Below are 57,671 nucleotides of genomic sequence, written 5' to 3' on the forward strand. Positions count from 1 at the left end.
GGCTCGGAGATGTGTATAAGAGACAGGGGCAGGAGCGGGCGCAGAGATGGGGGGGAGGGGAGCCGGAACAGGCGAGGCTTTTAATTCAGGAATTGGTCGAGTTGTGGGTATGCTTTCGGGCACAATCGCAGGCGAAGGGGGAGATGGCAAGGGTTCGACTGGCAACGTAGCAGGTTCTCCCAGACGATCGACGGGTCTGGGAATCAGTGTGGGTTCCGGTGGTAAGACGGGTGCCGCTTGGGGCGGAGTTACGGCAGGTTCTGGCGAGGGGGATGGGGAGATATTAGAAGAGGGAGTTGGACTAGCGGTGGGGAGAGGAGTCTGAGTTGGGATGGTTCCCTGGGCGATCGGGGTTAAAGTGGCTGATAGTCGAGGGGAATCAGAAGCTACCCCGGTGGATTGCCCGGTTCCGGCGATCAGCAGACATGAGGTAACACCTGTCCCCCACAGAAGCAATAAATAGGGGTGGTTCGTGCTGCGATTGTGTCTGCTGCTCATACGTTCCTCATCCTGCATCGTGTCCGGTCTTTAGTTTGCCATAATCTACTTGTGCCCCTGTGCCACCATACGCCGATTGTTCGGTGTTGCTCCGGATCATGGGCTGCAAATTTGGATCTGCGATCGTCCCTGTACGGGTAAAAAGGTTGAACGCAAACGATGATCAATTCCACTGATTCTCACCCTCCCTATCCTGAATATTCAGTCAGCATTTGGGAGGGGCTGGCGATCGCCGTCGGTGCCGTGATGATTGCGGCGGTGGGTACGGCAGGCTTGTTTGTCCGCTTTTTTAGTAATGCGGTCGATCCTCAACGCGCTACAGCCATTGCGGATAGTTTGATGGAATATACAATTCCGGGCGGGGCGCAGGGAGTCTTTGGCACCAATATTGGTGGAGCCAAGGTGGCGATCGTCAGTAGTCCAACCTTTCCGCGAGACTTTACGAATCCCCCTAGCGATTTGAATCGGGTGAGTGGCGTAGAACTCTTTGTGGCTAGAGTGCCATTAGATATTGAAAGCCCGACTAGAAAAGCCCAGGCTGACTCGGAAGACGAAACCACATTGCCGTCGCCGGATTTCACTCTGTCGTATCGATCAGGCGAAGACTTCAAACCCCTGACTTCCCGTACAGAGACTAAACCATTCTGCGATATGAATACCCTGGTGCTGATTCAGGAAGGGGAATTGACCCTCACCCCAGAGCTATCGCCAGTCTATGCCGTCAAATATGATGCGATCGTGGCATTAGCCGACGGCAAACGGATGGCAACGGTATTGGCGATCGGGCAGGATGCCAAGCAACAAGCGGCAACTGTGTTTAATTCTCTGCGCTGCCAGAAATAACGCTTTTCCTCAAATCTACGGTTAATCTCTCACACTCTATAAAAAAAAGACAAAAAAATCCGTGAACCTGCGGCAACGGTTAAATCCTCAGCCAGTACCTTAATGAATTAAGGATAGAGAAGCTAAATTTCTGACTCAGGCGACTCCAGGTTGCTGGGCTAAAGCGATCGATCCTGAATGTCGTTCTGTACAGTGCATCAGACTTTATGCAAGTTCGGCGTAAATCCCTCAGATGGATGTTTTTTGCTATTAGTCTCGCCGTTCACCTGATCTGGTTTTACAGTGGACAGAGTTGCCTGGAGTCTCTAGCCATGCCTGATGTCAATTCCGCCTTAACCTATCCTGTCACCCAACAGGTCAAGCAAATCGACGACTATCACGGTGTTAAGGTCGCTGACCCGTACCGTTGGCTCGAAGATCCCGATTCGCCTGAGACACGACGCTGGATCGAAGCCCAAAATCAACTTACCTTCGGCTATTTGAGCCAAATTCCCCAACGGTCAACGATTCAGCAACGGTTAACTAGCCTGTGGGATTTTGAAAAATACGGCATTCCGTTTAAACAGGGCGATCGCTATTTCTACTCAAAAAATGATGGCTTGCAGAACCAAAGTGTTCTCTATACCCTGACCTCCCTGGAGGCAACCCCAACGGTGTTACTTGATCCGAATCAACTCTCGGCAGATGGCACGATCGCCTTAACGGGAATTGACATTAGTGAGGATGGCAAACTATTGGCATACGGGCTGTCCACTTCGGGTTCAGATTGGCAGGAGTGGAAAGTGCGGGATGTGGAAACGGGACAGGATTTGACCGATCGCGTCCAGTGGGTGAAGTTCTCGGGAGCGTCATGGACCCATGATGGCAAGGGCTTCTTCTATTCCCGCTACGATGCCCCGAATGAGAAGACCAAATTAGAAGATGTCAACTACTTTCAAAAGCTGTACTATCACCGTCTAGGTACACCCCAAACCGATGACATCCTGATCTACGAGCGCACCGACAAAAAGGATTGGGGCTTTAACGGCGGCGTGACCGAGGATGGACGGTATCTGATTGTGTCAGTCTGGTTGGGTACAGATCCCCGCAATTTGGTGTTTTACAAAGATCTGACCGTTGCCGATGCCCCGGTTGTGGAACTCATTACCGCCTTTGAAGCGGCATACAGCTTTATTGATAATGACGGAACTCGCTTCTGGTTTAGCACTGATCTGAATGCCCCCCGAGGACGGGTGATTGCCATTGATATCACGCAACCCGATCGCGCCCATTGGCAAGAAATTATCCCAGAAGCCCAGGAAACCCTCCAGGGGGTGAGTGTCTTAAATAACTGGTTTGTGTTGTCCTACCTGAAGGATGCTCGCAGCCAAATCAAAATTGTCGATCTGCAAGGGCAATTGATTCGGGAGGTCGCATTGCCTGGAATTGGGTCAGCAGGCGGTTTTGGCGGCAAGCGACATGACACCGAAACCTTTTACGCCTTCACCAGCTTCACGGCTCCGACCACGATCTACCGCTATAACCTGGTTACAGGGGAAAGTACGCTGTATCGCCAACCCCAGGTCGATTTCAGTCCAGACGACTACGAAACTGAGCAGGTGTTTTACACCAGCAAAGATGGCACCAAGATCCCCATGTTTATCGTGCATAAGAAAGGGTTACAGCGGAATGGCAACAATCCGACTTATCTCTATGCCTATGGTGGATTTGGCGCGTCGATCACGCCTAGTTTTTCCGTCAGTTCCCTGGTGTGGATGGAAATGGGTGGCATTTACGCCATTCCTAACCTGCGGGGGGGTGGCGAGTATGGCGAAGACTGGCATCAGGCGGGGATGAAATTAAACAAGCAAAATGTGTTTGATGATTTTATTGCGGCGGCGGAGTGGCTCATTGACCAGCGTTACACCTCATCCTCGAAGTTAGCGATCGCCGGGGGCAGTAATGGCGGTCTACTGGTCGGGGCTTGTATGACCCAGCGACCCGATTTATTTGCGGCAGCCTTACCTGCGGTAGGAGTCATGGATATGCTGCGGTTCCATAAGTTCACGATCGGCTGGGCATGGATGTCGGAATACGGTTCCCCCGATGATCCCGAGGAATTTAAAGCGCTCTATGCCTACTCACCGTTACATAACCTCAAACCCCATACGGCTTATCCAGCCACCTTAATTACCACGGCGGATCATGACGATCGCGTGGTACCCGCCCATAGCTTCAAATTCGCGGCAGCGTTACAGGCGGCTCAAACGGGTCAGGCTCCAGCACTCATCCGGATTGAAACCAAAGCTGGACATGGAGCAGGCAAACCCACTGCCAAAATCATTGAAGAAGCCGCCGATCGCTGGGCATTTTTGGTCAGAGTGTTGGGCATGACTTAGAATAGCGGATTTTCTAAGCGGCAATTTTTACCCTCACCCTAGCCCTCTCCCTGGGGAGAGGGAATCAGCATTCTAGCTCCCTTCTCCTGTGGGAGAAGGGTTGGGGATGAGGGCAAAAGAGTTTAACAGTTTTATAGGTTATTTAATCCAAGATCCTTAACCCTGCTCCAGCATTTGTAAGTAATAGAGGCTGGCATACAGTCCTCCGGCTTGCAATAGTTCGTCGTGACTACCCGATTCCACCAGTTGACCGCGTTTTAACACCAAGATGCGATCGCAGTTGCGAATGGTCGAAAGGCGGTGAGCAATGATAATCGCTGTGCGATCGACCAGCAACCGTTCCAGTGCATCCTGAATTAAGGCTTCAGTGCCGACATCTAAACTGGCGGTGGCTTCATCCAAAATCAGGACACTGGGACTGCGAATCGCCGCTCGGGCAAATGCCAGCAATTGTTTCTGACCTCCAGAAAGGTTAGTGCCCCGTTCCCGCAATTGGGTATCGTAGCCCTGGGGTAACTGCTCAATTAAACTGGCTACATTCGTATCTCGGGCGGCTGCCTGTACTGCCTCGGGGGGATAGGTTTCTCCCAACGTAATGTTGCTCTTCACATCCCCAGCAAAGATAAAGCCATCTTGCAGGATTACCCCTAAGTGTCGCCGCAATTCAGTTTGAGGCAATTCCCGAATATCAATGCCATCGACTAAGATCCTGCCTTCAGTGGTTTCATATAACCGCGTCAGCAAGCGAATAATTGAACTTTTTCCAGCCCCCGTCGGGCCTACCAGCGCCACCTTTTCCCCCGGACGAATGGTGAAATTCAGATCTTTGATCACATACTCACCAGGTTTATAAGCAAACCAAACATGCTCAAAGCGAATTTCTCCGGTTTGGTGAGTGGTGTTCAGTAGGGTTTTGGGGGTTGCCACATCCCGGATTTCGATCGGTTCATTCAAAATATCGCTGACCCGTTCGACTGCCGTTAGCCCCGCTTGGATCGCCGTGAATTTCTCGGCAAATTGCCGCAGGGGATCAAATAACCGTTGTCCAAATAAAATGAATGCCGAGAGGACACCGAATTCCAATTGCTGCCCCAATACCAGCCAGCCACCGACGGCCAAAACTCCCGCGATCGCGACGAGAGAAATCCATTCCAGGGTGGCAGAGATTGCCGAATCAAAAATAATCGTGCGATCGACTTGCTTAATGTAGCGCTGGTTAATTGTGCGGAACAGATCGGCATTAAATTGCTCCCGTCGGAACAGTTGCACCACATTAATGCCGACAATATTCTCCTGTAACATGGCATTCAGAGCCGACAGTTCCTCTCGCGCCCGGTAGTTGGCTTTGCGATACTGCTGCTGAAAATACACGATCAGAAATGTGACTGGCACCAGCAGCAACGTTAATAACAATGCCAATTGCCAGCGCATGAGGAACATCAGTACAGCGATCACCAGAATCGAAAACAGATCGCCCAGAATCCCGATCGCGCCGGTGGAAAACACATCCCCTAACGCTTCCACATCACTGGTTAGGCGGGTAATCAACCGACCCACGGGAGTCCGGTCAAAAAATCGCATTGCCAGGGAGGTAACATGATGAAACAGATCATCGCGAATATCGGCAGTAATCCGCTGTCCCACCTTTTGGACTAAATAGCCCTGCCACGCATCCAATAACAGGCGTACAATCAGCGTCAGGAATAACGTGCCTGCCAGGATATTAATCCCCGTTGCCAGGGGTAACTCTCGCAGCCCCAGTTCCCATTGCCGAAAGATGCCTCCGGTCGTCGGGGGTTCTTGCTTAATTAAGGAAATCGCTACCCCAATCAAAACCGGCTGAATCGCTCCGGCGATCGCGGCAGGAATCAGCAATCCCATCGCTAGCAAAAACACCCGCCCATTGCGTAACCCATAGGGCACCAGACGCAAAAATAACCGCCAATCCGTCTCTCGAACCGGACGACGAAATTCTTCATTCGGCAGTGATGAACCAGTCATGAATCCCAGCAATGCAAGAACAATACGCCTTCCAACTGTAGCGCAGACCGATGTGGTGTACTATGCTCTTGCGTGTTTGGTGGTTTTAGGAGTGAGGGTATGAAAAACCGGATAACTGAGGCTGTGATCATTGCAGTGCTGTTGCAGTTACTCGCGATCGCCTGTAGTGCTGCCAATCAACAACCAACCACGCAATCCCCTACAGTAGATGACACCGCTAGCCCAATCGCATCTCCCACTGCGACTCCGACCACTACGGCTCAATTTGCCGAAGACCCGGAACAAGCCAAATATTTAGCCGCGATCGAATCCCTCCGGGTGATTCCCTCAGAGAAACCAGAATACCGGGAGGTGATCAATCGGCTGATGCAGCACGAGAACCAGGTCAGGCAAATGCTGGAAGGCTGTGAGTCCCTTGATCCCGAAGCGCCCCAACTCGGTTCCCAGTTTCACAGAATCTCTGATTCCAGCTATATCGTGATGCTGCAATGTTTTCTCGGGGCGTACCAGGGAGGGTTTGCCTTCTATCTCTATAACGAGACTCCCACCGGGGCGACCGTCAAACCGCTTGTCCTCGATCGCTACGATGATGATGCCGGTAAGGTCAAGAAAACCAGCAGTCATACGGTGGCTGGCTATCCTACCTATAATTCGGATCAAAAACGTCTGGTGGTGAACACCAAATATCGGGGAGTGGGGGACTGTGGCACAACGGGAACTTACCAACTGGTCAACGACAAATTTGTCTTACAAAAATTTGAAGCTGATTTTGCCTGTGATGGTAAACTTCAGCCCAAAACCATCTATCCCCAATAAATCCGTCGAGCCAGCAAAACGCTTAACCATTACCACTGCCAACGGTCGCCGCGATCGTCTGGCGAATCTGGGTAATCCATTCACTAATGCCATCCTGGTTTAAGCGGTAGCTGAGGGGATGAGCAATTAAGCGAGCCGTACTTTCAAACAACACATCGGTTTCAATTAAGCCGTTCTCGCGTAAGGTGGTGCCGGTAGCAACCAGATCGACGATCGCCTCCGACATCCCGGTAATCGGTCCTAATTCCACCGAGCCATAGAGCGGCACAATTTCTACCGGCAAATCTAAACTGTCGAAATACTCCCGAGCGCAGTGGACAAACTTAGACGCAACCCGCCCATACAGCGGCAGTTCCAACGCCGATCGATAGGGGCTAGACTGCTTCACCGCCACCGACATCCGACATTGACCAAAGCCTAAATCGGCTAAATGTGCCACGTTAGGGACTTTCTCCCGCAACACGTCATAGCCCACAATCCCTAACTGCGCCTGCCCATATTCAACATACACAGGCACATCCGAATTGCGGACGAGTAACGCCCTGGCAGTATTCGTCGGATCACTAATTTGCAATAAGCGGTTGCCGGGTTCCAGAAAGGCACTGAAATCGAGCCCGATCGCCTTGAACAAGCGAATGCAATCGGCAAGTAGGGCACCTTTAGGCAGAGCAATAGTTAGCATGGGTGGTTTGAGTTAAAGGACGATGAAGGCATTAGGCAGGAGAAAGCCCAGACACCAACTTGTCAGCAAATCCTGACTTCCCAAGAATTTATTTCTAAGGTCAGGCGATCGCCATACGTGATTCCACGGATAGGAGGAGCCAGAATCTCCAGGGTCGAAGCCGGTTGGAAATGGGTACGTTTCGTCGCCGGATCGGGGTAATAAATCCAGCCGCCGTATCGAATGCTATCAAAAATCACCCAACACGCTGAAAAGGAAAAAGTTTCAGGAGGATGGCGATCGGTCCACTCAACTTGCTCAAAGCGGTACTGGGGCTGAATCAATTGAAATTGCTGGGGCGCGATCGAGACATTCAGCGTCCCCGGAAAATAGGCAGAGAGATCCAACCCCAGGGCTTGAAAGTAGGGGATTTGTAGCGCGATCGTTCCAGCCGGATAGGGACTATCCATAGCAGTTCCCGAAGCCACCCCATGCCCTGCCTGCACTACCCCCACGATCGTCAGCCATTGATCTGCCATAACTCCTTAGAATGATGAAATTTCCGAGATCACGTCAGTCATGATCCCATAATCCCCAGACCAGCCTATCAACCCTCCCCTCTCCCTCATCCTCCCTATTTTCCCCACCTTCCCCACCTCCCCATGCGAATCCTATTAGTCGATGACGAAGTTGAAATGGCAAATCCCCTGAGTCAATTGCTCCGCCGGGAGGGCTATGAAGTCGATGTTGCCTATGAGGGCGATCGCGGCAGTCAACTCGCTGCCCAAACTCGGTATGATTTGCTGATTTTGGACTGGATGCTACCCCAGCGATCGGGGCTGGAAATCTGTCAGCAACTGCGATCCCAGGGGGACACAACGCCTGTACTATTTCTAACCGCAAAGGATACGGTAGACGATCGGGTGCAGGGCTTAGATGCGGGAGCCGATGATTATCTAATTAAACCGTTTGAATTACGGGAATTGTTAGCCCGAGTCAGAGCATTGCTGCGTCGTCCTGTGGCATTGGAAGCGACCAGCGATCGGCTACGGGTGGATGACTTGGAGTTAGATAGCCGCAACCAATTAGTCTATCGCCGGGGACAGATCATTGAACTCTCAGAGAAAGAAACTCAATTATTAGAATATTTAATGCGTCATCCCAACCAACTGTTAACCCACGATCAGATCCATCAATATCTTTGGGGCAATAGTGACGAAAAGCCGACCAGCAATGCCTTAGCGGCACAGATCCGCTTATTGCGCCGAAAAATTGAAATATTTAGTGATCCCCCCTTAATCCACACGGTTTATGGTAAAGGCTATCGTTTCGGTTCAGCACCGGAATAAAGATCCGGTAAAATACGGTAGCGAATCTTATCGTGCATCGTACCGTAAGCCCCCATGCCAATTTTTGGACTTGTATGGGTTGCATCATGGGTCAGTTGCTTCTTTGCATCTACCCCCAGTTTGCTTAAAACCCCGTACCCTCTCGCGAGCATTCTGCAAAACCCTCTAGTATCGGCAAGCCTCAAGTTGCCTAGTCACCTGTTTTCATTCCGTCCGCCGCCTCCCAGTCTGGCAACCCTGACCTTTGAGGATCGTTCCAGTGTAGATACGGTGTTTGACGACAGTTTGAGTCGGGATTCCGATCGGTTCACAGCCGCTCATGATTGGTCGTTTGCCCCCACCAGTTTGAGTCCTTGGATAGCGGAATCATCTCAATTCAGCTTTTCGCGATCGGCGATCGCCTTCCAGCCCCAGGCGGTTTCCCCAACCAATGCCGAATTGTCCTGGCTAGATCGGCTGAAAGATTTATTGTTTCGTTCCCAATCTCGCTACACAAAATTGCTGGGCGAGGTGATGAAGTTAGCTCATAGTCAACCGACCAAGGTCAAAACCAAGCAACCTTTTACCCGAGCCACCCAGGAATTAGCCATCCCCACTGTCTCCCACCCCCTGAATCTCTTTCCTGGGGGATTTTCAGGGGTTAAGGTCATTTCACCGCCTGCCGAAGATGCATTTACGATCGTGCCCATTTGGGGGGAAGCGGGGGCAACACCAGAATTCCCCAGTGTGCTGGAAGCCCGATTTGAAGATTGTCCGCTAGTCAATCCGAACGCTACTGTAGTCACGAGTGGCAGCCAACGGGCATTTCAGATCCGCTTCCACGATCGGGTGATTGCAGCGGCTCCCGAGCAATGGTTAGCCGAACAACTGGTACAGGAATTGCGGCAAATCCTCGATCGGGTCAACTTAGCCGCCGATCAAGTCGAACCGACAACGGTTGAGGGGATGCCAGCCGCAGAATTGGAAATCCATCAACCGGCGGATAACCGCCTGCTGTTTACCGTTGACCAGGAATTTGCGAAAGCTTGGGGCTGTGACCCAGAACTATTGGCAATGGACTGGGTAAATAACTTACGACGAGCAGTTAACCAGCCTCCCTTACCCTTTGCGGTAGCCCAAGAAAAACTCTATGGCTTGCAGAACTCCAACAAAAAAATGACTGGGATCGCCTCCTGGTATGGGGATGATTTTCATGGGTTGCAGACGGCGACTGGCGAAATCTACGACCAACATGCCTTTACTGCCGCTCACCGCTCCTTGCCCTTTGATACCTATCTCAAGGTGAAAAATCTGCACAATGGTCGCTCGGTGATTGTCCGCATCAACGATCGCGGACCTTATATCGGCAACCGGACGTTAGATCTGTCTCTCGCGGCTGCCCGTTCTCTAGGGAGTGAAACGATCGGGCTGGTGCCGATCGAAGCGATCGTCATGCAATCCCCACCGTCATCCTCCACGGAACGGTTAGCCAGGGCGAACAGCCCCCCCTAGTCAAGTAGAGTCAGCCTGGAAACCAAAAGTTAAGAGTCAGCAGGACACCGCATCCCCTGACTCTTACAGCAGTTTTCGCCCCCCTAGCCCCCCAATTTTGGGGGGAACAGGAGCCAAAGTCCTCCAGAATATAGCCTGACGGCATCGTAGAAAGGGGGCTTAAAGCCCTATGGGCATACTAGAAAAGGGGGCTGACCGAATTGACAAGTGTGGTGCATTCATTGGAGAACGGCTGTAATATTCATTCAACTAATGATCTCTAGATGACCAGGCTGTATGGCAGCACAATATGACGGCTTTTATCGATCGTGAGCCAACCCTCATCCCTGAGCTTGCCAAGTAAGCGAGTCACCGTCACCCGGGTCGTGCCGATCGCACTGGCTAAATGCTGATGGGTTAAGCGTACACTCAACCGCATCCCTTCATTGACGGGCTGACCAATTTCCATTTGCAGCAGCAAGATCAGTTGGCGTAAGCGATCTTCAACTCGCCGACACCCCGCCATTGCCAGCATTGCCTCCGCCTGCCGCAAGCGCCGATTCAGATGATAAAAGATTTCCTTACTTAGGGTGGCTGACTGCTGAAGTTCAGTCAGTGAGACACACATCAAATCGACATCAGATAACGCGGTTGCTTGATAGGGATGGATCAGGGTCATGGGTAACCCAAACGGCATCGAAGCCCCCGCTAATCCTAATAGCGCTTCTTCCCCGTTGGGATAAAGGGTACTGAGCAACACTACCCCTCGGCAAACAATCCAGACTTCCTGTGATGTCATGGGAATTGTTTGTCCTGCTCGGAACGCATATAGGCTTCGTCCCTGGTAAAGTTCCTCCAACACTTGACGTAAATCTAATTTATCTGTCGTCTTGGAGGTATGAAGCTGGAGCATAGAGGAGAACCCCACAGTGGAACCAAGTCATAGGGTACCGTCTCTAGCTCAAGGGAAGTTAATTACCAGGTTGGCTCCAGGTTAAGCTTTATCATTCTGCCGTCTCCCGTCTATCACTCCTCTTTGCCCTGCCAAGCCGCAATCAGTTCGTCAACACTCATGCCTAAAATCCGCGACAGGGGAGTTAATTGTTGGCTTTCAATCTCCCCCCCAGCATAAATGTTGTTCAGTTCTGGACGCGAAAGCTTGAAGGTATCACAGAATTTGGCAAATTCCTCGTCGGATAAATCTAACTCATCCTGACGGTCTTTCAGCAAGAGTGCCACCATAGCCGTCCCCCGCTTAGGTCGTCCCGCTTTAGCTAAATAGCGTTGCACTAATTCTTCAACATTTGCAGATCCCCCACCCGATCGTGCCACCAGATCGTAGCAAGCCAATTTCAGTGCTTTCCGAAACTGTTCCTCTTCATTCAGAGTTGCCACGATGCGATCGGCAACGTCAGGTTGACAGAAACCTACTACTTTACCTTCATAGGAAATCGGAATATAAACCTTCTTAGGATAGGTTTCCCAGGGTAGGGGCTGATTCATTCTTGCCACACTGCACCTCCCAAAATGCCCATCGTATCAAAGTACCGGGGAACGACCGTTTGCCCCTACCAACAATCGCCCATTGTCTAGTAATTTCTCTTCTAGAAATTTCCCTAGGTAAATGGAATAGAGCCACTAACGGCAATGGGGATCAAACCTCAAGGTAATCAAACAACACAGTCGTCATATAATGATCTGCCCACTCCGTCCCAAAGGCTTTTTCTAACACCCGGCGAGTTTTATCGTTTTCCTGTTGCCTGGAGCAATAGTAATGCTGTCCTGCCAAAATTTCCGCCTGCCGATCGGGAGTCGGTGAAGTGGCGATCGCGTGCTGACAGTGGATCGTCAAATAGGACTGTACCCGCGATACAAATGCCGTTTCTTCGGCTGTGCCTTCCGGGCGGACAAACACACAGAACTCCGAAAAAATATCCCCCCAGGGTGGTAAATCTCGTGGTTGAGAAAAGTTGGGAGATGGGAGTTCGCTCAGCGCCAACCGATAGCCAGCCGGAAGCTGACGTTCTGCACTCACGGGCGATAAATCAGCAATGGCAGCACTAATCTGTCCCCGTCCGCCCACTAAATCTGCCCCAAACATCGGTAAGGCATACTCGGGACGAGGAAACATTACACAATGCAAAATGTCTAACATACTGCCTACCTTCGCCACTTCCAGGTGCAGTTTGCGAAATTGTGGGGTTTGATAGCAGCGATTTTCGATCGTTAAGCGCTCTCCCTCTAACCGACCTTCCACGTATCCCAGTTCCGCAGGCAATGGATAAGGAGACAGATCCAGATGCTGTTTCCAGGTGGCTTCGATACAATCCGCCAGTTGACGAATTGCCGGCTGTAATTGTTCACGCAGGCAGGAATCGGAAGATAAAGTCATCTGTAATCGGGAGTTGAATGGTAATTAAGCAGGCGCTTCAACATGGGTGCGGGCAATTTTGGGGAGTAGTCAAGCCAAACCTTATGGGTATAAGACTGATAAAATTTCACCCTAATCAATCTTTTAGATTACAACTACTTGGGAATTGATGCTTGATCAATCACAGGACGATCGTCAGCAAATTACCTCTATCTCAGGATAGGAGCAGCCTAAATGTAAATCCATCAGGAATTGGCAACCGGAGAATTGCCTTGAATTCGCTAATCTGATCTTAGATAGAAAAGGGCAGCAAATTGCTCTGTCGGCATGAAATCTCACTTGATCTAGACGATTTCCGCTCCATACATCAAACAAGATGTCAAGACTAATCAACAGGAGCAATTTTTTGGCAACGGATGACATAAATTGAAATTAGGTAAACGGGATCGAAATTTAAGTAATGGCTGTTCATTCCAGCGGGTATCTGCCGCCGTTATCAACCTATGACAGAACTGCCAGACGGCTCCAAAACTTCCTTTAACGTTCCTGCGGCGATCGATGCAGCCGATTTGTTGCGCTATTACAGCTTCGATTTGGGTGGGTATCCCGTTGAACAGTTGTTAGGTCACTGGCTGACGCAATATGCGGCGGATTGGATTCGATTAGCTGTGATCGAAGCATTATATCAAGGTCGCTATAAAGCGATTTCGGTGGAGCAAATTCTGGTATTGTGGCAGCGACGGCAACAAGCTTTTTGCCATTTCAATCGCGAGTTTGAGCGGTTAGTTTGCCATCGAATTCCCCATCAATTGCATTTAGCCGCCCGCCCTGCTGTCTCATCTCAAACAAAAGCGTCCGAAAGGGACTTACCAGCCTATCCATCGCCGCGCAAGGCAGTCTTGCATTTACCCAGCCCTCAGCCCATCTCCCTGTTGCAAGCTCCCACTAAAATTCCCCCTTTACGCATTACCCCTACTGCCAATGGCAGTTCTGCCTCCCGCTTACTCAATTTAGTGTCACCGACGCAGGCGGCAAGTCAACCCTTACCCCCCTTCCCTGTGGATCATATTGACCAGCCCACAGGCGACCCCGATCGTACCCCCTGCCGACCCGTGACTGAACTCCGCACCTTAGTCACTCAGTCATCCCCAGAATTACCTCCCCTTCCTCCGCAACCGTCCCCAACGCCCGCTACCCCCAAAGTCATCCCCCCTCCGCCTGTCCCGGCTGAGCCACCGGAACCACAACCTGTCACGCCCCCCCCTCCTATCTCCGCAGCTGTACAGCCCAGCGCACCTGAACCGCCAGCCCCGGAGTTGCCACAGCCAAAGTCTCCAGTATCCGCTCTGCAACAGCCCAGCGTACCTGAGCCACCCGCCCCTGAGCCACCACAACCAACACTGCCAGCCTCTGCCCTGCCAGAGTCTCATCCTCACCCACCCACCGTCACGCAGGCAGCTAATCCCTTTGCGTCATTCGCTAAAAAACTCGCTACTCCAGAGTCGTCCGTCGTGCAGTTTGCCACCCGGCGATCCTCTGATTCAACTCGACCGGATCCAGCATCAGAGGTAGCATCACCAGAACCAGCATCACCTCCTCCCCATCAGGCACAGACCCAAAAGGAGGTCGAATTGCCGATCTGGAAGCGGATTCAGTCAGATCCAATGTTAACCAACCAGTTAACAAATCCCCATGATGCAGAGGCAACGATCGCGCCAGAGTCAGATCAAGATGAGCAAGCCATCCCCGCATCGAACCATTGCCAACCTCTGAACGACAACAGCCTTGCACCTACCCAAAATGGCAAGGAGCGCCTGCTTAACCAAATTAGACAAGGAATTCGGTTTTCTCTCAACTTAGGGTTAACCGATCGCTCTATGCCCCCCAAACTACGGTTACTCCTGAGCCAAATGTATCCGCCCGACTGGACAATGTTTGATTTTAGTCAACCGATCCATCAGTTTGTGCCCGCCGCCGATTCCCCGGATTTTCATGGCAAACTCCGAGCCGTTGCCCAGTCTACCGATACTGAACCAATTGTTGCAGCAGGGGAGGAAACGCCTATGCCATCGGCGATCGAGCAAAATCCCTTAGTTAGTGATCGCTGAAAACCTGAGCATGGGGGCGCAGATCGTTACACCCCCTCACACACCAACCTACAAACACTACTGGGCATTTCCGGCGGTGGCGGCAGGTTGGGGTGTTTGAGTCACTCCCATACGAATTTCGGAGCAAAACGAAGCCGTACTTACACCATCTGCCCGCTTTAATACGGTGGTGCGCAAACGCAGGTTGGGGCTAGCAAACCAGAGGCGCTCTTCCATTTGGATCGAGTTATGGGTTGTCGTCAGCGTTAACACCTCATCATTGCCAATCTCGTACTGTCCCGCCGCCGAAATTCTGCCTCGACTATCCATATAACGGAGCAGGCGACCGGCATTGGCTTGATTGGCATCGGCGATCGGCACTAGCACCGTCGTTCCTGCCTGCTTACTCACTTCCCCATCCATGAACCCATTCCAAGTCACCCGCGCCCCACACAAAGCGAGTTCCGGATCGATCTGCTGTTGTTCACACAGTTTGATCACGTCAGGGTCGGTTTTATCCAGCACTTCTAGGATCACATCCGATCGCCCGACTTTAGTTTGTTGTTCGTTCAGATGGTGATTGGTTCGCTGAGAAAACCACTTGCCACTACTCAGTTGGAAAAACTCCACAATATCCATTGCTTATCCCGTTCTCTGTCCTTGTGCGTTCTCACTTCACCATTTTAAGACGACTGGTTGATTCGCAGGGAAGAATGGACAGGGAGCCATCGCCAGAGAGAGGCAATTTGGGTTACTGTTGGCTGATCCATTGATGGATCAGTTGGGCAATGCCGGAATAAGCCACGATCGCACTGGCAGTCACGACGACCACCACCATCAAAGTCGCGATCCAGAAGAGAGAAATTCCTTGCGCCGACTGCACTTTCAGCGTCCCAGAGGGTTGAAAGGTCATCTGGAACCGAGCCAGAGCCGGGAGAGGCTGGTCGTGATAACGTGGTTTTACCAGTAAAGGGAGTGGAGTTTGGGGTAGGTAATCGATCGCTCGTTGACCAATCGGTTCATAGGCAGCAATGCCACCTAAATCATCGACTCCTACCCAATACCGTACCGGACGATCGCAGACAATCTCACTCTCCCAGTTGCCATCCACCAGGGTATAAACTTTCTTGCTCAAATAACGCACCTGACCGCGATCAGAAATCTCTGGGGCAGTGGCTAACACCGACTGACTCTTCGCTGCCCGATCGCCGACTCGCTGCCGCAGGGCACATAGGGCGATCGCTTGAATCGTGCCTAAAATTCCAGCGCCCAGAGCCGTTGGCTCCAATGCCAGATTCAGATTCACCAACGGTGGCAGCAGGTTCCCGATAGTGAATAGACCGGATGAGAGCATCACCGCGATCGAGGGAATCATGATCCACCAACGGCTGGATTGGGTGTACTGCCGCAGGAACAACCACTGGGCAATCCCCAACCACACTGCACAGAGGGCAGATAGCAGCGTACTCACGGCACCGGATGCCAGCAGGGTTGCTCTCGGATGCAGGGTACTGATATCGGCAAACCAGGCGGAATTTTTCAGCAGTTGATCCAACAAACTCCACCAGGCTTCCTGAGTAGTCATCAGCAGCACATACCCTACACTACTCGCCAGAATCCATAACCAATCTGATAAATAACGGCGTAAGACTAACCATTGCAGGGCACTGACGATCGTGCCTGCCACCAGTCCAGTCACAAATGCTCCCAACAGTCCCTCAGTTTGCCAGAGCTGAGGCAGTATAGGAGTATCCAGCGTTCGTAAGACTCCCGCTTCCAAGACCCAACCTAATCCAGTGGCTAGGACAAACAAAACTGTAAACCGAAATCGATCGAGGGGCGTAATCAGAAATGGCTGTGAGGTAATTGGAGCCGTAGATGTCCCTACGGATGGGAAGCTGAGTTGCGATCGCATAATCTAAACTCGTCTAAATCGACAATTGGGGACGAACTATACACCATTCCACTGCTCGATGTGTAGCAGGACAAACACTTTGTCAACTTCTTCATAGAACCCAAAATCTCTTAACATATCGATTTGCGTTAACACGCTAGGATTTGCAAATTCTGGGGATTCTAGCTATGAAAGCTGTTTCTTAATCACCTATGACCACGAATAAACGCGCCTTGATCACGGGGATTACCGGTCAAGATGGATCCTACCTGAGTGAGTTTCTGTTGGAAAAAGGCTACGAAGTTCACGGCATCATTCGGCGCACCTCGACCTTTAATACCGATCGTATTGACCATATTTATGAAGACCCCCATGACCAGGGAGTACGCCTATTTCTGCATTACGGGGATCTCACAGACGGCACCACCCTACGCCGCATCTTGGAAGAAGTGCAGCCCGTCGAAATCTACAATCTAGGAGCGCAATCCCATGTCCGGGTGAGTTTTGATTCGCCCGAATATACCGTGGACAGCGTCGGCATGGGCACCCTGCGGTTACTGGAAGCGATTCGTGATTATCAGCACCGGACAGGGATTCAAGTCCGCTTCTACCAGGCAGGCTCCTCGGAAATGTATGGCAAGGTGCAGGACATTCCCCAAACGGAAACCACGCCGTTTTATCCCCGTAGTCCCTATGCCTGTGCCAAAGTCTACGCCCACTGGCAGACTGTAAATTACCGCGAATCCTACGATCTATTTGCCTGTAATGGCATTCTGTTTAACCATGAATCGCCGCGCCGGGGGGAAACCTTTGTCACCCGCAAAATTACCCGCGCGATCGCTCGCATAATTGCCGGACAGCAGCAAAAACTGTATATGGGCAATCTGGATGCCAAACGAGATTGGGGCTATGCCAAGGATTACGTCAAAGCCATGTGGATGATGTTGCAGCAACCCCAACCAGATGATTACGTTATTGCCACCGGAGAAACTCACTCGGTTCAGGAGTTTCTAGATATTGCCTTTGGTTATGTGAATTTAAACTGGCAGGAGTATGTCGAGTTTGACGATCGCTACCTGCGTCCGGCAGAAGTGGATTTGTTAATTGGCGATCCCAGTAAAGCTAAGCAAGTGTTAGGCTGGCAACCGTCAGTCACCTTTGAGCAATTAGTCTATTTGATGGTGGAAGCGGATCTGAAGGCGCTGGGCTTAGTGCCGCTCAGTGGTCATATCCGCCAACCTGTTTTAGATCACGCGACCGTTCGCCAGAGTGCCGGAGGCTCGATCGCCTGATGGGACTGGAGGACGAATTAGCCGGAGACAAGCGATCGCTGCGGAAATCCCTCCTCACCCGGCGACGCAATTTGTCCCACAGCGATTGGCAACAAAAAAGTGTACAGATTTGTCGCCACCTCCAGGCTGATGCGGAGTTTCAGCAAGCCCAAACTGTATTAGCGTACTTCAGTATTCGGCAGGAACCGGATCTCAGTTCCCTCTGGCCGATCGCCAAAACCTGGGGCTTTTCTCGCTGCATCGAGCAATCCCTGGTCTGGCATCATTGGTTCCCAAACGCAACATTGCCTCTCCAAACCGGAGCCTACGGCATTCTTGAACCCCATTCAGACTGCCCTTTATTACCGCCTGAAGCCGTGGATTTAATTCTGTTGCCCTGTGTTGCCTGCGATCGCCAGGGCTATCGCTTAGGCTATGGGGGCGGCTTTTACGATCGCCTCCTGGCAGAACCCGCCTGGGCAGAGAAACCCACGATCGGCATTGTGTTTGATTTTGCTTACTTAGCCAGTTTGCCAATGGATCCGTGGGATCAGCCGTTGCAAGCCATCTGTACCGAAACTGGACTGTATCGACATTGAAGTTGTCTGCTCTTTAAAGCGGTTTTATTACCCCTAACCGGGGTGATTTCTTTTGCTCAGTCATCGGCAAGTTGCGGACTGAATCCTGAGAGAAAACCTGAGAGAAGTATTAATTTTTATGATGATTGCCATAGAAATAACTAACTTAAGAAATGTAACTCTGTTCCTTTTTGGGGGCAATGAAGCAGGTTGATTCAGCCATGACGCTAAAATCTCTGTTGGATAAGGCTTTTCAGGAAAATGACTCAGTTCATCCTTTGCAATCTTGCTGAGTTGATCTACCTAAGAGATCATGAATTTAGGCGATTGAATGTAAACTTTTTCAACAAATGATAGATTCTCTGAGGAGATTTTCATAAGCTTTATCGAAACCGCTACCGCTTGTGCGACGACACAACGGAGTGATGTGCAAGCAATCTGTTCAACTGCATTACTCGTAATTAGGAGGTCAAACGTGACGCTTTCTCAAAGTCAAGTGATCGCTCAACCCGACTTAGGCTTGACGCTCAAAAGCTTTGCATTGTGGACAGGTATTTTGACAGTTTGCTTGCTGATTATCGGGTTTCCTGTCGGAATTTTGATTGTGACGATCGGCTGGCTGCTGGCTATGAGTCTGCATTCGATCATGCCAGGTATGGGCATTGTCTTAGTGGTGGGTGGTTTAATCGCAGTGCAGATTATCGGTGTGATGATTGCGGCTGCCACCCTAACGTATAAAGGCATTCATCCTAAAGATGTCAGTTGGTTGCCCTGGGTGCAGGGTCGGGCAAATCCCCAGCATGAAGCGAGCTATGCCGCTTGTCCGTTAACCTGCGACATCAAGCAATAAAAGCTGTTTTATCCTTAAGCCTCACGAGCTCGGTAAACACCGGGCTTTTTTATTTGCTCAATTCTTCGCGCTTGTGCAGGGCGAGCAGTTCATAATGGCGAAAGGATTGATATAAATTCCAGCAGGAGTGATCTGGAACGGCTATGAACGAAAACCCGTTGGCAGTGCTGCGACGCAATCTGCGGCGATCGGGGTTGCGGCAAATTGATGCGGCGATCGCCCAATTAGAGGCACAACTCCAGAATCCCAATTTGTCCTTAGCCGATCAAGTGTTTCTCGCGGGTCGGCGGCGAGAATTACGGGCAGCTCGTTGGGTCGTGAATCGCCTGCTAACCACCCAGGAACCAATGGGGACAGAACCACCTATAGTCACGCCACCGCCTCCAGCTACCAGCGATGCCCTACCACCTCCGAACCCGCCAGGACTAATCCCACCGCCCCCCCCATCGGGCACCCCCGACCCAGCGATCGCTGCCGTTGGGGGCGAACTCCTGACTCAAACTGCCACATCCAGCCGCATGAGAACGATCCAGGCAGTTTTATTGGATGGTATGGCAACCCGTCTATCGGCTAGCTTACTCAATCTCACAGATACCCCCTTAGAAATCGATATTCTGCGGGAGGATAAAAAGCGAGAATTGTTGTATATCATCCTGAAACAGTTAGAAGAACTGTTAGATGAATTGCGCTTCTCTCAGGTGACACCGGAACAATTGGTAGAGAAATATCCGATCGTTCTGCAAGATTTGTGGCAGGCAGCAACCACCGATTTCTTTGGCAAATACTATAGTTTGGAGGTGGGCAATCAAGCTGTCGCGCTGGTCGATCGCCTATTGCAAGATGCGGAGATTGTGCAAGCGGCAATTCTCGATCGCATTCCAGGGGTTCCCGAGTTTTTGGCACATTTATTATTCCAAACTCCCCTGACGATCGATGGAGTTCCCTATGCCATTGGCACCATTGAGGCAATGATGCGGCTAGAGATGCTATTACAGAACCTGACGATTCAAATCGCTAATGCGGTCGTACAGCCATTATTAAATCATTTTGGTGATGTCGTTGCCATTAAACAAAACTTCTATGATAAACGGTTACTTTCCTCCCGAGAAATTGAACGATTCCGCAATAATTTGTCCTGGAAATATCGGCTGGAAAACTTAGTTGGGGAACCGACAGCAATTTTTGAAAGCCGCTTCTATCTATTAGTATTTAGCGCCTTAGGAATTACTAAAACATCAATCTATGCTGCCCGCAATCAAGAACTGGCGAACCTATCTGGGATTCGATTAGCTGTGACATTGACCCTAGAAATGCGGGATGCCCTCTCACCTCGCCTCCGAACGGCGATCGCTTTTGTCGGCAGTGGGGTTGTCTATGTGTTGACGGAAGTGATTGGCCGGGGAATTGGTTTAATTGGACGCGGGGTGATTAAAGGAATCGGCAACGTTCTACGTGATAATGAACGCGGTAATAGTAGTGAGCGCTTTCGTTAATCACGCATGACCACAGACTACTTTGCTAATCGGGTTGCGGTTCTGGCAACAATGCATCGCAAAGAACAGGCGATTGCCCCGATTTTAGAACAAGAATTAGGCATAAAAGTCATCATTCCCGAACAATTGAATACCGATGTTTTTGGGACGTTTACCCGCGAGCGCAGTCGTCCCGGCAATCAACTCGAAACTGCTCGGATCAAAGCCCAAGCTGCCTTAGACCTGACTGGGGCAACCTTAGCGATCGCCAGTGAGGGCAGTTTTGCGCCCCATCCCAGTTTTCCAGCCATTCCTGGCAACCGTGAATTAGTCATTTTGATCGATCAACGCCATCAGATCGAAATTATTGGCGAAGAATTATCTCTAAATACGAACTTTAATCATCAAACAGTTAAAACCCTTGATGAAGCGCAAGAATTTGCCCAAAAAATCGGTTTTCCTCAACACGGTTTAATTGTTAGTTTAAGTTCATCTTTACAAAACCCTAGTACGATAGTGAAGGGAATTACGACGGAGGCACAATTTATTACGGCTGTTGAAACAGCATTTGAACGATCGCCAACGGGCACAATTCATCTAGAAACTGATATGCGGGCACTCTACAATCCAACTCGAATGCAGGTGATTGCCCAGGCAACTCACAACTTAGTGAAAGCGGCAAATCAAACCTGTCCGGAATGCGGTTGTCCCGGTATGAAAGTAATAGAACGACGGCGAGGATTATTGTGTGAGCTATGCAATTTGCCAACTCGTTTGACGCGATCGGTAGTCTACGGTTGTCAAAAATGCGAAGCATGTCAAGAAGTTTTGTTCCCTGATGGCAGCACTACAGCCGATCCCACTTACTGCGCTTACTGCAATCCTTGATCCCCAAACAGCTTTACGTGATTGCACGACTCTCCCACAACTTACCTGGCAAAAGTTCTGTAGGCACACTGAGTAAATCTGGGATTAAGTCGAGATAACTAATAGGAAGAGGAGGGAAAAGCCCGATGCTAATTTTCTCTCCCACGCTGAAGAAGGAGATTTGTATGGACTTCCAATTTCCTACAACCTGGCAAGAACTTGAATCCATTGTGAATACGGGTGTGTTAGATCAGTTGCCAGTTGAATATAAGCGTAGTTCGGAGCTAATTCAAACCTACGAGAAAGACCGCCAAACAATTTCTAAGGCTGAAGCACTTCAGAATATTCACGCCGAAATGCAGGACTCGCTGACAGTATTATCGGGCGGAGAAGAAGTATCGCTCACCTACAACAAATATCCCTACGATCTACTCCTGCAAAACCTGCCTGGGGTCACGCACGCACTCCTATGGTTTAAAGGTTCCTTGTCGATCGACGCAGCCCAAGCTTACCTGCAATCGTTAGGCAAAGCCTGCTGCCTGTATGAAAATCCAGTCGCTTTGAAATCCATCCCTGAGGTGAGCCATTACCAGGTGTTTCTCCTTGATAATGTCAAATCGCTCCCCTTCCCCATGGCAGCTTAACTAAAGTATTTTGGCTTGGCTCATGGAAAAGCAACGGTTTAGCGAACGAGCAGTTAACAAAGTCATTGAAGTGATTTTGTCCCGGTTGGTAGATGCCGATCGCCTTCAAGTCCGCATCAAAACCACCCTGAACCGACTTACCCAGGGCGAAGTTGATGCGATCACGATTCATATTCATGGATATTTGCTGCAACCAAACCTGCGGGTAGAAGCCTTTCTATTCGATATTGGGACGGCGGCTGTAAATGTTAAAAGTGCCATGCGCCGCAAAATTGAGCTACTACATCCCTCCACCGGGGTACTGTGCCTGACGCTGACTGAAACGCAATTTACAGACTCCCTGATCGCAGAACTCCACCCACTCACCCCGACAGATAGCTGCAATACCCTAGACTGTGTCACCTGTACCTTTGCGGCTGAAGGCACGATCGCCCTGACCTGGCAATGGTCGAATCCAGATAGGGTCTGCTCTGGCCAATGGATTGCGACTCCCCAGGTGAATCTAGAGGACTACACCGTTGAGTTGGCATCAACGGTTCACGGCGAACCCATCCCAGAGCATTGGCTGGCTCCTGCGATCGCGCATCTGCGCCGCACCCTTAACCTCTGTGCTCTCGCGAATCAGGGTACTACGTTTCAGGTACACACCATCGCGATCGCAACTGGAAAAGCCACCGTACAAGCCCATGCTCACATTGACTATGTTCCTTCCAAGTGACATTGCAAACTATTAATTAACTGCTTCATAGAGAGAGTTAATTAAACGCTTGATTTGCCCTTTGGAGCCATCTTTGAGCATTACTCTATAGATTTAGTCTATTGCCATTAGCTAATAAGAATCATTACGCTCTATTGTTGCCTACGCAGAAATCTCACAGACTTGAGGCAAGAGAGAATACAGAACACCCTACATTCCAAAACTTTCCCACTGGTTAATCCGTCATTTCACAGCGACTTTGCGCTTGAGTGTGGAAGGCCTGTACGCCCGCTGAGGATGGGGACAAGGCTGATGATCATAAGTCTAATAGAAGGGTGGCTAACATCGGTGCGATCGATCGCTTCTACATCAAGCGGTCAATATCTGAATGGTTATAAAAACTTGCTTAACCAAACTCTAGGTTGCCAGGTCTCTCCAGCCTTACTCCATCAAAGTTTTGGGGCAATTACTGGCGATCGTTGCTGGTTCTATGATGGATGTAGCTTAGTCCTAACAACGGCGGCGAATGCTCGATTTAGCCATTGGGTATCCGCTCTGGAACTCTATGCAGATGTTCAGATCTGTCAGTGTCCTCACCCCAACTGTTGCGAAGCTAACCATCAACTGCCAAGCCATAGCCAGCGGGGGGAAGGAATGAATTTAACCACGGCTCAACTGGAAGCGCTACAGGAATTGATCCACACGGCTGTCGATCGAGCCGCTAGAACGCTAGAGCACCTGATTAACTTGGATGTCTATGTAGAACCTGCTGCCATTCAAGTGTTAATGCCACTCGATATCTGCCATGAGTTAACTCGGCAGTTTGGCAAAGTTCAATTATCCGTCGCCAGTGTTAACTTTGCGGGGGAATTGAATGGGACAGTACAGTTTATACTCTCGCTGGAAAGCACTGCCCGCCTCTTATCGATCGTGAATCGAGAACCGATTGATGTTGAGGATTTACATAGATTACGAGTCGGGACATTTCTAGAAATTGCCAGTGTGTTAATTAATCACATCTTAGAAACAGTGATTGCTCATATCCATCAATCACTACACACCTCCATGCCAATTTATCGCCAAACCAGTACCGAAAATCTCCTACCACTCACAGATCTAGTGAGTCATTCTATGGTGCTACTTGTCCCAACCCAGTTAGAAGTTGCACCATTACAGCTAGTTGGCAACCTCCTGTTAATGTTGCGTACTGGCTCATTCAATACCTTCTTATCTAAAACATTTATCTAGTCAATCATTCAAACAACTTATTGACTAAGGTCAGTGTTTTATCCGAATTAATGTATTTGTATCGATCGGGGTTTAGAGCAATCAAGGATAGCTAAATATGAACAAGATTAATGGGGAGCAGTGCATCATTTCGCAACTATCGATGGAAGCGATCGGTATACTTGATCTAGTCCCGATCGGAGCCTGCATCTTACGTAAAGACTTAACGGTGCTGTTCTGGAACCGGCTATTAGAAACATGGACAAATATTCCTCGGGAACAGATTGTAGGTTGCCCGATTCACCATATCTTTCCCCACTTTGCTCAACTGAAATATATAGAGCGATTAAAACAAACATTTGAAATTGGGGTGTCAGGAGTTTTTTCAGCAGAGTTGCATCCTCATCTACTTCCAGCCCGACGCGAGGATGGACGATTACAAATTCAACATACAACTGTAACTGCCGTTCCGATCGCGGGGAAAACTACATTTAATGCTCTCCTTTCAATTCAAGATGTCACAGATTATATGACCCCAAAAACATTGATTAACGCTAAAGACCAGCACGAGCCAGAAGCTCAGACTCAACTGACTTTAGAATCCGCGATCGAGGCAGATGGGCAACCGAGTTCAAAACCAGATTTAGAACAGCAAATTCGCCAACGCACCGAGGAACTTCAGCGATCACTCAGTTATGAATTGAGTTTTCGGCGGATTACCGAGGAGGTATGGAAGTCGCTAAATGAAGACTATATTATGCAGGTTGTTGTCGAAGAATTAGGTACCGTATTAAAGCTAGATTGTTGCCGCACAGCGACCTATAGTTCGGACTATGCTAACTTTTCCATTACTCATGAATATTCAGCCGATGCCTCACGCTCCTTAGGCTGTGTGCTGAATACCTATAATGATCCTGGGATCTTACAGAAATTACTACAGGGCGAAACGGTGCAATTTTGTACCCATTTAAATGATGTGGCATTATCTGGCGCTCCCTTTTCCGTCTTAGCCTGTCCCATTGTGGATGAACATACTGTCTTAGGCGATTTGTGGTTATGTCGGAGTGGTGAAGCCGCCTTTGATGACCTGGATATTCGATTCGCGCAACAGGTGACCAAGCAATGTGCGATCGCCCTACATTATGCCCGCGATCACAAAGTTGTCCGAGCCAGAATTGCAGAATTAGAAACCCTCAACCGCCTCAAAGATGATATCCTCAGTTCAATTTCCCATGAACTCAGAACTCCGTTATCAAGCATTAAAATCTCAGCCCAGGTTTTAAGCACTATTCTGGAGCATCCCGGCGTATTAATTCAGGATCAAACCGATAGTGCGGTGAATCACGATCGCATCCATCAATGCCTGAACGTGCTGTTAGAAGAGAGCGATCGCCAACTCGATTTAGTCTCCGATCTGCTGACCTTACAACAGGTCGATGCCAATGACTACCCCCTGGTGCTCTGTCCGCTGGAACTGCAAACCTGGATACCAACGGTAGTCGAAACGTTTCAAGAGCGCACCCACGAACACCAGCATCAATGGACGATCGACCTGCCATCCGAGCTACCCGCGATCGATACTGATGTCTGTGTCCTCAATCGCATCCTGGCGGAACTGCTGACCAATGCCTGTAAGTTCTCTCCCATTGGTAGCACCATTGCGATCGCCATCAATGTAGCGATCGGCGCTGAACACCCGCCGTTGTGGCAGTCGGGGCCCCCGTTGTCCCCCCATCCTCGTCTCCAGATCCGCGTGACTAATCCAAGTGAAATTCCACCTGACCAACTAGAGATGATTTTTAATCTGTTCTATCGCTTACCCAGTCATGATCCCCGCCGCTATAGTGGAACGGGCATTGGACTGGCATTGATCAAGAAATTAGCCACACTACTCGGTGGCAGTATTTGGGCTGCCAGTAGTTACGGACAAACCTGCTTTACATTAGAGTTCCCGTTAGACAACTAGCAGGTTGTTGCCGGAAACCGATGCCAAGATCGGTGGCATTGATAGTGATCAATCCAGTCAAAAATTGACCTATCAATCGGTGATGCTGCTAACTGGGGTGCTACTAATTAGATTCATGAACGATTGCCAGGACGGACAAACGATGTAGAGTTTAATAAATTTATCCCACTACAGTTTATTCATCTCGCTACTCAATTGATGACAGACATATCTACATCTTGTCACCCCTCGGCTCGGTTACAGAGGAGATTACAGTATGGCAGCCCAGGATATTCCAATGAGTCAAATCCCTATCGATCGCCACTCACTCCAGTTGGTTGGGACAGACTTCAGTCAGCGCAATTTAGATCACAGCAATCTCACCCAGGCTTATTTAGCTTTTGCCAAATTAGTGCGCTGTTCCCTGATTAGCGCCAACCTCGATCAAGCATTACTGTACGGAGCCGATCTGAGTTATGCCAAACTGGCGCAGGCTCGCCTGGTGAATACCATTCTGACCAAAGCAAATTTAACAGGTGCCAATTTAGTTCGAGCGGATCTGGCGGGGGCTAGTTTGAGTGGAGCCATTTTAACTGGCGTGAATTTGCGGGAGGCTAATTTACAAGGCGTGAATCTATGTGGTGCCAATTTGCAGGGCATTAACTTGCGATCGGCGAATTTAGCTGCCGCCAATCTGTGTTGGGCAAATTTAACCGGAGCCCGCCTGAGTGGAGCCAACCTGAAAGGAGCCAGACTGAGTGGCGTGAAACTGAGTCGGGCATTTATGAATGGCATTGACCTTAGAGGCACTAACTTAGATGGCATTGATTTGAGTGAAGCCAAACTCAATGGCACTAATTTTTCCGGGGCAGATCTCTCGGTTGCCAATCTGAGTGAGGCATACTTACGGGTCGCCTTACTCACCCAAACGAACTTACGAGCAGCGAATTTGGTACGGGCATCCTTAATTCGCGCCGACCTGACGGGGATTGATCTGAGTTACGCTGACCTCAGCCAAGCAGTATTCATTGAAGCCAACCTCAGTCAAGCGAATTTAGTTAAAGCCAAGCTAACCGGAGCCAATTTAGCTCGGGCAACGTTACGCAATACATCATTATTAGGGGCTAATTTAGATGCGGCTAACTTACAAGGAGCCGATTTAAGGGGGGCAAATCTACGAGGGGCTAGTTTACATAAAACGTTGCTACAAAATATTCGCTGTGATGCCAGTACGCAATTTCCCAGTGGATTCTTAGCGGGGGCTGGCTTACCCCATGCTGTAATTAGTCACTGGTAAACCCAATTCATCGTCCTGCATTATTCATCATCTATGTCCCAACCCAACACCTCAGCGATCTCTTGATGCAGCGTAATCGGGTTAAAGGGCTTGGAGATGGCTCCCTTTGCCCCACTTTGACCGACACCATTCGCATCGATCCAGGCTGTTTTAGCCGTGAGCATCACAACGGGAATGGTTTGGGTTTGAGGGTTGCTGTGCAATGCCCGCAGAAAGGCTAATCCATCCATTTCGGGCATCATCAAATCCAGCACGATCGCATCAAGCTGTTCGATCGCCGCAATTGTAAGTCCCTCTCGCCCGGAAGCCGCTTCCAAGACCTCCCAACCTCCCAAGTCCCTGAGACAAGCTTGCACCACCTCGCGGACGTTAGCTTCGTCATCAACCACCAAAATACGTTTCACCGACATGACCCCTCCGGACAGCGACATCAATAGCGACATAAATAAGAACAGGGTGGAGCATGTTCAAACTCTAAGGTGGAAAAATAAAGAACTGATGAGGCGAAATCACTTGCCGCTTGAGTAATTTAGGGCTTAGATCGAAATACTTGAGATTTCCCTGATGGCAGGAGGGGCAATGAAGCGGTTTTATCGGCTACTCATCATTGGGTTGTTAGTCGCTGTCATTGTGGGTGCTGCCGACATAGCGTATGCCAATTTATCTCGCCAAGCGGTGATTCGTGGCGTGGTGGCTGGAATTAACCAGATTCATGGCAATGTGGCTAAACCCAAGGTGTATTACAACATTCCGCGCGGATTTGTTTCCCCTTGTGGCGCGATCGATGCCAACAATGCCGGATATTGTCCCCGCAATCATACGATTTACATTGGGCAAGGCATCCAAAATCTCGCCTATTACCGCTATGGTGATGCCGCCCTGGCTTACCTCGTTGCCCATGAATATGCCCACGGTATGCAGGTGGCGTTTGGCTTCCATCCTGGCTCTACCGTTTTGGGTGAACTACAAGCGGATTGCCTGAGTGGTGTGTATATGGCGGTGATTCCCAATTTGACCTTCGATAATCAGGATATTCAAGAAATTGTGCGGTTTGCCTACGCGATCGGGGGCTACGAGGTCTGGTCACCCAACTGGCATGGCACTCCCCAAATGCGAGCCAAGAGTGTCCTGACAGGATTAAGCCGTCGCAACATCAAGGCTTGCTCGGTCTAAACGGACTTTTTCGCGATCGCTCAATTATTAAGCATAACTTTATGAATCAGTGGATCACTGCTAAGTTTACTTTCCTGGCTGCCAGCTTCCCGTAAACCTGTGTTCTACTTGAAACGTCGGCATGACTGTGATCCAGTGATGATAGTGATGCCATTCAGTGATACAGCCGTTAGGGTCTTGGGCACTCTAGGGCTGATCTGCAAATCAGCATCTGGAAGCGGGGGAGAATACCATTGAGTCGAGTTGGACTGGTTGCCATTGGGCGCAATGAAGGTGAACGGCTACGTCAGTGCTTAAAGTCCGTGATCGGGCAAGCTGACCCGATCGTCTATGTCGATTCGGGATCTACCGATGGCAGTGTCAGCATGGCACGATCGCTGGGAGTGGTGGTGGTCGAACTGGATTTGTCCATTCCATTTACCGCTGCCCGCGCCCGCAATACTGGCTTTCAATATCTGCTAGACCACTATCCAGACGTAGAATACGTTCAGTTTGTGGATGGTGATTGTGAGATTGTGGACGACTGGCTGGAACAGGCACAACACGTCCTCAATGCCCACCCGGAGGTAGTGGTGGTCTGTGGGCGGCGGCGGGAACAGTATCCCCATGCCTCAATTTATAACCGCCTATGTGACATTGAATGGAATACGCCGATCGGAGAAGCGAAAGCCTGCGGTGGGGATGCCTTGATGCGGGTTGCCGCCTTGCGTCAGGTCGGTGGTTACAATCCCACTCTGATTGCCGGGGAAGAACCAGAATTATGTGTGCGGTTGCGCCAGCAGGGGGGCAGAATTCTGCGCCTGGATGCCGAAATGACTCGCCATGATGCCCGGATCACTCGCTTTTCGCAATGGTGGAAGCGGACGCTGCGATCGGGCCATGCCTTTGCCGAGGGCGCTTGGCTGCATGGGGCTCCCCCCGAACGGCATTGGGTTCGCGAAACCAATAGCATTTGGATCTGGGGCATCGCTCTACCCATTGTTACATTAGGCACTCTCTGGCTGACTCAGGGCTGGAGTTTACTGCTCCTAGGGCTGTATCCCTTCATGGGCTATCGCATCTATCGCTACTTCCATCGCACCGGGTTGAGTGCCAAGGATGCCGGACTATACGCCCTGTTCTGCATGCTGGGTAAATTTCCCCAAGCCCAGGGACTCATACAGTTTTATGGAGGTAAGTTGCTGCGGCGACGGGCGCAATTAATTGAGTACAACACGCCCTAGTCGGTCAGCCATGCGAATCGACAATCTGGCTAAACCAACGATGCAACCTGACTAACGCTGGAGCTAGAGAAATCTGCGATCGGGTGATCTTTCTGCTAATAAGTTTGAGGATGACTGGGTGCGGGTGGGCACTCTAGCGTAAGAGCAAGGGCTAGCTTAATCTAATTCTCTACCACATAGTTGACGGGCAATGAGTGAGTATTCTTTAGGTTCGATCCTGTTAAAAGAAGGTCTGATTACTCAGAGCCAATTGGACGCTGCATTACAAACCCAACGTCAGCAAGCCGCGTCCGTTGGATGGCAAATGCTGGGAGAAATTCTGCGGCAATCTGGGCTGATCACGAAGCGAGATCTCGAAGAGGCCTTAGAACGGCAAGCCAAAATTTATGATATTGAGCTTTTTAGTCTCACTCCCCATTCTTCTACGTTAAGTGGATTGAAGCGGTTGTTGGATATTGTTGGTGCGATCGCTGGCTTACTCATCACAGCCATTCTGTTTCCCTTCATCGCTCTGGCAATTTACCTGAACTCCCCAGGCCCCATTGTCATTGCCCAACCTCGGGTCGGACTGCGCGGGAAGCAGTTTAAACTACGGCGCTTCCGCACGACTACCCCTGATGCCGAGCGCTATCGGCTGAAAGTGGCTTATGAAAAAGGTGGCAAATTTTTTGATAGTCAAACCGAACCCCATGTCACTCGCGTAGGTCGGCTATTAAGACGGTTCTATCTGGATGAAATGCCCCAATTCCTCAATGTCTTGACAGGAGACATGAGCCTGGTGGGAACCCGTCCACCCACCTTAGATGAAGTCCAGTTTTACACGAAAACCGATTGGCAACGGCTGACCGTTAAGCCAGGGATGACCGGACTTTGGCAAATCAACCGCCGCAAGTATGGCATGACCTTTGAGCAGGTGTTGGAAATTGATTTTTCCTACATTGATGCCTGGAAACATCGCTTAGATGCCAAAATTCTGATCAAAACGTTCCTACATATCCTCTTAGGAGCAACCTACAGTCGGCGACTGGATAGCTCAGGAAATCAGCGCTGGGAAACGGTCAATATTTTAAACGTTCCGATCGATAACCTATCGATTATCGAGTTTTTGGAAGAACTCAAAACTGGCGTTGTGCTAACTCCGAATGTCGATCATTTGATGAAATTACAACGGGATGCTGAGTTTTTTCAGACCTATCTCCAGGCAGATTACAAGGTTTGCGATAGCCAGATCCTCATGTATGCCTCGCGGTTTTTAGGCACTCCCTTGAAGGAAAAAATCTCTGGTTCAGATCTCTTTCCCACCTTTTGTCGATTTCATCGGAACAATGAAGCGATCAAAATCTTCTTGTTAGGAGGAGCACCCGGCGTTGCCGATCGCGCCAGAATCAAAATTAACAGCAAGGTAGGGCGCGAAATTATCATTGGTGCCCATTCTCCCTCCTTCGGATTTGAGAAAAACGAGGCTGAGTGTCAGGAAATCATTGAGATGATCAATCAATCTGGAGCCACCGTTTTAGCCGTTGGTGTCGGGGCACCGAAACAGGAGAAATGGATTTGTCAGTACAAAGATCAGTTCAAATCCATCAAAATCTTCTTAGCGGTAGGGGCAACGATCGATTTTGAAGCGGGTGCCATTCGCCGATCGCCCAAATGGATGAGCCGTATGGGGATTGAATGGCTATTCCGAATTTATTCCGATCCCAAACGGTTGTGGAAACGTTACTTAGTAGACGACCTACCGTTCTTCTGGCTACTGCTCAAACAACGATTAGGCTGGTATACCCCTCCGAATTTCGATCTCCCTATGAACGATCCTGTAACCACCCGCTTCTAACGCCGCTTACACCGAGTAGGCAGGAGCCGAGAGTTCGCAGGGACGAGATGCCATGCCGATCGGCAAGAGGGCAACGGCACAAGCCTTCAGTTCCGGTTGATGCGAATCGGGGCAGGATTCGGGATGGGTTAAGGCATTCGCTTCTGCCCGATCTGCCCACAGTTCCCCCCAGTGCATCGGGACAAACACCGTCCCCGGAGCGATCGCCTGGGTAATCTTGGCAGGAAATTGTGCCATCCCCCGCCGCGATCGCACCTCCACTAATGCGCCATCCTGAATCTCTAAAGATGCGGCATCGCGGGGATGAATTTCGATGAACGGATGAGGATGCATCTGACGAATTTTCTCAGTGCGTCCGGTGCGAGTCTGGGTATGCCAGTGTCCATACAACCTACCCGTTGTCAACACATACGGATAGCGGTCATCCGGAGGTTCGCCCAAGCCGCGAGAGTGATAGGCGGCAAATCGGGCACGCCGATCGGGGGTATGAAACTGGAGATCGTTATAGAGCCGAGCCGAGGTTGGCTGGTTCTCTGGAGGAACTGCCGGACAAGGCCACTGTAATGGTCCTGTTTCCTGTAAGCGTTGATGACTGATCCCCGACATATCACAGGGACGATCGCGGGTGAGTTGAACAAATTCGGCATGAACTTCCGCCGCCGTTTGGAACTGGAATTGCTCGGCAAAGCCCAACCGCCGACCCACTTCGGCAAAAATCGCCCAGTCATCTCGGGCTTCACCGAGAGGAGGCTGGAATGCCGGACACAAGGATACCCGCCGTTCCGAGTTCGTCATCGTACCCGTTTTTTCGCTCCATTGGGTCGCTGGTAACAGGAGATGGGCGTAAGCTGTGGTTTCTGTGGGGTAGTAAGCTTCCTGATAAATCGTGAACGGCGATCGCCGTAAGGCCGCTTTTGTCCGTTCTAAATCTGGCAGGCTGACGATCGGGTTTGTTGCCGCAATCCACATTAAGCCAACTTCGCCCTGTTCCAGCCCCAGAATCATCTCCCATACGGTACGACCGGGTTGCGAGGCAATGCGTCCGGCGGGTAGTCCCCAGAATTGTTCGACCTCCTGCCGCTGGTGGGCATCCCGTACCGATCGATAGCCCGGTAACAGGTGAGATAATCCTCCCGCCTCGCGACCACCCATCGCATTCGGTTGTCCGGTGAGGGAGAAGGGCCCCGCTCCAGGTTGCCCAATTTGTCCGGTGAGCAAATGCAGGTTGATCAGCATCCGGACTTTAGCGGTTCCTTCCCGCGATTGATTCAGGCCCATTGACCAGAGAGACAAGACTCGCTGTGCCTCTGCCCAATACCGAGCCGCCGTTTCCAGATCGCTGACTGAAATGCCACACCGGGCAGCCGTCACTTCCGGGGGATAGTGCTGGAGAATCTCGGCGTAAGCCGCAAAGTCTGATGTGTGGGTTTGAATAAAGTCCGGTTGATGCTGACCCCATTGCCAGAGTAAGTAACCAATGCCATTAAACAGATCAATATCTGTACCGGGACGAATGGCAAGGTGCAAATCAGCCGCTTCAGCCGTTTGAGTCTTACGTGGATCGACGACCACCAGTTTCACATGGGGATGGCGCTTGTGGTGTTTGCGTAATCGATTAAACGCGATCGGGTGGCATTCAGCCGCATTACTGCCAATGATAAAAGCGCAATCTGTTAATTCCAAATCGTCATAGCAGCAGGGTGGGCCATCGGAGCCAAAGCTCTGGATGTAACCTGCCACCGCCGAAGACATACAGAGCCGCGAGTTAGCATCAAAATTATTCGTGCCCAAGCAGCCCTTCATCAGCTTTTGGGCAACGTAATAGTCCTCCGTCACAAACTGGCCAGAACCATACATACAGAGGGCATCAGCACCTTGAGTTCTGAGTACCGTTTGAATTCGCTCCACAATCCGATCGATCGCCTCATCCCAACTAATCTGCTGAAAGGGTTGATCCAGGGACGAACGAAACATGGGGGAGAGCAGCCGATCTTTCCCGATCGCTTCACTGACGGTTGCCCCCTTCACACACACCATCCCCTGACTGGAGGGATGACTGCGATCGCCCCGCACTTGCCACACCGGAGCCCCAGGTTGATCCCGATCGGCGGAACGGGATGACGCTACGGGCAGAACTTCCAAGCCACAACCCACGCCACAAAAGGGGCAAACGGTTTTGGTTGGATTAGTCGTCATAGTTACTCCACCACACTTACATCAGCAATATCACGGCGACGGAATTGAGGTTCAAGCACCTGCAACCGCAAGCAGGAAATCCGCTCCAGGAGGCGGACTTGATCGGTCGCCCCGACATAAACTTCTAACCAGGCATCCGGTAGGGCTTCAAATAGCCAACGCTGCCCAGGAAATACGACTGACTCACTCTGACAGCTCACCCCATTGATGATCCGAGCAACTTGCAGTTGGCCGGTGGTGTTGGCGTAATAACACAGTTGTGGGTAAGCATCATTCGTCGATCGGGCAACAGACATTTGAGTCATACCGACTACCCCTGGAGTGAATCATCCGACTTGGACAACGGACTATAGGTACAGATAGCGACGATCGATGCAGATCGTGCGAGCCCCGATCGCTTACTCCACATCATCGTGGGCAAATCGATGGTAGAGGAAGTCAAGGGCTTCGTTCCGCAGTTCGTAGTATTTGGGATCTTCCATTAACCGGGAACGATTGCGGGGGCGGGGGAAAGGAATCTCCAGAATTTCACCCACCTTTGCCGCCGGGCCATTGGTCATCATCACCACCCGATCGGACAGGAACAGGGCCTCATCAATGTCGTGAGTAATCATCAACACCGTGACCTGATGTTCCATCCAGATTTTGAGCAGTTCTTCTTGCAGTTCTTCGCGGGTGATCGGATCTAATGCGCCGAAGGGTTCATCCAGCACTAACACTTGCGGTCGTAGTGCCAACGCTCGGGCAATACTCACCCGCTGCTTCATCCCGCCGGATAAGGCTTTGGGCTTTTTGTCCGCCGCTTCAGTTAAGCCCACCATTGCCAGGTGTTCGCGGGCGATCGCTTCTTTTTCGGCTTTGGGCTTGTCTGGCCAAACGGAATGAATGCCCAAATAAACATTCTCAAACGCTGTCATCCAGGGCAGGAGTGAGTAATTTTGGAACACCACCATGCGATCGGGGCCGGGTTTGGTAATCCGATTGGATTGGAGCCGCACTTCGCCACTGGTGGGAGAACGAAATCCAGACACCATATCTAACAGCGTCGATTTACCACAGCCAGAGTGACCAATCAGGCAAATAAATTCACCTTCACTGACGGTCAGGTTGACTCCATCCAGGACGGTATACGTGCCGCCACCCGTCGTGGGATAGACCTTGGAGACATGATCAATGACCAGGAACGGTTCCTGCTGCCTGAGGGTTGTTGTTTCCAGGGTTGTGGAATTGAGAGTCTGCATAGGGAAAGAAATAGGAGTGCTTGAGGGTGGGTGATCCGTCATCAAATCGCAGCCATGTGTAATGGGGACAAACCTGACGTTAAGGCAATGAACCGTGAAAGCATCATGTATCGTTCATCTTGCCTGACTCCAGACTTAGACGGTTGAAGGTTCTGGCGTATCGATCGTGATCTCTTCAACCCGAATGTCGCGCTTAATCGGTAGGCTATTCAGATACCCGATCGGGTCATCGGGATTAAAAACGGAACCATCCGAGAGGGTAACGGGCGATCGATTCGGTTCAATATCCAACAAGCCGAGGTCGCGAGCCGCTGCGCCAAACACATCTAACCGCCGCGTCCGATCGAGAATACCCAACCAGTTACGCGGAAAGGCGGTAATTCCCCAGCGGGCTAACTGGGTCATAATCCACAGCCCCTCTGCCCGATAGGGACAGTTCGTGCGATCGACATAAAACTGGTTGTAGCGCAGCAGACTTTCGGGTTCGTCCCCCATACCGCGATCGTAGGGAGTCACCAGACCAGGGCGCAGATGGGCTGGATCGGCACCGACATACTCGGGTCGAGCCAACATCTCCACCAGTTCTTCCCGGTTACGAAAATCGTCGCAGTATTCGCAGGCTTTTAACAGAGCTTTCACCAGTGCCAGGTGGGTTTTGGGATATTGTGCTGCCCATTCCTCGCGAACGCCTAGCACCTTCTCGATGTGACCTGACCAGATATCCAGATCGGTGGCGATCACATAGCCTAACTCTTCCTGAACCGCCCGCGAGTTCCAGGGTTCACCGGCACAATAGCCATCGATCGTGCCTGCCTTCAGGGTACTGACCATCTGAGTTGGCGGAATGATCACAATGTTGACATCTCGATCGGGGTCGATGCCACCGGAGGCTAACCAGTAGCGCAACATCAAGTTATGCATGGAGGCAGGATGCACCGTTGCCAGGGTCGGCACTTTATCCGAACTCCGTACCAGATAATCCTTGAAGTCAGCCAGGGTGCGAACGCCTTCATGCAACAAGCGCTGGCTAAAGGTAATTGCATTGCCATTACGACTCATAACTAACGCGGTAGCTACAGGGAGTGGAGCTTTACCCCCCATGCCCAACGTTAGCGCCAACGGCATTCCAGCCACCATCTGGGCAGCATCTAACCGTCCGGTGGTAATCCCTTCTGCGATCGCTTTCCAGCTTGGTTCGCGAGACAGGGTGACATCCTCTAAACCATATTCCTGAAAGAAGCCTTTTTCTTTGGCAATCACCAGGGGAGCACAATCCGTTAGAGGAATAAAGCCCAGTTCCAGGTTGACCTTTTCCAAACCATTGCGAGCCACAGGTGCCGCCTGCAATACTTTGCGCTTTTTCGCTTGTTTTTGTTGGTTCAGGAAATAAACCACTTCATTCCGCATCCCGTAGTAACTGGGATGGTTGACCACTTCCAAACGCTCCCGGGGGCGCGGAAAAGGCACTTCCAACACCTGCCCCACATAGGACTCGGGCCCATTGGTTAGCATGACAACGCGATCGGACAGTAGCAGCGCTTCATCAACATCGTGCGTCACCATGACACAGGTCAGTTCATGTTCCTGCGCAATCTGCATCAATTGATCTTGCAAACTACTGCGAGTTAAGGCATCCAACGCCCCGAAGGGTTCATCCAGCAGGAGCAATTTCGGACGAATGGACAGGGCACGCGCGATCGCCACCCGTTGTTTCATCCCACCCGAGAGTTGCCCCGGTTTCTTGTCTGCCGCATGACGCAATTTGACGAGATCAATGTGCTCTTCAATAATGACCTTGCGCTCAGCCGGAGACAGTTCTCGCATCACCCGATTGACGGCTAGAGCGATATTTTCACGCACCGTTAGCCAGGGCAGTAAGGAATAGTTTTGGAACACCACCATGCGATCGGGACCCGGCTTCGTCACCTGCTTCCCTGCCAATACCACCCCACCCGAAGCAGGTTGAGTCAGTCCGGCGATGATGTTGAGCAGAGTGGACTTGCCACAACCCGAGTGTCCAATTAAGGAGATGAACTCCCCTTTACGGATGTCTAGCGTAATGTTCTTCAGCGCAATGTATTTGCCGCCATTGGGCAGATCAAATACCTGATCAACGTGGTCAACTTCAACAAAAACTGACATAGGAATTGGGTAAGTTGCAGTGAGTGTAGGCGTAAGTCAGGCGTTGTTCGGACAGCGTGGTAGCCGCTTAGTTGGCTTCAGCCACAACCAGAGAAGCAATGAAACTGATCAACTTATCCAGTAACAGACCCACCAGTCCGACGTAGATTACCGCTAAAATCACTTCGCTTAAGTTGCCGCTGTTATAGGCATCCCAGATAAAGAAGCCAATCCCCACACCCCCCGTCAGCATTTCTGCCGCAACGATCGCTAACCAGGACAACCCGATCGAAATCTTTAGACCCGTGAAAATATAAGGAACGGTTGCCGGGAGGAGAACTTTGAAGAAATAATCCAGCTTCGACAATTGCAGCACTTTCGCCACATTGTTGTAATCCTGGGGAATGTTTTGCACTCCTACACCCGTGTTGATAATGATTGGCCAAATTGCCGTAATAAAAATCACAAAAATGGCAGCGGGTTCGGCTTCTTTGAGGGCAGCGAGGGAGAGCGGCAACCAGGCAAGGGGTGGAATAGTCCGTAATACCTGAAAGATTGGGTCAAGTGCCTGGAACATGATGACACTGACTCCAATCAAAATCCCTAAAGCAATCCCTGCGATCGCGGCTAATGTGTACCCGATCGCGACCCGTTTCAAACTAGCAAATAGCTGCCAGAATAAGCCCTGATCCACCCCCTCACCTTGATAGAACGGTCTAAGAATCAGATCACTTGTTTCTTCCCAGAGTTGGGTGGGGCTAGGCAGTGCGGCGGTGGGATTAGAACATAGCAATTGCCAGATCAGCAACAACAGGCTAACGGCGATGATGGTCGGTACCGCTTTCAACAGCAGCTTTTTGGCTTTAGCGGGCAACCCGGAACCCAATAATGCGGTACCAGGACGACTAACATTGACTGCCATAGTGTGAGTTCCTTAGGGTGTTGGGAAAAGGGAAAACGCGATCGTTGGGAAAGACGAAACCTAGAGTTAACCCTGACAACGAGGCAAGCTGCATGGTTGAAGATCGGCAACCTGCCTCATTGCAGTTTCTGCTAACTTACGCTGAAACCTTCTTGATCTTGAGTGCCTTTAGATACGCTTCGGGATTTTCAGGATCAAACTTCGTACCATCGAAGAAGGTTTCTACCCCGCGAGAGGTACTCTTGGGAATTGCCGCTTCTTGCCCGATCGCCTTGGCGGCTGCTTGCCACAGATCTTCCCGGTTAACGGCTTCCACCAGTTGTTTGGTATCGGTATCGGCGGGCAGATACCCCCAGCGAATATCCTCCGTTAAGAACCAGAGGTCATGACTCTTGTAGGGATAGGAAGCATTCGTCGCGGCATCTTCCATCCAGAACTTCATCATGTGCGGGCTATTTTCTACGACCTTGCCATTGCCGTAGTCAAACTTGCCCATCGATCGACCCAAGATGTCGTTCTTAGCCACCTTAAACCACTCGCGACCGGAGACGATTTGACACATCTCCTCCTTATTCTCTTCCTGAGCACACCACATTTGGGCTTCCTGAACAGCCATCAGCAGCGCCTTTGCCGCTTTCGGGTTCTTGTCTACCCAATCCGCCCGCAGCGACAGGGCTTTTTCGGGATGGTTGTTCCACAGTTCCCCGGTAGTTAAGGCAGTCAATCCTTGTCCCTGTGCCACGAGTTGAGCATTCCAGGGTTCACCCACACAGAACGCTTCCATGTTGCCAACCTTCATATTGGCAACCATCTGGGGCGGTGGGACAACGATCGTCGAGACATCGGTATTTGGGTCAATCCCCCCAGCCGCTAACCAATAACGCATCCACAGATCATGCGTCCCTCCGGGGAAGGTGACAGCACATTTAATCTCTTTACCACCGGCTTTTGCCTTAGCAAAGGCTTCCTTCAGGGGCGTACTATCGGTTCCCACATTCAGGTCTTTATAGGTATTGGCAACGGAGATACACTGCCCATCCACATTCAGCCGCGCCAGGATATACATGGGCAATTTGGCTTTGCTCTTGGTAATCGTACCTGCCGTCAGCAGATAGGGCATGGGGGTGAGAATGTGGGCACCATCAATGCCGCCACCCGCCGAACCGAGTTCAATATTGTCGCGGGTGACTGCCCAGGAAGCCTGCTTGATCACCTCAACATCTTTCATGCCGTATTTGGCAAAAAAGCCCTTTTCCTTGGCAATGATTAATGGCGAAGAATCGGTCAGGGCGATAAATCCCAGTTTGGCAGTCGTCACCTCGGGGGTATCAGCGGCACTAACATTCACAGCCGGAGCGGCACTAGGAGATTTGGCACTGGAATCCGCTGTGGAACTCGTTGAATTACCGGAGCTACAACCATGAGCCAGCAAACTACCTGCTGCGGCAACACCTGCTGTGGCAATAAACTTCCGTCGTGACAGATTCGTCATGGTTACCTTCCCCGCGATTGATGATTTCAACAATTATTCAGCAAACAAGAAAACTAATTAGCACCAAGTTAAGCATTGCTCAGGCATCTAGCCGGACATATCCGATCGCATGGGCAATGCATGTGAGGATGACACCATTGGCTCGATCGCTCTCAGTTAAGGCTTGTGGTTCCCCGTCATAGCGCACTTCTCCAGTCAGAAGTCGTTGCTTGCACGTGCCACAGTTCCCAGCCCGACAACTACTGGGTAACTCTACTCCCGCCCGTTCTGCGACATCGAGAATCAAGTCCTGTTCTGTACAAGCAATGTCCTTCCCGGTCTGCGTCAGTGAGATCGTGGCAGGAATCGCGGGTACCGTTGGTTCTGGGGCTGTGGGAGTAGGAACAGGGGCAGGCATTGTCGCGATCGGGCTACCCGGTTTCGGTTTCGCCCCGAACTGTTGGATCAGCAGTTCTGCCAGCACAGGTTTCAGATCCTCGCAAGGCACCCCTTTCCTGACGCACTCACCCAGTTCAGCATGTTTGCCCACCTTACCGCCCATAAAGATGTCTACGCCATCCACGGCTTTGCCATTTTTGCGGGTCTTGGTGCCCATTAAGCCAATATCAGCGACTTGAGGTTGCCCACAGGAGTTCGGACATCCTGTCCAATGCATCCGCACCGGCTGAGGTACCTGAAGTTCCGCATCTAATTCTTGAATCAGGGCTAAGGCACGATTCTTGGTTTCAATCAACGCAAAGTTACAGAACTGCGCCCCGGTGCAGGATACCAGGCTCCGGACTAAGGGAGTAGGTTCGATCGCAAACCGCTCTAGTAAGGGTTCCTTCAGTAATGGCGCAATCCGAGAATCGGGCACATTCGGAATGATCACATTCTGTTCCACCGTCAGCCGCAATTCACCACTGCCGTAGACTTCTGCCATCCGAGCCAGGTCAAACATATCTGTGGCATAGAGCCGCCCCACGGGAACATGTAGACCCACATAGTTCAACCCAGGTTGCTTTTGGGCATGAATGCCGATGTGATCCCGCTTATCCCACAGAATCTCGTCTTTCGGCGCAGCGGCTTGCAGGGAATAACCCAGTTGTTGTTCCACGGCTGACCGGAACTTGTCCATGCCCCATTCATCAATCAGCCACATTAACCGAGCTTTCTGGCGATTCGCTCTCAAACCATGATTGCGATAGACCAGTAGAATAGCTTCACACAACGCCACCACATCCCGGGGGTCAACCCAAACATTCATGGGGACAGCCGCCGCACAGCGTTTAGCAGAGAAAAAACCACCCACAAGAACATTGAAACCAAGTTGCCGATTTTTGTAGGCCGGCACAAAGGCAATATCGTTAATTTCAGCGTGAACGGAATTATCCCGACACCCCGCGATCGCAATATTGAACTTACGCGGCAGGTTGGTAAACGAGGGATTCCCTTCACCATTGTTGGTGATCATGTCCTGGACTTTGCGACATAATCCCCGTGTATCAATCAATTCATCGGCATCAATCCCAGCTACCGGGGAGCCAGTAATGTTACGCACATTGTCCATGCCGGACTGAATGCTGGTTAAGCCTGCCTGGTCAAACCGATGAAAAATGTCGGGAATATCCTCAAGCCGAATGCCACGCAATTGGATATTTTGGCGGGTGGTAATGTCGGCACTCCCCTCTTCACCGTAGCGTTGCACGACTTCCGCTAAGACCCGCAGTTGCCCACTGGTAATAATGCCATTAGGAATCCGCATCCGCAGCATAAACTTGCCAGGAGTCACCGGACGGAAGAACACACCCATCCATTTGAGGCGGTAGTCCCGATCGGTTTCATTCATCGCCTCCCAGCCAATTTTGGCGAATTGTTCCAGTTCCGCTTTTACGGCTAAACCATCTTTTTCCGCCTTGATTTTTTCAAACTTATTTAGACTCGCCGCTACTGGAACTGTGCTGGTCATAATTCCTTACTTCCCTTGCTTCAGGCTGCTGATGGGGCAGTACGTGTTGATGTACCGATCGCGCTGTTAAGAAGTTTTGCAATTTCACTCTGGCGCTGTACTTGGTACGTCGTTAGGGATAAGGTAGTCGCATGAACTAGCGAAATTCGTATATCTAGTTACAAAATATTTCGTTCTATGTAGTTTTTGCATGATCGCCATGCAGATTGTGCATTAACCTAGTTTTTAGATTTTGGCAAAATAAACCCGCGATCACTGAAACTGCGGTGAATCAGGGTTTATTTCTTCTACGGGGCGAGAAATTAAGAAGTGTAAATATAACCCATTTCAGTGTAGTTGCCACTGATCACAATACAAAGGGCATGGGTAATTGCTACCCATGCCCTTGATGAACTACCCGCACAAACTAACTCTAACCTTAATGTTTCTTACCTCGCTCTGCTCAATTTAGCGAAGGTCAGTTGGGAATTGTAAATCGATTTTCTACAGAATATTTTTACAATTCCCTGGAGGTTTGTTGCTGACCTCCTATACTGTTTCAGAAACTACATCCGCAGCCTGGGAAACCTTGCCATTTTTGCCATGCGTATGACCATTCCCATTGCGGGGTTGAATCACTCCATACCCTCCATGATTCCGTTCATAAACGACATTAATTTCACCGGTTTCGGTATTCCGAAACACATAAAAGTCATGATCAACAAGTTCTAAGTTTTCCAGTGCCTCTTGAACGGTCATCGGTGGCATTGCAAAATACTTAGTACGGACGACTCTTTCGGGTAACTCTGGGGCACGATCCTGAATCAGATCAGTAACAACCGGCTGATCATTTAAGGCATTGGTTGTCTTGACTGCCCCGTGATTTCGCTCATGACGCTTTTCTTTGTACTTGCGGAGTTGACGGGAAATCTTGTCAGCAACCAAGTCAATGCTGGCATAAAGGTTTTCGCTACCCTCTTCGGCACGCACCACAGCGCCATTGACGTAGATAGTTACTTCAGCCGTCTGCTTAGAGTTGATCCGGGGATTACGGGCTACAGACAGATGTACATCAACTTCATTAATTAAGTTTTGAAAGTGATTAACCGCTTTCTCGATTTTCTGATTGACATACTCACGAATTGCATCTGTAATCTCGATATTTTTGCCCTGGATAACAAGCTTCATAAAGCTTCCTCCCCTAGAAAATGGGTCTTAACCCTGACTGAATAGGGTCTTAACATCACCCTAGCACTTTGTATACTGCTAAACAGTTCCCTTTAGAATGTTTTGCATGAGTTGATAATTCTTGATTTGATTCGCCGTAATTTGATGCAGATTTCCGTTGTCCTCCTCTTGATTTTTGAATGAATTTGAACGACTTTAAAAAATTGGGGCAGAAATCAGTCCTAAATATTCAAGATTATGAGAGTGCGAACTTTCCTACAGATCCTTCGCGCTCGTGTCGGCTGTATATCCAGGGCATCACTCCCTATGCTGAGGCTTGGGCATGGCAACAGCAGTTTGTGGCGGAACGGCGATTGGATCCAACGGCTGATGATGTGCTGATCTTGTTAGAACACTTTCCGGTCTACACGCTAGGACAGGGAGCCAGTACAGAGTTTTTGAAATTTGATCCAGCCCAAACCGAGTGGGAAATTTGTCGAGTCGAACGGGGCGGCGAAGTCACCTACCACTGTCCGGGACAGCTAGTTGGCTATCCAATTTTGAATTTGAATTATTACCAGAAGGATTTGCACTGGTATCTGCGCCAACTGGAAGAGGTGTTAATTCAGGTATTAGCGGTGTATGGTCTGGAGGGCACTCGGATTCCGGGGTTAACGGGCGTATGGGTGGAAGGTCGTAAAGTAGCGGCGATCGGTATCAAGGTCAGCCGCTGGATTACCATGCACGGATTTGCCCTCAACGTTTGCCCAGATTTGAGTGGGTTCGATCGCATTGTGCCCTGTGGCATTCCCGACAAACCTGTGGGTAGCCTGCAACAATTCATTCCCGATATTCAACTGGAAGAAGTGCGGCAACAAGTCGCGATCGCCTTTACCAGGGTGTTCAATGTGGAACTGCTTCTTGAATCAAGCTTGTAGCGACCGATTTTGAGCCATCACTGGGACTGCCGGAAAAACTCTAGTAATTCGCGGTTAACGGTTTGCGGGGCTTCTTGCTGCACCCAATGACCACAATGGGGAATCCGCTTCAGTTGGAACGGCGCTTGAATCAGTTGATCCATGCCCTCTAGCAAATGCGAACTGAGGAACGCATCCTCTTCTCCCCACAACACTAAGGTTGGAACGGTTAACGGGTTTAAAGGTCGTCCCCAATCCCGCAACCAGTGCCAGGGTTGCCAGAGTTGCCGGTAGTAATTAATCGCAGCAGATAGTGCCCCCGGTTTTTCTAGAGCCGATTGATATACCAGAGTATCTTCCTTCGAGAATGCCCCCTTCCGCACCGCCTGACCTTGCAGAATATTCTTGACGAATTCCTTCAAGTTGTGCTGGATCAGCCACTCTGGTAGCCCTGGAAACTGGAAGGCTAACACATACCAACTGCGGCGTAGTTGATCCAGGTTACTGGCCATCTCGTGAACTAATCGCTGCATCGGAGCGGCATTCAGGATCGCCAGTCGATTAATGTGCTGCGGAAACTTTTGAGCGAGATGCCACGCAATGATTCCCCCCCAATCATGTCCCACCACATGGGCACGGGCATACCCCAGACTCTCAATTAATCCCTGGATATCGGCACTGAGGGTATCCAGGTCATACCCACTCTGGGGTTTATCAGAATCGTTATAGCCCCGTAAATCCGGGACGACCACCTTAAAGTGACGAGCCAGGGCAGGAATTTGAAATCGCCAGGAATACCAGAATTCTGGGAAGCCGTGGAGTAAGATGACCAGATCCCCTTCTCCCTGCATCACGCAATGCAGGCGAATCTGATTTGTTTCGACAAAATGATGTTGCCATTCAGCAGACAGAGCGGTCATAGGACGATCGTCAAAACGTCAAAGCAGTGAATCAACAGAACACTAGCCATACTCCTATTCTTCACTATCCGGTGGGCGCATGGCTTCTCGCCCGACCATAAATAAACCGGCGACCCCCAGGCAAACAAACCAGACATATTGATACCAGTAATGCTGGACTTGCTCGATCGCACTCAACTGGGGATGCAGGGTATAAAGATAGAGCATTAAAAACATCATGGCTAATGCGCCAAAGCCAATGAAGACTAAACCAATCTGAATCCGGAGCGGCTGTAACTCCAGATCGCTGATCTGCTCTAGATCAATCTCTGCCAATTCATTCAACGACTCTTCTGCCACCAGAGACACATCGCCCAACTGATCCGCGATCGGTTCAGGTAATAAGGGAGTTAGAGTTTCCAGGGTTTTTAACCGCCACGATCGTTCCGTATTCCGTAACACAACCAATGGGTTGGGCTTCTCTGGCTCTGCCCACTCTGGACGTTGAGGGGACGATCGTCGCTCAGCTTCCGGTTCCAGTTCCATAGGCTTTTGTTCACAATGGATCACATTGCCATCCATTGTAGAAGCAGAAGGGGCGATCGGGCAGATTTGAGGATGAGGGAGGTCAGGGATCTGAGGAAGACGGCTCAGGAACCATCGTTGCTTGTTACCTGTGCCTTGCGGCTAGGCTTGTAACTCGTCTAGCTTCGCCAGCACTTCGGTACTGTGAATAGCGGGACGGACATCGGTGAAAATGGCGCGGAGTGTTCCTTCTGGATCGATGATGAAGCTATGACGCATGGAGACGAAACCGATCCAAGAACCGTATGCCTTACTAACAGAACCATCGGTATCAGCGAGTAACGGAAATTTCAGTCCTTCTGAGTCGCAGAATTCAGCGTGGGAATCGACAGAATCGGCGCTAATACCAATCACCTGAGTGTTGCGATCGCCATATTTCGTCAAGTCTTGCTGAAAGCGCTTGGCTTCCAAGGTGCAGCCAGGAGTAAAGTCTTTGGGATAGAAATAAACCACAACCCACTTGCCCTGGTAGTCCGAGAGGGAAACAGTGCCATCGCCTGTATTGGTAGGTAGAGTGAAGGCTGGAGCGGGTTGATTCAGAGGCGGGAGTTTACCCCCTAATGCGTGAGCCGCCGGGGTAAAGCTAAAGCTACCTAACACTGTGAAGACTAGAGCCAAGAGGATATTTAACCAGGAGCGACGGGAAAGCATAGACCAGAATGTTGAGCGAAACTTAACATAAGTTTACAACGATCGTCATCTAGCGACCACCGTCACCGCGAGTGAGGAAGTCCACCCCTAGAACTCTCTCATGGAAGTGTTAGCATGATCCCATGAAACCAACACAGTCTAAAACGCTGTTGGATAAGGAGTAGACACCATGTTTTACTACCACTGGTCATACCTGCTATTAATTCCAGGTATGTTACTCATGTTCTGGGCACAAAACCGGGTTCAGGGAACTTATCGGAAGTACTCTGAGATTCCTTCCACCATGGGAATGACCGGTGCCCAAGTCGCAGCAACCATATTAAAGCGGATGGGTGTCCATGATGTGGCAGTGGAACCCGTTGCCGGAGAACTTACGGATCACTATGATCCCAGTGCTAAGGCTGTGCGCCTATCTGAAGGCATTTATAATTCCAATTCGTTAGCCGCCGCCGCCGTTGCCGCCCATGAATGTGGTCACGTTTTGCAAGATGTTGAAGGCTATAAGCCCATGAACTTGCGGGCAGCATTGGTACCTGCGGCAAATTTGGGCTCCAATCTGGGACCACTATTGGTCATGGCAGGGCTGATTTTTGGGGCAGTGAATGTATTGATCCCGATCGGAATTGCGATGTTTGCTGCCGTGATCATCTTCCATCTAGTGACGCTACCGGTGGAATTTGATGCGTCTAGTCGTGCCCTCCAGTTGATTGATCAACTCGGAATTTTGCAAGGGGAAGAAAACCGAGCGGCTCGCCAAGTGTTGAATGCGGCGGCGCTCACCTACGTTGCCACTGCGTTGTATGCTGTGTTGCAGCTTGCCCAGTACATCCTGCTTAGCCGAGATCGTAACTAATTGCAGGATGTCGATGGACGGCATCTTTTACCCGTTGGCTTGATGAATATGTGGGGCATCCTTAACCAGATGCCCTGTTGCCGTTTAAAGGTCGCTTGCCTGGTAGGGCTTCAGCAAGGTTTGGCAGAAGTAGACTTGCATCACATCCACGATCGCCCCCCCGCGTTGAATCGGAATTTCAGCGATCGGTTGAATCGATTGAAAGTAGCTCGGGTAGCGATCGAAACGGCTGGGATAGCGACGTTGGGATGAGAAATAGAGTCCATTCGCACCCACCCAATCGGCGGAATTTGTCCAGATCACATAACCACGCTGGTCTTGATCAAAGCTGGTAATCGGTTTATCGGTTAAAGGGGCAACTGCCATGCCGACCTGTCCCGCCAGAAAAATTTCGTCGGTAAATAGAAACGTACTTTGCTCTAAAGCCGCCCGAAAGGGTTCAGACATTGCTAATTCGTGGCGAAGTTGTTGAATATCGAGTAATTGGGCAGACCCATCTGCATCCGCCGAAATCATGCCGCCAAACCAGGCGTAGCGGCTCCCTTGCTGGAGGGTACCGAGATTGAGATGTAATAGAGCGATCGTGATTAAAGTAACAATCACAATGCCTGATCCCCATACCCAACGTTGCACCGAGCGTCGCGATCGGGCTTGCCAATTAGCTGAATACTGTCCCAACAATAACGTCGCGCCCCAAAATCCCGGCATTGCCCAGGTGGGTAGGATGGGACGGTAGCCTCCCATGACCGTAAAACCGACCATCAATGGTAAAGAAATCCAGAGAATCAAGCGTTGTTTCTCTGCTAATAACTCAGTGTTGTGGACGCTCTTAGGTTGTTGGGCGATCGTCCTGCCACTGACCCACCACAACGGCACACCAAAGGTGGGAAACAGATAAGCAATACCAACCAGAAATGTCACGGCTAAATCCAATACACTGTAGCCGCGATCGGGAACGGCTCGACTGGACTGAAACCGTAGGGAGATCCAATCATGTTGAACATTCCAAATTACAATCGGAGCGATCGCCAGCAGAAACAGCCCCAACCCTACCAGCATCCAGGGCGACACCAGCGCCGATCGATACCGGGAACTGGTGAGACAAAACCCGACGAAGCTCGCTCCTAAGACAACCCCATGATATTTGCCTAAACACGCTAGCCCGACGAACAGCCCGACGATCGCCAGTCGGTAACTGGGTTGGTAGGATTCCGGCTGACCGAAGAATTCCAATACAGCTACATATAAAGCCGCTGTCCAGAAAAACATTAACGGACTATCGGGCAAAGTGAGAACACCAAAGCCGACCATGAAGATAGGGATGATACTGGCGATCGCTAAGGTTAAACGTGCGGCGGTGACAGAAAATAGTCGCCGACTGGTGAGATACAGTAACAACAACGATCCGGTATACAGCAGCAAGCTTCCTAAGCGAATGGTGAAGGCGGAAACATTGCCAGTTAACCAACAACCGAATCCAGTTGTGAGAGCTACCAATACCGGATGGTCAAAATAGCTCCAGTCTAAATAACGAGTGTATTGATAGTAATACGCTTCATCAAATCCAGGGGGTAACCACACCGCGATCGCCCCTCTCAGCAACAATCCGGCTGCTAATATGCCTGCTACCCATCGGAATTCGGTCTGAGATAGCCACATCGGATTTTTTGGCGTACTCATAGTTTGGCAACATCCGTCCCATTCGCTAACCAGATCATGAAGTGATAAATTATCAAGAAATAAAAATAGAAGGGTTGGCAACTTTTAAGTGGTGCAACCATTCATCATGACATAGTTGGTTTGAGGAGATTTTAGTCATGAAGTCGAGATTGGCTGGGATGGCATTATTGGCAGGATTGGTAATGATGGGTTTAGGAGGATATGCGGCGGCTCAATCCTATCCATCACCGATCGCTCAGGCACAACCTCCCTATAATTGTCGGACGCGGGAAGTCTGGAGTCCGGCAAAGCAAGCCTGGTGCAAAAAATATGGCAATCCGCAACAACCCGCGATCGATCCTGTGGGACCCGTCGAAAGTCAGAATTGGTACAACTGCTTGACTAAGGAAGTTTGGAGTCCGGAGAAGCGAGTTTGGTGCGATCGCTTGAGAACGCTCCAGAATACGACCTATCAAATTCCTGATGTCGGTACCGTGAAACTGACCGATGGCAAGTATGAAAATTCTGCGCAACAGACAACGGTTACACTGATCAATCAACCAGATCTGATTGCCGTTGGAGATTTAACCGGCGATCGACAACCGGACGCTGTCGTCCTACTGGCAGTCAATACGGGTGGGTCTGGGGTGTTTATGTATCTAGTACCTGTTCTCCAACAAGGAAATCGGCTTCAGCCTGGATCACCTTTATCCTTGGGAGATCGGGTGCGAGTGCAGTCCATCGCGATCGATCAAAATCGCGCCAAAGTGGAGATGCTGACTCATGCTGCTAAAGATCCCATGTGCTGTCCGACGCTGAGAACAATTCAACTCTTTACCCTCCAGATGCAACCAACCTTAGTGCCACTGCTACGAGGGTAATCAGTTAACGCCATTACATTATGGTAGGGCGATCGCCTGTCCCGTCTCAGGGTCAAATAAATGCAGTTTTTCGGGAGCGATCGCTAACCATAATTGATCGCCCATCTGCACAGCGCGATCGGATTCTACTCGCACCTGTAAGGGAGTTTGATTAACTTCAGGCATACCATTTAGCCGCGCCGCTAAATAGGTTTCGCTGCCTAATGCCTCGACTAATTCCACCTGCACAGGTAAATTTTTTGGCGCAGGCGCACCCACACTCAAATGTTCAGGACGAATGCCTAAGGTCAACATTTGACCATCGTACTTTTGCAACACTGGTTCCCAGACTTCCGGCAAGGTGAAGCGAAACTGGTCATGGGTCAGCAGCAAGGGCGCTCTGAACTGGACGGGTAAGAAGTTCATCGGGGGTGAACCAATAAACTCCGCCACAAACCGATTGGCGGGACGGTGATATAACTCCAAAGGTGACGCAATTTGCTGAATCTGTCCCGCATTCATCACCGCAATCCGATCGCCCATCGTCATCGCTTCAGTCTGATCATGGGTGACATAAATCGTCGTTGTGCCCAATTGCCGTTGTAGCTTGACAATTTGCGATCGGGTTTCTGCCCGTAATTTAGCATCCAGGTTCGACAGTGGCTCATCCATCAAAAACACCTGGGGATTCCGTGCCATTGCTCGTCCCAAGGCAACCCGTTGTTTCTGCCCCCCGGATAATTGCTTGGGCAATCGTTTCAACAACGGTTCAATTTGCAATACCTGTGCGACCGATTTAACTTGCCGATCGATCTCCTGCTCCCTAGGCGATCGATACTGTAACCCTTTCGGTAACTGGCGCGTCGTTGTCACCAACATATTTTCTGCCCAACCTGGCATGGTCTTCCCAGCCACCACAGCCTCCTCTCGACGCTGCCCTATGACTTCATTTGCTTTCCAGGTTCGCCGTAACCCAAATGCCAGATTTTCATACACGGTCATGTGCGGATATAGCGCGTAATTCTGGAACACCATCGCAATATCCCGCTCTTTCGGCGGCAAGGTATTGACTAAACGATCGCCCACCCAAATATTTCCGGCAGTAATTTCCTCTAAACCCGCAATCAACCGCAGCAGGGTACTTTTGCCACAGCCCGAGGGTCCCACTAGCACCATAAACTCACCATCTTGAATGGTCAGATGGATCGCCCGGAGCACCGCTGCCGATTGGTGAGGAGAAGCATCTCCAGAAGGGGAAGTGCGATCGCTCACGCCCTTTTGAAAAGTTTTGTAAACATTTTCCAAAATCACCTGTGCCACGGCAGTTATTATTCTCCAGCAAAAAATCAGGAAAAGACTGATGTTGAACTAATTCGAGCAACAATAGTATATTTGTACGTTCCTGGCAAATGGTCTTACCCTGGAACGGCTCTGGTTTTTCACCTTGTCTGCTCTACCCTTAGCAATTTACTACTTTAGCGTATGGTAATCGGAACACTGGTTGTCTTTGGCTTACTCGTTGTGATCTTCAATGAATTTTTTGGCGAGAAGCCCAGCAAAACCCCAGAACAAGAACTGGGTGAAGCCCTCACCAAGTATCTCTCTGCCGGAGTCAAGATCCGTAAAGAAGCGGATGAGAAGAAATAGGCGATCGGTTGCCCCCTTCCCTAAAACCTATACTTTCGGTTTCTCATTGTCCTTAACGTACTTGACAGTACCAAATAACATATACCAGACAAGCAATAGCTATGCTGGATATACATGGAACCAATGAACCAGCGAGTTCAGGGACTTTATCGACTCTGTTATCGGTTAACTAACATCATCTATCCCGGTTGGCAGTACAGAAACATTGAACTCGTCCAAATAGATGAACGGACTGGCAATCTGTACGTGTTGGCTGGAGAAAACTTAGACTTTGAAATTAAGCCAACTGGAGGTTATGAACCATGACCACAGCCAACTATGATGCCATGAGTTTAGATGAACTGCGGCAATTTGTCCTTACTCATCGCAACAATGCTGAGGCGTTTCATGCTTATATCGATCGTTCAAAACGGGCTGGACGCATGATTAGTATTGATCTAAAAGATGCTGATTGGGAAGAAACCTTAGCAATACAAATTCAACAAGCGACCAGCAAAACCGAATTGCCTTAGCGATCGCCTCAATCAATGTCTGAGCTTTTCGAAAAATAGCTCAACCTCAGTACCACACTCGCAAAGCTCCATAAAAATTACTATGCAAATACCAGAAAACCCCAATAATAACGACATTCGTGAAGCCTTAATTCAGTTACGAGAAGAGCTAGGGCAGAAAGTCGATCGTCTGGACTATAAGTTTGATGCTTACCAAAAAGGAACTGACGGCATGGTAAGAATGGCAACCACCATTATCATCGCCACAGCTTCCGTTGTTGTCCTTTCTAGCCTTAACCCTGCCATCACTGCCCTAGTCACGGCTCTATCTGCTTATGGACAATGAAGAGACTATCCAGAGAACTGAAACTGAATTAAAAGATATTGATACATATTAAAAATCCCCCACCGCTATGGCAGGGGATTTTTTAATTAGCTACAGCTAGGTTCAGCTAAGTGATTAACCAAACTTCGCGGCAGTCGAGGCAATCACAAAGGCCGCGTAGGTAAAGATAAAGCCAACCGTGAAGTGAGCTAAACCAACCAGACGAGCCTGAACGATCGACAGAGCAACCGGCTTGTCCTTCCAGCGAATCAGGTTCGCCAGAGGAGTGCGCTCGTGCGCCCAAACCAGAGTTTCGATCAGTTCTTGCCAGTAACCTCTCCAGGAGATCAGGAACATGAAGCCCAGTGCCCAGACGAAGTGAGCGAACAGGAAGATCCAAGACCAGATCGCCAGGTTGTTCATACCGTAGGGGTTGTAGCCGTTGATTAATGGACCAGAGTATAGCCACAGGTAATCACGGAACCAGCCCATCAGGTATGTAGAGCTTTCGTTGAACTGAGCCGCATTGCCACCCCAGAGGGCGAGATGCTTCCAGTGCCAGTAGAAAGTCGTCCATGCGATCGTGTTCAACATCCAGAACATCGACAGGTAGAACGCATCCCAAGCCGAGATGTCGCAAGTACCGCCCCGTCCGGGACCGTCGCAAGGGAAGGCATAGCCGAAGTCTTTCTTATCCGGCATCAGCTTCGATCCACGAGCATCCAGCGCACCCTTGACCAGAATCAGAGTGGTGGTATGCAGACCCAGCGCGATCGCGTGGTGAACCAAGAAGTCGCCAGGACCAATGGTCAGGAACAGCGAGTTCGTGCCATTGTTGATCGCTTCCAACCAACCAGGTAGCCATACGTTGCCGTAGTTCGGCCAAGCGGTGGTCGCAATACTGTCGGGACTCGACAGCAAGGTGTTCATGCCATACAGCAGTTTCCCGTGAGATGACTGAATGAACTGAGCGAAGACCGGTTCAACCAGAATTTGCTTCTCGGGAGTACCGAAGGCAACCACAACATCGTTGTGAACATACAGACCCAGGGTGTGGAAACCGAGGAAGAGAGATACCCAGCTCAGGTGAGAGATGAGTGCTTCCTTGTGTTCCAGCATCCGTGCCAGCACGTTGCCCTTGTTCTGCTCAGGATCGTAATCCCGAATCCAGAAGATGGCACCGTGAGCAAACGCACCAACCATCAGGAAGCCAGCGATGTACTGGTGATGGGTATAGAGCGCCGCTTGGGTCGTGTAATCCTTCGCCATGAAGGCGTAAGGCGGCATGGCATACATGTGTTGTGCCACGAGGGAGGTGATCACACCCAGGCAAGCCAGGTGCCAACCGAGTTGGAAGTGCAGAGAATTGTTGTAGGTTTCATAAATGCCTTGGTGAGGCATGTTGAAAGGACCTTCAACTGGCTTGCCAAAGAATGTCTTGGCATCCATCATCTCTTTGATGCTGTGACCAATCCCAAAGTTGGTGCGATACATGTGACCTGCCACGATGAACAGGACCGCGATCGCGAGGTGGTGGTGAGCCATATCCGTCAACCACAGAGATTGGGTTTGTGGATGGAAGCCACCGAGGAAGGTCAGAATTGCCGTTCCCGAACCGCTAGCCGAACCAAACACATGCTGAGCCGTGTCAGGGTTCTGAGCGTATACGCCCCAGTTGCCGGTGAAGAATGGAGCCAAACCAGCCGGGTGAGGCATGGTGGAGAGGAAGTTATCCCAACCCACATGTTGACCACGGGATTCAGGAATCGCGACGTGGATCAAGTGACCTGCCCAAGCCAGAGAGCTAACACCGAACAGACCAGCCAGGTGGTGGTTCAGGCGAGACTCAGCATTCTTAAACCAAGCCAGTGAAGGACGGAACTTGGGTTGCAGGTGCAGCCAGCCTGCGAATAGGAAGACTGCCGACAGGATTAGGAGGAAGATTGAACCTTGATACAGGTCGCCATTCGTCCGCATCCCTTGGGTGTACCACCAGTGGTAAACACCGGAGTAAGAGATATCAACGGGGTAAGAAGCGCCACCTTGAGTGAAAGCATCAACCGCCGGTTGACCAAATTGGGGGTCCCAAATCGCGTGGGCAATGGGACGGATGTTGAGTGGATCTTGGATCCACTGTTCAAAATTACCTTGCCATGCTACGTGGAACAGGAGTCCAGAGGTCCACAGAAAGATGATGGCGATGTGACCAAAGTGAGAGGCAAAAATCTTTTGGTAAAGATTTTCCTCGGTCATGCCGTCATGACTTTCAAAGTCGTGGGCTGTCGCGATCCCGTACCAGATCCGCCGAGTAGTTGGATCTTGAGCGAGGGCTTGGCTAAATTTGGGAAATTTAGTCGCCATAACTTACTTCGTTCTCCTCGCGCTTATCCAAGTGAAAGTGTGCGAGCCAGGAAGAACGCCCACGTTGTGGCAATTCCTCCCAGGAGGTAGTGAGCAACCCCCACTGCCCGACCCTGAGTAATGCTCAGTGCGCGGGGCTGAATGGTTGGAGCAACTTTCAGCTTATTATGTGCCCACACAATGGACTCGATCAACTCCTGCCAGTATCCCCGACCGCTGAACAGGAACATGAGGCTGAATGCCCACACAAAGTGAGCGCCCAGGAACATGAGTCCGTATGCAGACAGAGCGGAACCGTAGGAGGTAATCACTTGGGTTGCCTGTGCCCAGAGGAAGTCGCGCAGCCAACCATTAATGGTGATGGCGCTCTGAGCAAAGTTACCAGCAGTGATGTGAGCGACGGAGCCATCGGGGTTAACCGTGCCCCAAACATCCGACTGCATCTTCCAGCTGAAGTGGAAAATCACCACGGAAATGCAGTTGTACATCCAGAACAAACCGAGGAAGACATGATCCCAACCAGAAACTTGGCAGGTGCCGCCACGTCCGGGACCGTCGCAAGGGAAGCGGAACCCGAGGTTAGCTTTGTCTGGAATCAGACGAGAGTTACGAGCAAATAGCACACCTTTCAGCAGGATCAACACGGTGACGTGGATCGTGAAGGCATGGATGTGGTGCACCATGAAGTCAGCCGTACCGAGGACGATCGGCATCATGGCAACCTTGCCACCAATCGCAACCACATCACCACCGAACGCGAAGCTAGCAGGAGCTAGGGCGTTAGGAGCGGTATTGCCAGGAGCAAGCGTGTGAATGTTTTGCACCCATTGGGCAAAGATCGGCTGCAATTGGATCCCGGTGTCCGAGAACATATCTTGAGGACGACCAAACGCCCGCATCGTGTCGTTATGAACGTACAGACCGAAGCTATGGAAGCCCAAGAAGATACAAACCCAGTTCAGGTGAGAGATAACGGCATCGCGGTGGCGAATGATGTTATCCAACACATTGCCTTTATTCACCACGGGATCGTAGTCACGCACCATGAAGATGGCACCGTGAGCAGCAGCACCGCAGATCAGGAAACCGCCGATCCACATGTGGTGAGTGAAGATGGACAACTGAGTGGCATAGTCAACCGCTAGGTATGGATACGGAGGCATCGCATACATGTGTTGAGCCACGATGATGCTGACAGAACCACCGATCGCCAGGTTGATTGCCAACTGAGCGTGCCAGGAGGTGGTCAGAACTTCATACAGTCCCTTGTGACCTTCTCCGGTAATCATGATGGGATCCCGATGAGCTTCGAGAATCTCCTTCATGCTGTGACCGATACCCCAGTTGGTTCGGTACATGTGACCTGCCACGATGAACATGACAGCCAGCGCCAGGTGGTGGTGAGCCTGGTCAGTTAACCAGAGGCTACCAGTCACGGGGTTCAGACCACCTTTGAAGGTCAGGAAGTCTGAGTAAGCGCCCCAGTTAAGGGTGAAGAAAGGAGTTAATCCCTTAGCAAAGCTGGGGAATAGGTCTGCCATCAACTGCTTGTTGAGGATGAACTCATGGGGCAGCGGGATGTCTTTCGGAGCAACCCCAGCGTCCAGTAGCTTGTTAATTGGCAGAGAAACGTGGATCTGGTGACCAGCCCAGGACAGAGAACCCAGACCAAACAAACCAGCCAGGTGGTGGTTCATCATGGATTCTGCGTTCTGGAACCATTCCAACTTGGGCGCACTCTTGTGATAGTGGAACCAGCCAGCGAACAGCATTAGAGCTGCCATGACCAGACCACCGATCGCGGTGCAATAAAGTTGGAAGCTGTTTGTAAAGCCAGCTGCTCGCCACATGTAGAAGAGTCCAGAAGTGATCTGGATCCCGTGGAAGCCGCCACCAACGTCTGCATTCAAAATTTCTTGACCAACGATCGGCCAAACCACTTGAGCACTGGGCTTAATCGCGGTTGGGTTCGTTAACCAAGCTTCATAGTTTGAAAATTTCGCGCCATGAAAATACATGCCGCTCAACCAAATGAACACAACGGCTAAGTGACCGAAGTGTGCGCTGAAGATCTTACGAGATACGTCTTCTAAGTCAGAAGTATGGCTATCAAAGTCGTGAGCGTCAGCGTGTAGGTTCCAAATCCAGGTTGTGGTTTTGGGTCCCCGAGCTAGGGTGCGATCGAAGTGACCAGGTTGAGACCACTTTTCAAAGGAAGTGGGAACCGGATCTTTATCGACGACAACCCGCGCTTTCGCTTCGCGCTCGCGTGGGGTAGTTGTCATTGAGACTCTCCTCTCTCTAGACAAGGAACGAGGATTCCCCCTACCAGAACCTACTCCGCTCTAGAACGCCATCATGGGCTGGAGTGGATCCGCTACACATCCCGAAAGACGGAAGTTATAAGTCCCTGAGGCTGTTGTGTAGCAGGTGTTGAGAACAGAGCTGTTTCACTCCAAAACTGGAAACGCTCACAGAGCGGTGAAAGTAGCCCGGAAGGGGTTCTCAACGTGACATTATAGGACTTGCTTCATGCCGCTTTCGGACGCAGTTAACAATAATTCAAAATCTCTCAATCATTTATGTAGTCGGCGTTGCACATTCAGGCAAGTCTGAAAAAGTCAAGGGGGGCTTCGATTATGTTTACATAGCGAAACGATAGACAAAAAGTATGATCTAATAAATCAAAACGAGATCCTTTGTCAATTTCTGACATACATCTATAGGATTGGGTGACAAATTTGACACAAAACTGCTGAAAAAGTGATTAACAGCAGAGTTTGTTAATAGTTGTGTCTTAATATCTGCAACATTTCCTTGCAAAAATTAAGAAAGCTCAAACCGTCCATTTACGTGATATAGACCTCTTCTATTTGGGAGCGATTTCATTTCAAGCTGATCGGAGGAGAGTGTCAACCAGGCTTTTAAGTCCCATTCTGCGAGTCGTCAGGCTGGATCCCCTTGATTAATCATTTGTTACCAAAACACCCCTCCGAACTCTCCCAACCGTCTCTAAGGGGGGTGAACACTTCAACATTTATAAGTCTGTAGAACGAATTGAGTGATTGGGGGATTGATTCCGCTATAGTTCCCTATGGACGGCAGATTAAGTCATATAGGAGCGTGTTTCGGTGTCTGGACTCATCATTCGCTGGCGATCGTTCGTTAAAGCTTGTGTTGCTACTTTGTTAGTGCTGCTGCTGGTATTTAGTCCCTGGGGTGGCGATTTTGCCGCGATCGCGGCTCGGAAAAAGCCCAACGCCAAGCCAGCCCCTGGCTTAGTCAGCAAACTCTCTGAAGTAGCTCCACCTCCAGTACTGCTGGAATTGCGAGAGGTCATGGATGCTTACCGACCGCAAGTGAAGATTCTCAGCCCCAGACCGAACGAAGTATTGTCAGACGATACAGTGTCTGTCCGATTCCAGGTCAACGATCTACCTGTGTTTAAAGATGAGGCTTTAGGCTTAGGTCCTCACCTGCATGTGTTTTTAGATAACCAGCCCTATCAAGCGGTTTATAACACCAGCCAACCTCTTGTCTTTGAGAATCTATCTCCGGGAACCCATACAATCCGAGTCTTTGCCTCCCGTCCCTGGCATGAAAGCTTCAAAAATGAGGGTGCCTATGCCCAAACCACGTTTCACGTCCTGACCAAAACTCAGGAGAATAGCCCGGCGGCTGACCAACCCCTATTGACCTACAGCCGTCCCCAGGGAACCTATGGGGCAGAGCCGATTATGTTGGACTTCTATTTAACTAACGCCCCCCTGCATCTCATTGCTCAGAAAGATAGCCAGGATGATATTCCAGACTGGCGAATTCGCTGTACGGTCAACGGTTACAGTTTCATTCTGGATCAGTGGCAACCGATTTACCTGCAAGGCTTTAAACCAGGTAAAAACTGGGTACAG

Annotated in this window: 51 protein-coding genes and 2 pseudogenes (1 of these 53 running past the window's edge); 27 read left to right on the forward strand and 26 right to left on the reverse strand. The window is 50.4% G+C overall.

Annotation, left to right across the window (positions count from 1 at the left end; all coding sequences use genetic code 11):
• Positions 1 to 498 (reverse strand): annotated as a pseudogene (locus ACN4EK_RS03055) (hypothetical protein); the annotation flags it as partial.
• 159 nt (positions 499 to 657) lie between these two features.
• On the opposite strand from ACN4EK_RS03055, the gene ACN4EK_RS03060 reads away from it, so the two are divergent.
• On the forward strand, positions 658 to 1,341 hold the full coding sequence (locus ACN4EK_RS03060) for a hypothetical protein (RefSeq protein ID WP_431656008.1): 684 nt from the start codon (positions 658 to 660) through the stop codon (positions 1,339 to 1,341).
• A gap of 206 nt (positions 1,342 to 1,547) precedes the next feature.
• The gene (locus tag ACN4EK_RS03065; RefSeq protein ID WP_431656009.1) at positions 1,548 to 3,719 is read left to right on the forward strand and encodes a prolyl oligopeptidase family serine peptidase; all 2,172 of its coding nucleotides are present in this window, start codon (positions 1,548 to 1,550) and stop codon (positions 3,717 to 3,719) included.
• 156 nt (positions 3,720 to 3,875) lie between these two features.
• On the opposite strand, the gene ACN4EK_RS03070 is transcribed toward ACN4EK_RS03065, so the two are convergent.
• Entirely contained in the window at positions 3,876 to 5,720 is a 1,845-nt protein-coding gene (locus tag ACN4EK_RS03070; protein WP_431656010.1) for an ABC transporter ATP-binding protein, read from the reverse strand.
• A gap of 99 nt (positions 5,721 to 5,819) precedes the next feature.
• On the opposite strand from ACN4EK_RS03070, the gene ACN4EK_RS03075 reads away from it, so the two are divergent.
• On the forward strand, positions 5,820 to 6,536 hold the full coding sequence (locus ACN4EK_RS03075) for a DUF1176 domain-containing protein (RefSeq protein ID WP_431656011.1): 717 nt from the start codon (positions 5,820 to 5,822) through the stop codon (positions 6,534 to 6,536).
• 22 nt (positions 6,537 to 6,558) lie between these two features.
• Here ACN4EK_RS03075 and hisG read toward each other — a convergent pair whose 3' ends face one another.
• Together hisG and ACN4EK_RS03085 are read right to left on the reverse strand one after the other, a co-directional pair.
• Positions 6,559 to 7,218, reverse strand: coding sequence for an ATP phosphoribosyltransferase (gene hisG / locus ACN4EK_RS03080; RefSeq protein ID WP_431656012.1), 660 nt, complete (start codon positions 7,216 to 7,218; stop codon positions 6,559 to 6,561).
• 62 nt (positions 7,219 to 7,280) lie between these two features.
• Positions 7,281 to 7,736, reverse strand: coding sequence for a hypothetical protein (locus tag ACN4EK_RS03085; RefSeq protein ID WP_431656013.1), 456 nt, complete (start codon positions 7,734 to 7,736; stop codon positions 7,281 to 7,283).
• 123 nt (positions 7,737 to 7,859) lie between these two features.
• Here ACN4EK_RS03085 and rppA point away from each other — a divergent pair, with 123 nt between their 5' ends.
• Positions 7,860 to 8,546, forward strand: a complete 687-nt coding sequence (gene rppA / locus ACN4EK_RS03090) for a two-component system response regulator RppA (protein ID WP_431656014.1) — start codon at positions 7,860 to 7,862, stop codon at positions 8,544 to 8,546.
• Positions 8,547 to 8,732: 186 nt separating this feature from the next.
• Positions 8,733 to 10,037, forward strand: a complete 1,305-nt coding sequence (locus ACN4EK_RS03095) for a septal ring lytic transglycosylase RlpA family protein (RefSeq protein WP_431656015.1) — start codon at positions 8,733 to 8,735, stop codon at positions 10,035 to 10,037.
• A gap of 259 nt (positions 10,038 to 10,296) precedes the next feature.
• On the opposite strand, the gene ACN4EK_RS03100 is transcribed toward ACN4EK_RS03095, so the two are convergent.
• The 3 genes from ACN4EK_RS03100 to ACN4EK_RS03110 form a co-directional block, all read right to left on the reverse strand.
• On the reverse strand, positions 10,297 to 10,929 hold the full coding sequence (locus tag ACN4EK_RS03100) for a Crp/Fnr family transcriptional regulator (RefSeq protein WP_431656016.1): 633 nt from the start codon (positions 10,927 to 10,929) through the stop codon (positions 10,297 to 10,299).
• A 113-nt stretch (positions 10,930 to 11,042) separates the two neighbouring features.
• Positions 11,043 to 11,519, reverse strand: coding sequence for a hypothetical protein (locus tag ACN4EK_RS03105; RefSeq protein ID WP_431656148.1), 477 nt, complete (start codon positions 11,517 to 11,519; stop codon positions 11,043 to 11,045).
• 151 nt (positions 11,520 to 11,670) lie between these two features.
• On the reverse strand, positions 11,671 to 12,408 hold the full coding sequence (locus tag ACN4EK_RS03110; protein WP_431656017.1) for a phycocyanobilin:ferredoxin oxidoreductase: 738 nt from the start codon (positions 12,406 to 12,408) through the stop codon (positions 11,671 to 11,673).
• 482 nt (positions 12,409 to 12,890) lie between these two features.
• Here ACN4EK_RS03110 and ACN4EK_RS03115 point away from each other — a divergent pair, with 482 nt between their 5' ends.
• Positions 12,891 to 14,495 carry a hypothetical protein gene (locus ACN4EK_RS03115; RefSeq protein WP_431656018.1) on the forward strand — a complete coding sequence of 535 codons (1,605 nt, stop codon included), beginning with the start codon at positions 12,891 to 12,893 and terminating at the stop codon, positions 14,493 to 14,495.
• A gap of 57 nt (positions 14,496 to 14,552) precedes the next feature.
• Here ACN4EK_RS03115 and ACN4EK_RS03120 read toward each other — a convergent pair whose 3' ends face one another.
• Together ACN4EK_RS03120 and ACN4EK_RS03125 are read right to left on the reverse strand one after the other, a co-directional pair.
• Positions 14,553 to 15,113: a phycobiliprotein lyase gene (locus ACN4EK_RS03120; RefSeq protein ID WP_431656019.1), complete on the reverse strand. Its 561-nt coding sequence runs from the start codon at positions 15,111 to 15,113 to the stop codon at positions 14,553 to 14,555.
• 112 nt (positions 15,114 to 15,225) lie between these two features.
• A complete protein-coding gene (locus tag ACN4EK_RS03125; protein ID WP_431656020.1) occupies positions 15,226 to 16,389 on the reverse strand; it encodes a hypothetical protein in 1,164 nt (387 codons plus the stop codon).
• 191 nt (positions 16,390 to 16,580) lie between these two features.
• Here ACN4EK_RS03125 and gmd point away from each other — a divergent pair, with 191 nt between their 5' ends.
• From gmd to ACN4EK_RS03175, 10 genes are all read left to right on the forward strand, one after another.
• Positions 16,581 to 17,660 carry a GDP-mannose 4,6-dehydratase gene (gene gmd / locus ACN4EK_RS03130; RefSeq protein ID WP_431656021.1) on the forward strand — a complete coding sequence of 360 codons (1,080 nt, stop codon included), beginning with the start codon at positions 16,581 to 16,583 and terminating at the stop codon, positions 17,658 to 17,660.
• Entirely contained in the window at positions 17,660 to 18,238 is a 579-nt protein-coding gene (locus ACN4EK_RS03135) for a 5-formyltetrahydrofolate cyclo-ligase (protein ID WP_431656022.1), read from the forward strand. Before gmd ends, ACN4EK_RS03135 begins: the two co-directional genes overlap by 1 nt.
• A gap of 454 nt (positions 18,239 to 18,692) precedes the next feature.
• Positions 18,693 to 19,067, forward strand: a complete 375-nt coding sequence (locus ACN4EK_RS03140; RefSeq protein WP_431656023.1) for a hypothetical protein — start codon at positions 18,693 to 18,695, stop codon at positions 19,065 to 19,067.
• Positions 19,068 to 19,210: 143 nt separating this feature from the next.
• Entirely contained in the window at positions 19,211 to 20,560 is a 1,350-nt protein-coding gene (locus tag ACN4EK_RS03145; RefSeq protein ID WP_431656024.1) for a DUF3685 domain-containing protein, read from the forward strand.
• Positions 20,561 to 20,566: 6 nt separating this feature from the next.
• Positions 20,567 to 21,427 (forward strand): DUF6671 family protein, encoded by an 861-nt coding sequence (locus tag ACN4EK_RS03150; RefSeq protein ID WP_431656025.1) that lies wholly within the window; start codon positions 20,567 to 20,569, stop codon positions 21,425 to 21,427.
• 125 nt (positions 21,428 to 21,552) lie between these two features.
• Positions 21,553 to 22,050, forward strand: coding sequence for a hypothetical protein (locus ACN4EK_RS03155; RefSeq protein WP_431656026.1), 498 nt, complete (start codon positions 21,553 to 21,555; stop codon positions 22,048 to 22,050).
• Positions 22,051 to 22,072: 22 nt separating this feature from the next.
• Positions 22,073 to 22,768 carry an LmeA family phospholipid-binding protein gene (locus ACN4EK_RS03160; RefSeq protein ID WP_431656027.1) on the forward strand — a complete coding sequence of 232 codons (696 nt, stop codon included), beginning with the start codon at positions 22,073 to 22,075 and terminating at the stop codon, positions 22,766 to 22,768.
• A 291-nt stretch (positions 22,769 to 23,059) separates the two neighbouring features.
• Positions 23,060 to 23,995: a hypothetical protein gene (locus ACN4EK_RS03165; protein WP_431656028.1), complete on the forward strand. Its 936-nt coding sequence runs from the start codon at positions 23,060 to 23,062 to the stop codon at positions 23,993 to 23,995.
• A gap of 97 nt (positions 23,996 to 24,092) precedes the next feature.
• Positions 24,093 to 25,940: an ATP-binding protein gene (locus tag ACN4EK_RS03170; protein WP_431656029.1), complete on the forward strand. Its 1,848-nt coding sequence runs from the start codon at positions 24,093 to 24,095 to the stop codon at positions 25,938 to 25,940.
• Positions 25,941 to 26,217: 277 nt separating this feature from the next.
• The gene (locus ACN4EK_RS03175) at positions 26,218 to 27,216 is read left to right on the forward strand and encodes a pentapeptide repeat-containing protein (RefSeq protein WP_431656030.1); all 999 of its coding nucleotides are present in this window, start codon (positions 26,218 to 26,220) and stop codon (positions 27,214 to 27,216) included.
• Between the two features lie 20 nt (positions 27,217 to 27,236).
• On the opposite strand, the gene ACN4EK_RS03180 is transcribed toward ACN4EK_RS03175, so the two are convergent.
• Complete coding sequence (locus ACN4EK_RS03180; RefSeq protein ID WP_431656031.1) at positions 27,237 to 27,626, reverse strand: response regulator; 390 nt, start codon at positions 27,624 to 27,626, stop codon at positions 27,237 to 27,239.
• Between the two features lie 169 nt (positions 27,627 to 27,795).
• Between ACN4EK_RS03180 and ACN4EK_RS03185 the strand changes: the two genes are divergently transcribed.
• From ACN4EK_RS03185 to ACN4EK_RS03195, 3 genes are all read left to right on the forward strand, one after another.
• The gene (locus ACN4EK_RS03185; protein WP_431656032.1) at positions 27,796 to 28,389 is read left to right on the forward strand and encodes a neutral zinc metallopeptidase; all 594 of its coding nucleotides are present in this window, start codon (positions 27,796 to 27,798) and stop codon (positions 28,387 to 28,389) included.
• A 233-nt stretch (positions 28,390 to 28,622) separates the two neighbouring features.
• Positions 28,623 to 29,612 (forward strand): glycosyltransferase family 2 protein, encoded by a 990-nt coding sequence (locus tag ACN4EK_RS03190; protein WP_431656033.1) that lies wholly within the window; start codon positions 28,623 to 28,625, stop codon positions 29,610 to 29,612.
• Between the two features lie 190 nt (positions 29,613 to 29,802).
• Entirely contained in the window at positions 29,803 to 31,446 is a 1,644-nt protein-coding gene (locus ACN4EK_RS03195; protein WP_431656034.1) for a WecB/TagA/CpsF family glycosyltransferase, read from the forward strand.
• A 6-nt stretch (positions 31,447 to 31,452) separates the two neighbouring features.
• Here the strand turns inward: ACN4EK_RS03195 and ACN4EK_RS03200 are convergent, their stop codons facing one another.
• From ACN4EK_RS03200 to hpf, 8 genes are all read right to left on the reverse strand, one after another.
• Entirely contained in the window at positions 31,453 to 33,642 is a 2,190-nt protein-coding gene (locus tag ACN4EK_RS03200; protein ID WP_431656035.1) for a molybdopterin oxidoreductase family protein, read from the reverse strand.
• A 2-nt stretch (positions 33,643 to 33,644) separates the two neighbouring features.
• Positions 33,645 to 33,947, reverse strand: coding sequence for a DUF1830 domain-containing protein (locus ACN4EK_RS03205; protein WP_431656036.1), 303 nt, complete (start codon positions 33,945 to 33,947; stop codon positions 33,645 to 33,647).
• Between the two features lie 93 nt (positions 33,948 to 34,040).
• The gene (locus tag ACN4EK_RS03210; protein ID WP_431656037.1) at positions 34,041 to 34,883 is read right to left on the reverse strand and encodes a nitrate ABC transporter ATP-binding protein; all 843 of its coding nucleotides are present in this window, start codon (positions 34,881 to 34,883) and stop codon (positions 34,041 to 34,043) included.
• Between the two features lie 135 nt (positions 34,884 to 35,018).
• Positions 35,019 to 37,025: an ABC transporter ATP-binding/substrate-binding protein gene (locus ACN4EK_RS03215; protein WP_431656038.1), complete on the reverse strand. Its 2,007-nt coding sequence runs from the start codon at positions 37,023 to 37,025 to the stop codon at positions 35,019 to 35,021.
• A 67-nt stretch (positions 37,026 to 37,092) separates the two neighbouring features.
• A complete protein-coding gene (gene ntrB, locus ACN4EK_RS03220; protein WP_431656039.1) occupies positions 37,093 to 37,926 on the reverse strand; it encodes a nitrate ABC transporter permease in 834 nt (277 codons plus the stop codon).
• Positions 37,927 to 38,062: 136 nt separating this feature from the next.
• Complete coding sequence (locus ACN4EK_RS03225) at positions 38,063 to 39,418, reverse strand: CmpA/NrtA family ABC transporter substrate-binding protein (protein ID WP_431656040.1); 1,356 nt, start codon at positions 39,416 to 39,418, stop codon at positions 38,063 to 38,065.
• A gap of 79 nt (positions 39,419 to 39,497) precedes the next feature.
• The gene (locus tag ACN4EK_RS03230) at positions 39,498 to 41,366 is read right to left on the reverse strand and encodes a ferredoxin--nitrite reductase (protein WP_431656041.1); all 1,869 of its coding nucleotides are present in this window, start codon (positions 41,364 to 41,366) and stop codon (positions 39,498 to 39,500) included.
• A 528-nt stretch (positions 41,367 to 41,894) separates the two neighbouring features.
• Complete coding sequence (gene hpf / locus ACN4EK_RS03235; RefSeq protein ID WP_431656042.1) at positions 41,895 to 42,533, reverse strand: ribosome hibernation-promoting factor, HPF/YfiA family; 639 nt, start codon at positions 42,531 to 42,533, stop codon at positions 41,895 to 41,897.
• 179 nt (positions 42,534 to 42,712) lie between these two features.
• Here hpf and lipB point away from each other — a divergent pair, with 179 nt between their 5' ends.
• On the forward strand, positions 42,713 to 43,450 hold the full coding sequence (lipB, locus tag ACN4EK_RS03240) for a lipoyl(octanoyl) transferase LipB (RefSeq protein WP_431656043.1): 738 nt from the start codon (positions 42,713 to 42,715) through the stop codon (positions 43,448 to 43,450).
• 17 nt (positions 43,451 to 43,467) lie between these two features.
• Here the strand turns inward: lipB and ACN4EK_RS03245 are convergent, their stop codons facing one another.
• The 3 genes from ACN4EK_RS03245 to ACN4EK_RS03255 all read right to left on the reverse strand — a co-directional run bounded on the left by ACN4EK_RS03245 (position 43,468) and on the right by ACN4EK_RS03255 (position 45,564).
• On the reverse strand, positions 43,468 to 44,349 hold the full coding sequence (locus ACN4EK_RS03245) for an alpha/beta fold hydrolase (RefSeq protein WP_431656044.1): 882 nt from the start codon (positions 44,347 to 44,349) through the stop codon (positions 43,468 to 43,470).
• 54 nt (positions 44,350 to 44,403) lie between these two features.
• The gene (locus ACN4EK_RS03250) at positions 44,404 to 44,874 is read right to left on the reverse strand and encodes a hypothetical protein (protein ID WP_431656045.1); all 471 of its coding nucleotides are present in this window, start codon (positions 44,872 to 44,874) and stop codon (positions 44,404 to 44,406) included.
• Between the two features lie 141 nt (positions 44,875 to 45,015).
• Positions 45,016 to 45,564, reverse strand: a complete 549-nt coding sequence (locus ACN4EK_RS03255; protein ID WP_431656046.1) for a peroxiredoxin — start codon at positions 45,562 to 45,564, stop codon at positions 45,016 to 45,018.
• 169 nt (positions 45,565 to 45,733) lie between these two features.
• Between ACN4EK_RS03255 and ACN4EK_RS03260 the strand changes: the two genes are divergently transcribed.
• Positions 45,734 to 46,417 carry a zinc metallopeptidase gene (locus ACN4EK_RS03260; RefSeq protein ID WP_431656047.1) on the forward strand — a complete coding sequence of 228 codons (684 nt, stop codon included), beginning with the start codon at positions 45,734 to 45,736 and terminating at the stop codon, positions 46,415 to 46,417.
• 84 nt (positions 46,418 to 46,501) lie between these two features.
• On the opposite strand, the gene ACN4EK_RS03265 is transcribed toward ACN4EK_RS03260, so the two are convergent.
• A complete protein-coding gene (locus tag ACN4EK_RS03265) occupies positions 46,502 to 48,097 on the reverse strand; it encodes an ArnT family glycosyltransferase (protein ID WP_431656048.1) in 1,596 nt (531 codons plus the stop codon).
• Positions 48,098 to 48,234: 137 nt separating this feature from the next.
• Here ACN4EK_RS03265 and ACN4EK_RS03270 point away from each other — a divergent pair, with 137 nt between their 5' ends.
• Positions 48,235 to 48,957, forward strand: coding sequence for a hypothetical protein (locus tag ACN4EK_RS03270; protein ID WP_431656049.1), 723 nt, complete (start codon positions 48,235 to 48,237; stop codon positions 48,955 to 48,957).
• Between the two features lie 18 nt (positions 48,958 to 48,975).
• On the opposite strand, the gene ACN4EK_RS03275 is transcribed toward ACN4EK_RS03270, so the two are convergent.
• Together ACN4EK_RS03275 and ACN4EK_RS03280 are read right to left on the reverse strand one after the other, a co-directional pair.
• Positions 48,976 to 49,608, reverse strand: coding sequence for an ABC transporter ATP-binding protein (locus tag ACN4EK_RS03275; protein WP_431656149.1), 633 nt, complete (start codon positions 49,606 to 49,608; stop codon positions 48,976 to 48,978).
• Positions 49,606 to 50,256 (reverse strand): annotated as a pseudogene (locus ACN4EK_RS03280) (ABC transporter ATP-binding protein); the annotation flags it as partial. The gene ACN4EK_RS03275 and the pseudogene ACN4EK_RS03280, both read right to left, overlap by 3 nt.
• A gap of 162 nt (positions 50,257 to 50,418) precedes the next feature.
• Here ACN4EK_RS03280 and ACN4EK_RS03285 point away from each other — a divergent pair.
• The 4 genes from ACN4EK_RS03285 to ACN4EK_RS03300 all read left to right on the forward strand — a co-directional run bounded on the left by ACN4EK_RS03285 (position 50,419) and on the right by ACN4EK_RS03300 (position 51,420).
• Positions 50,419 to 50,583, forward strand: coding sequence for a hypothetical protein (locus ACN4EK_RS03285; protein WP_431656050.1), 165 nt, complete (start codon positions 50,419 to 50,421; stop codon positions 50,581 to 50,583).
• 123 nt (positions 50,584 to 50,706) lie between these two features.
• Positions 50,707 to 50,889 (forward strand): DUF6888 family protein, encoded by a 183-nt coding sequence (locus ACN4EK_RS03290; protein WP_431656051.1) that lies wholly within the window; start codon positions 50,707 to 50,709, stop codon positions 50,887 to 50,889.
• Positions 50,886 to 51,095, forward strand: coding sequence for a DUF6887 family protein (locus tag ACN4EK_RS03295; protein WP_431656052.1), 210 nt, complete (start codon positions 50,886 to 50,888; stop codon positions 51,093 to 51,095). Before ACN4EK_RS03290 ends, ACN4EK_RS03295 begins: the two co-directional genes overlap by 4 nt.
• 82 nt (positions 51,096 to 51,177) lie before the next feature.
• Positions 51,178 to 51,420: a hypothetical protein gene (locus ACN4EK_RS03300; protein WP_431656053.1), complete on the forward strand. Its 243-nt coding sequence runs from the start codon at positions 51,178 to 51,180 to the stop codon at positions 51,418 to 51,420.
• Positions 51,421 to 51,534: 114 nt separating this feature from the next.
• Here the strand turns inward: ACN4EK_RS03300 and psaB are convergent, their stop codons facing one another.
• Entirely contained in the window at positions 51,535 to 53,760 is a 2,226-nt protein-coding gene (psaB, locus tag ACN4EK_RS03305) for a photosystem I core protein PsaB (protein WP_431656054.1), read from the reverse strand.
• A 23-nt stretch (positions 53,761 to 53,783) separates the two neighbouring features.
• Positions 53,784 to 56,045, reverse strand: a complete 2,262-nt coding sequence (gene psaA / locus ACN4EK_RS03310; RefSeq protein ID WP_431656150.1) for a photosystem I core protein PsaA — start codon at positions 56,043 to 56,045, stop codon at positions 53,784 to 53,786.
• An 846-nt stretch (positions 56,046 to 56,891) separates the two neighbouring features.
• Between psaA and ACN4EK_RS03315 the strand changes: the two genes are divergently transcribed.
• Positions 56,892 to 57,671: the 5' portion of a hypothetical protein gene (locus ACN4EK_RS03315; RefSeq protein WP_431656055.1), read on the forward strand. It continues 1,071 nt past the right edge of the window; the window shows 780 of its 1,851 coding nt (coding positions 1-780); it begins with the start codon at positions 56,892 to 56,894; its stop codon lies off the right edge, out of view.

This window comes from Pantanalinema rosaneae CENA516 (assembly GCF_050753385.1).
In the GTDB taxonomy this organism is placed as follows: domain Bacteria; phylum Cyanobacteriota; class Cyanobacteriia; order Leptolyngbyales; family Leptolyngbyaceae; genus Pantanalinema; species Pantanalinema rosaneae.

Excerpts from the sequence above, each read along its gene's own strand:
- psaB (WP_431656054.1), bottom strand. The coding sequence starts at position 53,760 with ATGGCGACTAAATTTCCCAAATTTAGCCAAGCCCTCGCTCAAGATCCA.
- ACN4EK_RS03210 (WP_431656037.1), bottom strand. The coding sequence starts at position 34,883 with ATGCAGACTCTCAATTCCACAACCCTGGAAACAACAACCCTCAGGCAG.
- ACN4EK_RS03110 (WP_431656017.1), bottom strand. The coding sequence starts at position 12,408 with ATGACTTTATCTTCCGATTCCTGCCTGCGTGAACAATTACAGCCGGCA.
- ACN4EK_RS03265 (WP_431656048.1), bottom strand. The coding sequence starts at position 48,097 with ATGAGTACGCCAAAAAATCCGATGTGGCTATCTCAGACCGAATTCCGA.
- ACN4EK_RS03175 (WP_431656030.1), top strand. The coding sequence starts at position 26,218 with ATGAGTCAAATCCCTATCGATCGCCACTCACTCCAGTTGGTTGGGACA.
- ACN4EK_RS03250 (WP_431656045.1), bottom strand. The coding sequence starts at position 44,874 with ATGGAACTGGAACCGGAAGCTGAGCGACGATCGTCCCCTCAACGTCCA.
- ACN4EK_RS03105 (WP_431656148.1), bottom strand. The coding sequence starts at position 11,519 with ATGAATCAGCCCCTACCCTGGGAAACCTATCCTAAGAAGGTTTATATT.
- ACN4EK_RS03125 (WP_431656020.1), bottom strand. The coding sequence starts at position 16,389 with ATGCGATCGCAACTCAGCTTCCCATCCGTAGGGACATCTACGGCTCCA.
- ACN4EK_RS03260 (WP_431656047.1), top strand. The coding sequence starts at position 45,734 with ATGTTTTACTACCACTGGTCATACCTGCTATTAATTCCAGGTATGTTA.
- ACN4EK_RS03185 (WP_431656032.1), top strand. The coding sequence starts at position 27,796 with ATGAAGCGGTTTTATCGGCTACTCATCATTGGGTTGTTAGTCGCTGTC.
- ACN4EK_RS03230 (WP_431656041.1), bottom strand. The coding sequence starts at position 41,366 with ATGACCAGCACAGTTCCAGTAGCGGCGAGTCTAAATAAGTTTGAAAAA.
- ACN4EK_RS03255 (WP_431656046.1), bottom strand. The coding sequence starts at position 45,564 with ATGCTTTCCCGTCGCTCCTGGTTAAATATCCTCTTGGCTCTAGTCTTC.
- ACN4EK_RS03215 (WP_431656038.1), bottom strand. The coding sequence starts at position 37,025 with ATGTCAGTTTTTGTTGAAGTTGACCACGTTGATCAGGTATTTGATCTG.
- ACN4EK_RS03200 (WP_431656035.1), bottom strand. The coding sequence starts at position 33,642 with ATGACGACTAATCCAACCAAAACCGTTTGCCCCTTTTGTGGCGTGGGT.
- ACN4EK_RS03270 (WP_431656049.1), top strand. The coding sequence starts at position 48,235 with ATGAAGTCGAGATTGGCTGGGATGGCATTATTGGCAGGATTGGTAATG.
- ACN4EK_RS03290 (WP_431656051.1), top strand. The coding sequence starts at position 50,707 with ATGAACCAGCGAGTTCAGGGACTTTATCGACTCTGTTATCGGTTAACT.
- ACN4EK_RS03160 (WP_431656027.1), top strand. The coding sequence starts at position 22,073 with ATGGAAAAGCAACGGTTTAGCGAACGAGCAGTTAACAAAGTCATTGAA.
- ACN4EK_RS03085 (WP_431656013.1), bottom strand. The coding sequence starts at position 7,736 with ATGGCAGATCAATGGCTGACGATCGTGGGGGTAGTGCAGGCAGGGCAT.
- ACN4EK_RS03245 (WP_431656044.1), bottom strand. The coding sequence starts at position 44,349 with ATGACCGCTCTGTCTGCTGAATGGCAACATCATTTTGTCGAAACAAAT.
- ACN4EK_RS03285 (WP_431656050.1), top strand. The coding sequence starts at position 50,419 with ATGGTAATCGGAACACTGGTTGTCTTTGGCTTACTCGTTGTGATCTTC.
- hpf (WP_431656042.1), bottom strand. The coding sequence starts at position 42,533 with ATGAAGCTTGTTATCCAGGGCAAAAATATCGAGATTACAGATGCAATT.
- ACN4EK_RS03195 (WP_431656034.1), top strand. The coding sequence starts at position 29,803 with ATGAGTGAGTATTCTTTAGGTTCGATCCTGTTAAAAGAAGGTCTGATT.
- ACN4EK_RS03165 (WP_431656028.1), top strand. The coding sequence starts at position 23,060 with ATGATCATAAGTCTAATAGAAGGGTGGCTAACATCGGTGCGATCGATC.
- ACN4EK_RS03135 (WP_431656022.1), top strand. The coding sequence starts at position 17,660 with ATGGGACTGGAGGACGAATTAGCCGGAGACAAGCGATCGCTGCGGAAA.
- ACN4EK_RS03155 (WP_431656026.1), top strand. The coding sequence starts at position 21,553 with ATGCTAATTTTCTCTCCCACGCTGAAGAAGGAGATTTGTATGGACTTC.
- hisG (WP_431656012.1), bottom strand. The coding sequence starts at position 7,218 with ATGCTAACTATTGCTCTGCCTAAAGGTGCCCTACTTGCCGATTGCATT.
- ACN4EK_RS03065 (WP_431656009.1), top strand. The coding sequence starts at position 1,548 with ATGCAAGTTCGGCGTAAATCCCTCAGATGGATGTTTTTTGCTATTAGT.
- ACN4EK_RS03205 (WP_431656036.1), bottom strand. The coding sequence starts at position 33,947 with ATGACTCAAATGTCTGTTGCCCGATCGACGAATGATGCTTACCCACAA.
- ACN4EK_RS03075 (WP_431656011.1), top strand. The coding sequence starts at position 5,820 with ATGAAAAACCGGATAACTGAGGCTGTGATCATTGCAGTGCTGTTGCAG.
- ACN4EK_RS03295 (WP_431656052.1), top strand. The coding sequence starts at position 50,886 with ATGACCACAGCCAACTATGATGCCATGAGTTTAGATGAACTGCGGCAA.
- ACN4EK_RS03170 (WP_431656029.1), top strand. The coding sequence starts at position 24,093 with ATGAACAAGATTAATGGGGAGCAGTGCATCATTTCGCAACTATCGATG.
- ntrB (WP_431656039.1), bottom strand. The coding sequence starts at position 37,926 with ATGGCAGTCAATGTTAGTCGTCCTGGTACCGCATTATTGGGTTCCGGG.
- ACN4EK_RS03300 (WP_431656053.1), top strand. The coding sequence starts at position 51,178 with ATGCAAATACCAGAAAACCCCAATAATAACGACATTCGTGAAGCCTTA.
- psaA (WP_431656150.1), bottom strand. The coding sequence starts at position 56,045 with ATGACAACTACCCCACGCGAGCGCGAAGCGAAAGCGCGGGTTGTCGTC.
- ACN4EK_RS03225 (WP_431656040.1), bottom strand. The coding sequence starts at position 39,418 with ATGACGAATCTGTCACGACGGAAGTTTATTGCCACAGCAGGTGTTGCC.
- ACN4EK_RS03070 (WP_431656010.1), bottom strand. The coding sequence starts at position 5,720 with ATGACTGGTTCATCACTGCCGAATGAAGAATTTCGTCGTCCGGTTCGA.
- ACN4EK_RS03180 (WP_431656031.1), bottom strand. The coding sequence starts at position 27,626 with ATGTCGGTGAAACGTATTTTGGTGGTTGATGACGAAGCTAACGTCCGC.
- lipB (WP_431656043.1), top strand. The coding sequence starts at position 42,713 with ATGAATTTGAACGACTTTAAAAAATTGGGGCAGAAATCAGTCCTAAAT.
- ACN4EK_RS03120 (WP_431656019.1), bottom strand. The coding sequence starts at position 15,113 with ATGGATATTGTGGAGTTTTTCCAACTGAGTAGTGGCAAGTGGTTTTCT.
- ACN4EK_RS03275 (WP_431656149.1), bottom strand. The coding sequence starts at position 49,608 with ATGGATGAGCCACTGTCGAACCTGGATGCTAAATTACGGGCAGAAACC.
- ACN4EK_RS03100 (WP_431656016.1), bottom strand. The coding sequence starts at position 10,929 with ATGCTCCAGCTTCATACCTCCAAGACGACAGATAAATTAGATTTACGT.
- rppA (WP_431656014.1), top strand. The coding sequence starts at position 7,860 with ATGCGAATCCTATTAGTCGATGACGAAGTTGAAATGGCAAATCCCCTG.
- ACN4EK_RS03060 (WP_431656008.1), top strand. The coding sequence starts at position 658 with ATGATCAATTCCACTGATTCTCACCCTCCCTATCCTGAATATTCAGTC.
- ACN4EK_RS03150 (WP_431656025.1), top strand. The coding sequence starts at position 20,567 with ATGACCACAGACTACTTTGCTAATCGGGTTGCGGTTCTGGCAACAATG.
- ACN4EK_RS03115 (WP_431656018.1), top strand. The coding sequence starts at position 12,891 with ATGACAGAACTGCCAGACGGCTCCAAAACTTCCTTTAACGTTCCTGCG.
- ACN4EK_RS03145 (WP_431656024.1), top strand. The coding sequence starts at position 19,211 with ATGAACGAAAACCCGTTGGCAGTGCTGCGACGCAATCTGCGGCGATCG.
- gmd (WP_431656021.1), top strand. The coding sequence starts at position 16,581 with ATGACCACGAATAAACGCGCCTTGATCACGGGGATTACCGGTCAAGAT.